37 protein-coding genes (1 of these 37 cut by a window edge) are annotated in these 57,671 nt (G+C 47.5%); 12 read left to right on the forward strand and 25 right to left on the reverse strand.

Translation table 11 applies throughout. The features are described 5' to 3' along the window. Nucleotides 1–23: 23 nt before the first annotated feature. Complete coding sequence (locus BUQ91_RS09380) at nucleotides 24–710, forward strand: hypothetical protein (protein WP_074209059.1); 687 nt, start codon at nucleotides 24–26, stop codon at nucleotides 708–710. 118 nt (nucleotides 711–828) lie between these two features. On the opposite strand, the gene BUQ91_RS09385 is transcribed toward BUQ91_RS09380, so the two are convergent. From BUQ91_RS09385 to BUQ91_RS09400, 4 genes are all read right to left on the reverse strand, one after another. Then, nucleotides 829–1,782: a magnesium transporter CorA family protein gene (locus BUQ91_RS09385; protein ID WP_254842310.1), complete on the reverse strand. Its 954-nt coding sequence runs from the start codon at nucleotides 1,780–1,782 to the stop codon at nucleotides 829–831. A gap of 124 nt (nucleotides 1,783–1,906) precedes the next feature. Further along, the gene (locus tag BUQ91_RS09390; protein ID WP_074209061.1) at nucleotides 1,907–4,534 is read right to left on the reverse strand and encodes a protein translocase subunit SecDF; all 2,628 of its coding nucleotides are present in this window, start codon (nucleotides 4,532–4,534) and stop codon (nucleotides 1,907–1,909) included. Between the two features lie 187 nt (nucleotides 4,535–4,721). Then, nucleotides 4,722–5,996, reverse strand: a complete 1,275-nt coding sequence (locus BUQ91_RS09395) for a glycoside hydrolase family 13 protein (protein WP_074209062.1) — start codon at nucleotides 5,994–5,996, stop codon at nucleotides 4,722–4,724. Next, nucleotides 5,977–7,950 carry a 4-alpha-glucanotransferase gene (locus BUQ91_RS09400; RefSeq protein ID WP_072827869.1) on the reverse strand — a complete coding sequence of 658 codons (1,974 nt, stop codon included), beginning with the start codon at nucleotides 7,948–7,950 and terminating at the stop codon, nucleotides 5,977–5,979. Before BUQ91_RS09400 ends, BUQ91_RS09395 begins: the two co-directional genes overlap by 20 nt. A 305-nt stretch (nucleotides 7,951–8,255) precedes the next feature. Between BUQ91_RS09400 and BUQ91_RS09405 the strand changes: the two genes are divergently transcribed. The 5 genes from BUQ91_RS09405 (at nucleotide 8,256) to BUQ91_RS09425 (ending at nucleotide 13,991) form a co-directional block, all read left to right on the forward strand. After that, entirely contained in the window at nucleotides 8,256–8,696 is a 441-nt protein-coding gene (locus tag BUQ91_RS09405) for a hypothetical protein (RefSeq protein WP_074209063.1), read from the forward strand. 179 nt (nucleotides 8,697–8,875) lie between these two features. Further along, entirely contained in the window at nucleotides 8,876–10,084 is a 1,209-nt protein-coding gene (locus tag BUQ91_RS09410; protein ID WP_074209064.1) for a BatD family protein, read from the forward strand. An 11-nt stretch (nucleotides 10,085–10,095) separates the two neighbouring features. Next, nucleotides 10,096–11,298: a BatD family protein gene (locus BUQ91_RS09415; RefSeq protein ID WP_074209065.1), complete on the forward strand. Its 1,203-nt coding sequence runs from the start codon at nucleotides 10,096–10,098 to the stop codon at nucleotides 11,296–11,298. 53 nt (nucleotides 11,299–11,351) lie between these two features. Beyond that, the gene (locus BUQ91_RS09420; RefSeq protein WP_074209066.1) at nucleotides 11,352–13,169 is read left to right on the forward strand and encodes a BatD family protein; all 1,818 of its coding nucleotides are present in this window, start codon (nucleotides 11,352–11,354) and stop codon (nucleotides 13,167–13,169) included. A gap of 54 nt (nucleotides 13,170–13,223) precedes the next feature. Continuing rightward, nucleotides 13,224–13,991: a tetratricopeptide repeat protein gene (locus BUQ91_RS09425; protein ID WP_074209465.1), complete on the forward strand. Its 768-nt coding sequence runs from the start codon at nucleotides 13,224–13,226 to the stop codon at nucleotides 13,989–13,991. Here BUQ91_RS09425 and BUQ91_RS09430 read toward each other — a convergent pair whose 3' ends face one another. The 5 genes from BUQ91_RS09430 to BUQ91_RS09450 all read right to left on the reverse strand — a co-directional run bounded on the left by BUQ91_RS09430 (nucleotide 13,992) and on the right by BUQ91_RS09450 (nucleotide 25,773). After that, nucleotides 13,992–14,792 (reverse strand): hypothetical protein, encoded by an 801-nt coding sequence (locus BUQ91_RS09430; RefSeq protein ID WP_074209067.1) that lies wholly within the window; start codon nucleotides 14,790–14,792, stop codon nucleotides 13,992–13,994. A gap of 158 nt (nucleotides 14,793–14,950) precedes the next feature. Beyond that, a complete protein-coding gene (locus tag BUQ91_RS09435; protein ID WP_254842311.1) occupies nucleotides 14,951–15,364 on the reverse strand; it encodes a hypothetical protein in 414 nt (137 codons plus the stop codon). Nucleotides 15,365–15,439: 75 nt separating this feature from the next. Then, complete coding sequence (mnmA, locus tag BUQ91_RS09440; RefSeq protein WP_074209069.1) at nucleotides 15,440–16,507, reverse strand: tRNA 2-thiouridine(34) synthase MnmA; 1,068 nt, start codon at nucleotides 16,505–16,507, stop codon at nucleotides 15,440–15,442. Nucleotides 16,508–16,520: 13 nt separating this feature from the next. Then, nucleotides 16,521–23,759, reverse strand: a complete 7,239-nt coding sequence (gene sprA, locus BUQ91_RS09445; RefSeq protein WP_074209070.1) for a T9SS outer membrane translocon Sov/SprA — start codon at nucleotides 23,757–23,759, stop codon at nucleotides 16,521–16,523. Between the two features lie 121 nt (nucleotides 23,760–23,880). After that, complete coding sequence (locus BUQ91_RS09450) at nucleotides 23,881–25,773, reverse strand: AIPR family protein (protein ID WP_072827861.1); 1,893 nt, start codon at nucleotides 25,771–25,773, stop codon at nucleotides 23,881–23,883. A 347-nt stretch (nucleotides 25,774–26,120) separates the two neighbouring features. Between BUQ91_RS09450 and BUQ91_RS09460 the strand changes: the two genes are divergently transcribed. From BUQ91_RS09460 to BUQ91_RS09470, 3 genes are all read left to right on the forward strand, one after another. After that, on the forward strand, nucleotides 26,121–26,873 hold the full coding sequence (locus tag BUQ91_RS09460; RefSeq protein WP_072827859.1) for a leucine-rich repeat domain-containing protein: 753 nt from the start codon (nucleotides 26,121–26,123) through the stop codon (nucleotides 26,871–26,873). A gap of 124 nt (nucleotides 26,874–26,997) precedes the next feature. Continuing rightward, a complete protein-coding gene (locus BUQ91_RS09465) occupies nucleotides 26,998–28,323 on the forward strand; it encodes a S41 family peptidase (RefSeq protein WP_074209072.1) in 1,326 nt (441 codons plus the stop codon). Further along, the gene (locus BUQ91_RS09470; protein WP_083601221.1) at nucleotides 28,272–29,672 is read left to right on the forward strand and encodes a S41 family peptidase; all 1,401 of its coding nucleotides are present in this window, start codon (nucleotides 28,272–28,274) and stop codon (nucleotides 29,670–29,672) included. The genes BUQ91_RS09465 and BUQ91_RS09470 overlap by 52 nt, the downstream gene beginning before the upstream one ends. 53 nt (nucleotides 29,673–29,725) lie before the next feature. Here the strand turns inward: BUQ91_RS09470 and BUQ91_RS09475 are convergent, their stop codons facing one another. Next, entirely contained in the window at nucleotides 29,726–31,033 is a 1,308-nt protein-coding gene (locus tag BUQ91_RS09475; RefSeq protein ID WP_074209073.1) for a M23 family metallopeptidase, read from the reverse strand. A 92-nt stretch (nucleotides 31,034–31,125) separates the two neighbouring features. Further along, nucleotides 31,126–31,920, reverse strand: coding sequence for an FKBP-type peptidyl-prolyl cis-trans isomerase (locus tag BUQ91_RS09480; RefSeq protein ID WP_074209074.1), 795 nt, complete (start codon nucleotides 31,918–31,920; stop codon nucleotides 31,126–31,128). A gap of 128 nt (nucleotides 31,921–32,048) precedes the next feature. On the opposite strand from BUQ91_RS09480, the gene glmS reads away from it, so the two are divergent. Continuing rightward, nucleotides 32,049–33,878, forward strand: a complete 1,830-nt coding sequence (gene glmS / locus BUQ91_RS09485; protein ID WP_074209075.1) for a glutamine--fructose-6-phosphate transaminase (isomerizing) — start codon at nucleotides 32,049–32,051, stop codon at nucleotides 33,876–33,878. A gap of 482 nt (nucleotides 33,879–34,360) precedes the next feature. Here the strand turns inward: glmS and BUQ91_RS09490 are convergent, their stop codons facing one another. Then, nucleotides 34,361–39,310, reverse strand: a complete 4,950-nt coding sequence (locus BUQ91_RS09490) for a RecQ family ATP-dependent DNA helicase (protein WP_217693438.1) — start codon at nucleotides 39,308–39,310, stop codon at nucleotides 34,361–34,363. A 164-nt stretch (nucleotides 39,311–39,474) separates the two neighbouring features. Between BUQ91_RS09490 and BUQ91_RS15420 the strand changes: the two genes are divergently transcribed. After that, on the forward strand, nucleotides 39,475–40,224 hold the full coding sequence (locus BUQ91_RS15420) for an AgmX/PglI C-terminal domain-containing protein (RefSeq protein ID WP_083601223.1): 750 nt from the start codon (nucleotides 39,475–39,477) through the stop codon (nucleotides 40,222–40,224). 174 nt (nucleotides 40,225–40,398) lie between these two features. Here the strand turns inward: BUQ91_RS15420 and BUQ91_RS09505 are convergent, their stop codons facing one another. Beyond that, nucleotides 40,399–41,832 carry an AAA family ATPase gene (locus tag BUQ91_RS09505; RefSeq protein ID WP_074209077.1) on the reverse strand — a complete coding sequence of 478 codons (1,434 nt, stop codon included), beginning with the start codon at nucleotides 41,830–41,832 and terminating at the stop codon, nucleotides 40,399–40,401. Nucleotides 41,833–42,084: 252 nt separating this feature from the next. Between BUQ91_RS09505 and BUQ91_RS09510 the strand changes: the two genes are divergently transcribed. Further along, the gene (locus tag BUQ91_RS09510; RefSeq protein WP_074209078.1) at nucleotides 42,085–44,100 is read left to right on the forward strand and encodes a segregation and condensation protein A; all 2,016 of its coding nucleotides are present in this window, start codon (nucleotides 42,085–42,087) and stop codon (nucleotides 44,098–44,100) included. Nucleotides 44,101–44,115: 15 nt separating this feature from the next. Here the strand turns inward: BUQ91_RS09510 and BUQ91_RS09515 are convergent, their stop codons facing one another. The 12 genes from BUQ91_RS09515 to BUQ91_RS09570 form a co-directional block, all read right to left on the reverse strand. Beyond that, nucleotides 44,116–44,748, reverse strand: coding sequence for a GNAT family N-acetyltransferase (locus BUQ91_RS09515; protein ID WP_074209079.1), 633 nt, complete (start codon nucleotides 44,746–44,748; stop codon nucleotides 44,116–44,118). 93 nt (nucleotides 44,749–44,841) lie between these two features. Further along, entirely contained in the window at nucleotides 44,842–45,690 is an 849-nt protein-coding gene (locus BUQ91_RS09520) for a TIGR02172 family protein (RefSeq protein ID WP_074209080.1), read from the reverse strand. An 11-nt stretch (nucleotides 45,691–45,701) separates the two neighbouring features. Beyond that, entirely contained in the window at nucleotides 45,702–46,559 is an 858-nt protein-coding gene (locus BUQ91_RS09525) for a TIGR02172 family protein (protein ID WP_074209081.1), read from the reverse strand. Between the two features lie 196 nt (nucleotides 46,560–46,755). Continuing rightward, complete coding sequence (locus tag BUQ91_RS09530) at nucleotides 46,756–47,472, reverse strand: zinc metallopeptidase (protein WP_074209082.1); 717 nt, start codon at nucleotides 47,470–47,472, stop codon at nucleotides 46,756–46,758. Between the two features lie 95 nt (nucleotides 47,473–47,567). After that, complete coding sequence (locus BUQ91_RS09535) at nucleotides 47,568–48,749, reverse strand: ABC transporter permease (RefSeq protein ID WP_074209083.1); 1,182 nt, start codon at nucleotides 48,747–48,749, stop codon at nucleotides 47,568–47,570. Further along, complete coding sequence (locus tag BUQ91_RS09540; RefSeq protein ID WP_074209084.1) at nucleotides 48,742–49,959, reverse strand: ABC transporter permease; 1,218 nt, start codon at nucleotides 49,957–49,959, stop codon at nucleotides 48,742–48,744. The genes BUQ91_RS09535 and BUQ91_RS09540 overlap by 8 nt, the downstream gene beginning before the upstream one ends. A 19-nt stretch (nucleotides 49,960–49,978) precedes the next feature. Next, nucleotides 49,979–50,977, reverse strand: coding sequence for an HlyD family secretion protein (locus BUQ91_RS09545; RefSeq protein ID WP_074209085.1), 999 nt, complete (start codon nucleotides 50,975–50,977; stop codon nucleotides 49,979–49,981). Further along, nucleotides 50,977–52,629: a TolC family protein gene (locus tag BUQ91_RS09550; RefSeq protein ID WP_074209086.1), complete on the reverse strand. Its 1,653-nt coding sequence runs from the start codon at nucleotides 52,627–52,629 to the stop codon at nucleotides 50,977–50,979. Before BUQ91_RS09550 ends, BUQ91_RS09545 begins: the two co-directional genes overlap by 1 nt. 126 nt (nucleotides 52,630–52,755) lie before the next feature. Next, complete coding sequence (locus tag BUQ91_RS09555; protein ID WP_074209468.1) at nucleotides 52,756–54,477, reverse strand: lamin tail domain-containing protein; 1,722 nt, start codon at nucleotides 54,475–54,477, stop codon at nucleotides 52,756–52,758. A 34-nt stretch (nucleotides 54,478–54,511) separates the two neighbouring features. Beyond that, the gene (locus BUQ91_RS09560; protein ID WP_072827837.1) at nucleotides 54,512–55,330 is read right to left on the reverse strand and encodes a polyphosphate polymerase domain-containing protein; all 819 of its coding nucleotides are present in this window, start codon (nucleotides 55,328–55,330) and stop codon (nucleotides 54,512–54,514) included. A 3-nt stretch (nucleotides 55,331–55,333) separates the two neighbouring features. Next, a complete protein-coding gene (locus BUQ91_RS09565) occupies nucleotides 55,334–56,662 on the reverse strand; it encodes a TolC family protein (protein ID WP_254842312.1) in 1,329 nt (442 codons plus the stop codon). A gap of 69 nt (nucleotides 56,663–56,731) precedes the next feature. Further along, nucleotides 56,732–57,671: the 3' portion of an HlyD family secretion protein gene (locus tag BUQ91_RS09570; RefSeq protein ID WP_072827835.1), read on the reverse strand. It continues 170 nt past the right edge of the window; only the last 940 of its 1,110 coding nucleotides appear in the window; its start codon lies beyond the right edge, outside the window — the gene reads right to left on this strand; its stop codon occupies nucleotides 56,732–56,734.

The following is a 57,671-nucleotide window of genomic DNA, read 5'->3' on the forward strand; positions in this document are numbered from 1 at the left end:
AAACTTTAAAAAGGAGAAATGGAATGAAACTCAGAATTCTTTTGCTTGCAGCCTTCGCTATGATTTTCGCAGGCTGTGCCAAGAAAGCCCCCACATTTTCGGTCGCACAAACATGGACCGAAAAGCCGACAAAGCTCACAGTCGTCTTCACGGAGCCGGTCGTTGAAAATCAGGATGACCTCAAGGATGACATTGAAGAATATGCAGACAACTTTGGCGAATGGTTCAAGCTCGAACTCAAGAAAGACTACGAGACCTACATCAAGAATTCCATCGCCATGGATTACCAGAAAGTTGACTCTACGGGCATGATTATCGAAACGGACCACGTAGATACCACAGAATTCAAGACCCCGAAACCGGCTTCTATGGAACAGGGCAACGGCTACTACTTGGCAATCTCCAATGTACTCTTTAGCCGCAGAGAAGATGCTCACGCCAATCAAGCCTATTATTCTTCAGGTGCCGCATTTGGTGCAAACGTCAATCCTGGGCAAAACAGCATGGCATTCGCAGGCGAAACCATCGTTCAGAAAGGCCTCTGGATTTACGCAGACTACGCTATTTATAACCAGTCTGGTGAACGCGTAGCCTTCGGTCACGAAGAAATCCGCAGTTCCTTCACCTACGCCATGACCCGTTCTGACTGGGAAAAGTGCGTCTTGGCATTCGTCAAGAGAAGCATCGCCAGAACGCCAATTCTGAAGTAACATAAAAAGTCTGCCATTCATCAGCGACGGACTAATTACCTTTCAAACAAAAAGCGCGGCCACAATGGTCGCGTTTTCTTGTTACTAGTAATGGGGGCGGCATGCGCAAAGCGCAAAACTACTTCTTGCGCATCCAAACAGCAAGGAAAACAAACACAGAGAGGAAGCAAATTGCGATGATGATCCAGAACGCCACCGGGGAGCCTACGGTCGCATCGCCATTCATACCAAACGGGAGTTTCACGTTCATACCGAACAAGCTGGCGAAGAACGTCGGGAGCGATATAGAAATCGTCACGATAGTCAAGTTTTTCATCAACTGGTTCACGTTGTTATTGATCACGCTTGCGCGGGCATCCATCATGGATGTCAAAATGTTGGCGTAGATGTTAGCCTGTTGCAAGCTCTGTCCGTTTTCAATCTGGATATCTTCGAGAAGTTCTCGTTCTGCTTCGGTCCAGTTGAGGCTACGGCCCAGCTGAAGCTTGCGCAACAGCGTATCGTTACTGTTCAAAGCGCTCACGTAGTAAATCAAGCCCTTGTTCAAGCTGAACATCGAGAGAAGGTACTTGTTTTCCATCGAGGTGTTCAGGCGCTGTTCCAAGTCATCATTGATGCGGTTGATAATCTTCAAGTGTTCGTTGAAGTGTGCAATCGCAAAGCTCAACACGCGGAGCACAAATGTATTCAGGCTATCGATTTTAGAGAACTTGCGTTCGTCCATCACCGGAATATCGCTGTCCGTAAGGAGCAAGACCCAATCCTTGAAAATGAATATGCCAAAAGATTCCACACGGAATTGGAAATTATCTTCGGCAGAATAATTCTTGGGCTTTTTAAACACGATGGTCGTAAAATCATCGTCGTATTCGATACGGGAAAGTTCGTCCGAGTCAAATGCGGAGGCAATCGTATGTTCCGTTATCTCATATTCCTTAACAAGGATGCTGCGCTGTTCCTGGCTTAAAGAACCCATCATAACGATGTCAGCAGCTTCTTCGTTCGGAGCTACTGAGAGACGACCGGATTCGATTTTGTAATACTTGAGCATACCGCCCCCTTTATCGAACATGGGCAATATAGAAAAATAGACGATAGACGAAAGACTAAAGATGAAAAAATTCCATTAAAAAAAGCAGATAATAGCAATAGAAAAGCCCCGGCTTAGCCGGGGCTCAGAATATCACATGTGTAAATTACACACCCTTCTTGAACTTCTTGCTCCACCAGAGAACGATCGGAGAGCAGACGCACACAGAAGAGTAAGTACCGATAAGGATACCGAAGCACTGAACGAGACCGAAGTCGCGGATGGAGGAACCACCCTTAACAGCGAGGACCACGCAAACGAAGAGAGTCGTGAGAGAGGTAATCACCGTACGGCTAAAGCACTGGTTCAAAGAGCTATTGACGGTCTGTTCATACTTAGCAGAACCGAAGAGAGCGGTATTTTCACGGATACGGTCGAAGTTCACGATGGTATCGTTGACAGAGTAACCAATCATCGTGAGGAGCGAAGCGATCAAAGCACCATCGAAGGAAAGGCTGAATGCCGAGATAAAGCCGAGCGTAATGATAGTATCGTGAATAAGGCCGAGCACAGCAGCAACACCAAAGCCAAGGCCAAGCTTGCCGAATCGGAACCACACATAGAGAGCGATGCCGAGCCATGCGAGAATCACAGACAAAATAGCATTGAAGCGGAGTTCCTTACCGATGGTCGGCCCCACAGTGTCCTTAGCCACGATTTCGCACTTCTGATTTGCGGCTTCGAAAGCCTTAGCCATCGTGAGTTCGAAATTAGCGTCATCAGCATGGAGGCTGATCTGGTAAGAGTTAGCAGAAGTACCACCGAGAGAACGAACGCGAGCACCCTGGATGCCAGCCTTGCTCAAAGCCTTGTTCAAGTCGGTTTCGTGCTTGGCATCATCCTGATACTGGATTGTATAGACCTGACCACCCGTGAAGTCAATGCTAAAGTCAAAGCCCTTCACAGCGATGCATGCGATACTTGCAATAATGAGAATCCAGGAGAGAACCTTGAACTTGCCACGGTTCTTCATAATCTGAAGGTTAGCATTGTTCAAAGCCTTGAAGCCAGAACCGATAGAGAGCGTCGTTCTGTCGCGCTTAGCAAGTCTCCAATCGAGAATTGCACGGGAAATCGTGATAGCGCAGAAGAGAGAAGTGAGGATACCGATCGTAAGCGTAAGACCGAAACCCTTAACAGAACCCGTACCGATTTTGTACAAAATAAGACCCGTCAAAACGGTCGTCAAGTTGGAGTCCAAGATGGCGCTGAAAGCACGTTCGTAACCCTTAGCAACAGCGGCACGAGCGGTGAGGCCGTTCTTGAGTTCTTCACGGATACGTTCGAAAATAATCACGTTCGCGTCGAGAGACATACCGACAACGAGGATGAAACCAGCAATACCCGGGAGAGTAAGCGTTGCGTTGAACACGGACATCACAGCGGCAGTCACGAGAGCGTTGACCATCACGCCAATACTTGCGATGAAACCACCGAGGCGGTAGTAAGCAACCATGAACACCAAGCAGAGCAAAAGGCCGATTGCACCGGAACCGAAGCCCTGGACGATGTTTTCTTCACCGAGGGTAGCACCAACGCTGCGGCTTTCGATGATCTGCATCGGAGCCTTGAGAGCACCAGCCTTCAACACAACAGCGAGACGGTTTGCTTCAGCCATGTCTTCGAGACCTGTAATCTGAGCTTCGCCGTTCGGGATACGGTCACGGATAACCGGAGCGCTAATGACCTGGTTATCAAGAACGATAGCCATCTGCTTGCCAACGTTGGCAGCAGTCACAGCAGAGAACTTCTTAGGACCAATGCCACCGAACTTGAGGTTCACGGCAACTTCACCAGCACTCATACCATCGCTTACGCGGTACGGACGAGCATCCGTGATATCGTCACCGCCCATTTCTGCACGGCGCTTGAGGAGGTAAAGACGCTTGGCCTTGATGTTAGAATCGCGGCGGAGCTTTTCGAGACCGCTACCGAAAGCGAAAGCGACATCGCGCGGGATGAGCTTCTGAACCCCTTCAGTGGCGAGGAGTTTCTTAACCTTTTCGATGCTTTCTTCAGCAATGAAACCGCCATTGCCGAAAGAGAGGAAGAAGGAAGAAAGGGACTGTCCGACCACGTCTGCCGGAGCGGCTTCTTCAGCAGCAGCAGAATCCTTCTTTTCTTCGGTCTTGGCAACGCCACCAGCAAGAAGTTCTTCATCGGACAAAGCCTGTTCCTTAGCTTCCGGAGCCTTCTTGGCAGAATCAACCTTTGCGGAATCGCTTACCGTAGAATCAGCGATAATGTCGGTCGTCTGACGGGTGAGGTACTGGTCGATAAGGCCAACAACCTGCGTAAACTTTTCAGATTCAGCGAGAATCTTGAATTCAAGCTTTGCCGTAGAACCCACGAGCGACTTTGCCGTAGAGTCATCCACACCAGCCAGTTCAACGACAATACGGTCGTCGCCGGTCGGAGAAATCTGCGGTTCAGAAAGACCGTACTGGTCAACACGGTTACGGATGATTTCGAGAGACTGAGCCTGAATATCCTTGATATCTTCGCCATCCTTGAGGCCAGACTGGTCAATCTGAAGAGTAATGCTTGTACCACCGGCAAGATCCAAACCGAAGTTGATGGACTTTGCGCCCATCTTCGGATTTTCCTTGAGGAACGTCTTTTGTTCTTCACCCTTCTTGGTGTGAACCTGGATAGAAGGCCATACAGAAATGGCTGAAATAATGATGACTGCGAGAATTACAAGTTCTCGAAGACCGAATTTATGTTTATTCATTTGTAATCCCTTAAAAGGCATTAAACATACTAGTTGCGGGACAAAGATAGAAAAGTAGGAAGTAGGAAGTAAGAAGTAAGAAGTAATTTTAGGCTCAAAAAGGGGGATGTTCCCCCTGATTGCAGCCCCTACGGGTCTTCCATCACCCCTTCAAACGGGCTTCAGACGCCAGCCCGTAACGCCTGGCTTATTTTATCTCAAACAAAGGATCGGTTTTTGCGGTCGAAACAACAAGAGTCATCTTCTTCTTGCCGAGGGTACGGATAATTTCTAGGCGACCTGCACGATAGGCAATCTCAAGCGAGCCATCGCGCAGCACGCGTTCCTTATTGCGGAGCGCAATCAAGCTTTTTAAATAGTCATAGACAGGCGCCATCTGCATTTCCGGGAATTTATCCCACGGGAACGTCCTGCGATTATCGGGATCCTTCCCTCCGACCATACCGATTTCGTCACCATAATATATACAGGGAGCCCCCGGCAAAAAGAACAAAAGTGCAAGCGCAAGTTTCACCCGCTGCAAATTTGAGCATGGAAGCGAAGCAAGTCGAATCGTATCGTGGCTTCCGAGCAAGTTCATCGGCACGCCAAAACGATTCTTAGGGAACGCCTCTTGCAAGCGATTCGCAAACTCGTCAAGTTCTATAGCCTTTTCCTCGAAAAGATAAGCCAAAACCGCCCTGCGCAACGGATAATTCATCACGCCATCGAACTGGTCGCCCTGCAGCCAGCGCGAAGGCTCATCCCAAATTTCACCGACAATATACGCATCCGGGTTAATCGCCTTGATGCGGCGACGGAATTCCTGCCAGAAGCTATCATCGTCAATTTCGTTCGGAACATCGAGGCGCCAGCCGTCAATGTCACGCTTCATCCAGTACTCGCCCACCGAGAATAGGTAATCGCGGACGTCGGGATTATCAGTATTAAACTTCGGGAGCGCGGGGTAACCCCACCAGCAATCGTAATTGGGCTTGCCCGAATACGCGTGGAGCGGCCAGCCGTGCACATGGAACCAATCCACGTACGGGGAATTCTTGCCGAGTTCCATCAAGCTGTTGAACTGGAAAAAACCACGCGAGCAATGGTTGAACACGCCGTCCAGAATCACACGAAGCCCAAGCTTGTGCGCGCTTTTGACCAATTTATCGAAATCCTTGAGCGTCCCCAAAACAGGGTCTATTTCAAAGTAATCGACCGTATGGTAGCGATGGTTGGAATTGCTCTTGAATATCGGGCAAAGGTAAATTGCATTTACGCCAAGAGACGCAATGTACTTCAGCTTTTCGCAAATGCCTGCGAGGTTTCCGCCGAACATGTTTTCACGGGTCGGGAGCGTATCCCAATCCACAAACTTCCCGACCGCCTTGTACTTTGCACTACGGCAAAAGCGGTCCGGAAAAATCTGATAGAAAACAGCGTCCTTGACCCAGGCGGGAGCGCTAAATCTTCCAGAGGGCACGGGACTTACGTTCTTCGACAAGTTTGCTAATCTCCGAAATCAAGCCCGCATTGGCAAGCAGGTCCTCGACACTGCACGGCGTACGATACGTCCAGTTCTTGCCACCGACCGTTCCCGGAATGTTGACACGCTCTTCCTTCGGGTCGCAATCAGAAAGCGAAGCCGAAAGCGCAAAGTAATCCTGGATGGGCGGAATGCAGAACAAACTATTTGCAGTAAACACATGCGAAAGAATGTCGTGCACCACAGGCGGCGTGAGCTTTTCAGGAGCAACACCTGGCAAGCCGGCGTGAGACCAGTAGAAACCCTTGTCAAAATCAGGTTCTTCCCACAAGCCGCGGAGCGTCGAAGTATCGTGGCAGCTCGTTGTGCAAACGGAGAGGCGCGGATAATCTTCCATGCTGTAATACGGAGAATACGGCACGTTCCAATCGCGTGCCCAGCGTTCAATGCGGAGCGACATGATATCGAGCTTTTTCAATACAGTCGGCACGCAAGGCGGCACAGCGCCAAGGTCTTCGGCACAAACAAGCATATCCGTTTCGCCAGCAAGTACAGACAAAAGCTTCATTGCATTCTGTTCCCAAAGTGCATTCTGCGCCTGTTCATTCTGCCCAATCAATTCACGGAGCTTATCTTGTTCGTTCTGCGGAAGCGTAAAGAGCACCGGCTGGTTGTACCAGTACCAATACGGATAGTACGTATTTTCGTCACCTGTCGGGATGAACACGCGGTCCCAGTAAACGCGGAGCATGGAATCCTTGACTTCTTGCGGTTCGTCAAGAGAAAGAATTGCGCGTTCCGACAAGTATTCCGGCTTGACGACAAAGCGGTCGAACTTGCCCGGCAGATTTTCAAAATACAGAGATATAAGCCTGTCCGTTTCGTTGCCGAGGAATTCGCGCAACTGGTCCACACCGAAATTCGGACGGCGCAAATATTCCAGCGTTTCACGGCAGAATCCCGCATTGCGCAACACATCCCACGTGAGCGGGATAGACGGCTGGAAACGGCCCAAGATACCCGTCGATTCAGATTCAGGAATGGCCCAAATGCGGAAGAATCCGAGCACATGGTCAATGCGGTAAGCATGATAGAACTTGCTTGCCTGTGCTAAACGGCGGCGCCACCATCCAAAATCATCGGCCTCGAGAACGTCCCAGCGGTATGTCGGGAAGCCCCAGTTCTGGCCACCATAGCTGAACATGTCAGGAGGTGCACCGGCGCGGTCCGCAAGCGAGAAATACTTACGGTCAAACCAGACATCGGCACTGTCTTCGTTGATGAGGATAGGAACATCGCCCTTCAAGCGGAGCCCGAGCTTGGAAACTTCGTTCACGGCAGCGGTAAACTGGCCTTCGGCGGTGTACTGCATCCAGGCCTGGAACAGCACGTCCCTGTAATTTTTCATCCAAAGTTTGTCGACATCGGCAGCAGAGGGATTCTGGAACTTTTTCCAATCCTTCCAACTGGCTTCGTTGTTCTGCGCCTTGAGCGTGCAGTAAACGCAATACGATTTAACCCAGGAATTTTGATCAATCCAAGCAAGCAGTTTCTTCGAAGACTTGAGGACATCGTAACGGGAATCATAAATTTTGCGGAGAATGGAGCGCTTCCAAGTGGTAATGCGGTAGTAGTCTACACGTTCAATACCAGCAAACTGGGCACGGGCCTTTTCGATTTCGTGTTCAAAAGCAGAAGCACCTTCGACAGACTGCACATTGATGAATACCGGGTTCAACGCAAACGCACTGCGAGCGCTATAAGGACTCGGTTCAGAACCCGTATCGTTTACAGGCAAAAGTTGAATGATATTAAATCCGCAAAATTTGGACCATTGGGCAAAAGGAATCAAATCCAAAAATTCGCCAACGCCAATGCTGTGTTTGCTGTGAAGACTGAAAAGAGGAACGGCTACGCCGGTTTGGAAAGAAGTTAAATCACCATATCGCATGCTTCAAATATAACTCCAAATTTTTAAAAGAATCTTTCAAATTATTTGCAAATAAAAAAAGGCTCGGAAACCCGAGACCAATTCTTATTCTTAATCGTTCTTTATAGAATTAGGCACGCTTTGCGTACTTCTTAAAGCTCTTGATCAAGAGGGCGGCGAGAATGCAATACATTGTTTTAGACTCCTTGTTTTTGACGGCGCCAATATTAACAAATTTTTACTACCACGTCAAGGGATTTTAGTATATATTTCCGCGACTTTTTAGATAAATCGTCCATGAAACTTTTACAAGATTCCCTTCAAAAATGAAACTTGCAAAGTTTCGAAAAAAAACGCTCCATCGCACTGCACGCGGGCGGGGCCCCAGCTCGGAGTTTTTCACCCATCCTGGCGCAAGCGCCAACCTTACGGCTCAGCAATGGGGCTGCAAGCAGCCCCGCTGCGTTCGCCTTTTAAGGTTGTGGCCGACGCTTCCATTCTCTCAACAACAGTCTACATTCCCTTTAAATAAGCCAATCAACTCGCTATCACGCAATGATAAAAAGGAAAAGCCTTTTCATAAAACAGGCAAAGCCACGGGAAATCCGTGGCATCGCGTTCAGTTTGATTGGAGAGAGAAAATCTTTTTTCGATTAAGCACGCTTTGCGTATTTCTTAAAGCTCTTAATCAAGAGGGCGGCGAGAATGCAGTACATTGTTTTGACTCCTTGTTTTTGACGGCGCCAATGATAACAAAATTTTACTAACGTTTCAAGGGTAAAAAGTATATATTCGCGAAAATTTTTCAAAACCGACACAGAGGGCGCGCGCCACTAACGTTGTCATGATCCGCGTATGGGGACGACATCGCCATTCTCGCAATCAAATCCACGATTTCACCTATTATATTGCAATCTCCAGGGTGGAAATTTGATAAATTGCCTACATGAAACGTTTTTTGATTTTATGTCTCGGTTCAATAGCATTTGCAAACGCAACGCATAAGATAACGATAAAAGAGGACCGCGTCGAAGCCGGCCAGATATTCCATTTGCAACTGCAAATCCCATTAAAAGAACTGCCCCAAAATAGAAGTACACCGAGGCTCAAAACCCGCAACGACTTTAAACTTCTTGGACTCGACAGTGCAAAAAACCCGATGACATACGAGGCTCTGACAACCGCTCATGCCGGTCACAGAATAACCGTCGATACAGCACAAATCTATACATTCCAAGTGAAAGCTCCGCAAAAAACAGGACAATTCGACCTCGGGTCACTAAGTTGGAAAGTCAATGGCAAGCAAAGTATCATCAGCGACAAATACCAAGTAACCATATCCCGCCCTTACAGCGCGCCAGCCTTAGAAGCAAGCATGACTTCAAGCAAGCAAAGAGTTTATGAAGGCGAACAATTCGGCATTAGCTTCGAGTTGCATTCATACGAGAACTGCATGGGAGTCTTGGGTTCTGACAGTGTTGACTTCGGCAATAATTTCACCTCTTACCGCAACGACAATCTTAAAACGGAAAGCAAAAGCTTCGGAAATCATGAAAGTCTGACAACGATTCCTTTTGCATGGTGGCTCATCCCGAACAAAAGCGGAACGCTCGAAATCCCGGCCTACAAGTTCAAATACACCTCAAAAAGTGAACCAAAGACGGTTAAAGAAGAAAAACAAGTGAACGGCCATACGTACACAAGCACCCGCACCACACAGGAACACGTCGAAAAAGAAGCCTTTACCGCCCCCATCTTCATTACAGTTCTCCCGCTCCCGACTAGAAGCAGGCCTACGGATTTTTCAGGAATGGTCGGCTCTTACAAATTTAAAGTCTCTTTCGACCGTACAAAAATTAAAATCGGCGAATCCCTTACACTAATCATCAACATCAGCGGTGACGGCGCGATAGGAAAAATTACAAACCCGAAGCTCCCCGACCTAAGCGATTTCCGTTGGGAACTCCCCGAAATAGACATTAACGAAAGAATCGAAGACACAAAAGTTATTACCACCAAAGACATCAAAATGGCACTCTACCCGAGAAACGCGGGAACCTTCAAAATCCCCGCCATTACATATTCCTGGTTCAATCCAAGCAAGAAAAAATACGAAAAGGCATCTGCAGGCCCGTGGACCATCGAAGTCGAATAGGATCTAACAACATGAAACGATTTTTCCTTTTATTTTTCAGTCTCGCCGCATTTGTAAACGCAGAGCCCCATTCGAACATCGTCAATGACGTCATTCAAGCCGATGAAACATTCATTTACGAACTCATCGTCCCGCACAAGGATCTTCCCAAAAACAGAAGCGCACTCCGACTGGAAACACGCAACAACTTTAAACTTCTTAAAATCGACAGTACAGACGAATTAAGGCCTCTAGACAAAAACGACGCTTTTACCATGTTTTTCGGTGGGTCCCAAGCACAAAGAACACGCATTTATTCATTCCATATCAAAGCTCCGGAAAAAACAGGAAAGCAGGTTCTCGGATCGCTCTACTGGGATGCCGATGGAAAAACAACGGCTATCGAAAGCAACATTTCGGTTTACGTGCATCGACCCTACAGTAAAGATGCTATCGATATAAGTCTCGTTCCGAGCAAAACAACCGTTTACGAAGGAGAAACCTTCAGCATCACGCTCAAATTCCATTTATACGATCATTTCCACACGCCCTTGCAACAACCCGTCATAGACACAAACAGCAATTTTAACATCACTCTCATTGAAAAACCAAAAACAGACTATAAGCCCGTCGAAGACACCAACAACGAACTCGAAGCGTCCATGTTATTCGCTTGGCTCAGTCCGACCAAGAGCGGAAAACTCGAAATTTCGCCCATTAAGGTCAACTATACACAGAGCACTAAAGATGAAGTCGTCAAGACAAAAACACTAAATACCGTATCTTATGAAATCAAAACTGATTCCATTTCAAAGGTAGCCACAGCCACCCCGCAATCTATAACGGTTATTCCGCTCCCAGCCGACAACAAGCCCGTAAACTTTTCGGGAATGGTCGGAGAGTTCCGTTTCGATGCAAACTTTGACCGTACACACTTGAAAATCGGTGATGCACTCACGCTCAACATAAACATCAGCGGAGATGACATTTCAGGAATCATCGCCAACCCGAAACTCCCCGACTTGATAGGTTTCCGCTGGGAAATTCCTGAAATAAGTACCGTCAAGAAAAACGAAAATTCTAAAACCATCACGTCAAAAAATATCAAGGTGATTCTTTATCCTAAGGAAAAGAAAGTCTTCGAAATCCCCGCTATTACATATTCCTGGTTCAATCCAAGCAAGAAACAATACGAAACAGCATCCGCAGGCCCGTGGACCATCGAAGTCGAATAAAAATCCGACCATAGACCCCATCTCGCCCGCTAAAATTTGGTAAATTATGAGGCATGAAACGATTTTTGCTTTTATGTCTCGGTTTAACAGCATTTGTAGGCGCAGAGCCATCTCTTCAAGTCGATAGCGACCGCATCGAAGCGGGTCAGACATTCAATTTGCAGTTCATCGTTCCGATTCAAGAACTGCCACAAAACAGAGGCGCACTCCGCCTCGAAACACGCAACAACTTTAAATTCCTCGGGCTCGACAGTGCCGATCAGGTAATGCGCCCGGGCATGGAAGACCTTTTCAATTCATTCTTCGGCGGTGGCGGAAGAGCTTACAAGGCCCGTGTCTATTCTTTCAAAATTAAAGCCCCGAAAAAGACAGGCACGCAAGAACTCGGAACGCTCACATGGATGATTGGCGGCGAAGCCAACACCATCAGTAACAAAATTCCAATCACCGTGCAACGTTCCTACAACGACGATGCTCTCGCCGTAAGCCTTACCCCGAGCAAAAAGTCCATTTACGAAGGTGAACAGTTCAGTGTCACCCTCAGTCTCCACACTTTTGAGCATTTCCAGGGCGGTCTCCAGGCCACCGACATGAGCACCGGCAACGATTTTATCGTCCACCGCAACGACCTCTCGAATCTGGACTTCAAACCGGTCGAAGGTGCCCGCCGCGAAATGAAGGCTTCCGCCAAATATGCATGGTTAAGCCCGACCAAGAGCGGCACGCTCCAAATTCCATCTTTCAAATTCAAGTACACCAAGCTTGGCGAGCCCAAAGTCGTCGAAGAAAAGAAGCAGATGGGCGCCATGTCGTTCTCAAGCCGTAGCGTCAAGCAGGAATCCATCGAAACGGAAACCTCCACCGCCCCGCTTTCCATCACCGTTCTCCCGCTCCCGACTGAAGGCAAGCCCGAAGACTTTTCGGGAATGGTCGGTAACTATAACTTTAGCGCGAACTTCGACCGCACAAACCTCAAGGTCGGCGAAGCCTTAACACTCGCGATTAGCATCAAGGGCGACGGCACGCCGGGTACGATTACCGATCCGAAACTCCCCGACTTTAGCGATTTCCGCTCCGTGCCTCCCGAAAACAGCATCGACAAGAAAGTCAAGGGCAACAAGGTCATCACCTCGAAGGATATCAAGGTGTTCCTCTACCCCAAAAAGAAAGGCACCTTCGAAATTCCTGCCATTACATATTCCTGGTTCAACCCAGCCAAAAAGAAATACGAGACAGCATCGGCAGGCCCGTGGACTATCGAAGTTGAAAAGAGCGATGCCCCCGCAGAACCTGTCTACCAGGCGCCTGTTGCAACGACACCGGGCTCTTCTACCCCAGTCGTTCAAAAGCAAGAAATTGAATTTCTCGGCAGCGACATCCGCTTTATCCACCCGATTACGGACAAGTCCGAAACCGTCGCACCGCACAGGAGCGCATTGTTCTGGATTCTTTTCCTCGCTGCAATTCCGTTCTACCTGATTGCAAACTTCGCCATTGCAAGAAAGCGCAAGCGCAACAGCAACACGGCGCTCGTCCGCAAGGGCAAGGCAAACAAGTTGCTCAAGGAAAAGTTCGCAAACGCCCGCACCGCCCTCAAGAACGGCGACGGCAAGGCATTCTTTGCAGCACTTGAAAACGGTCTTATCGATTACCTCAGTAACTTGACAAACGTCGAGTTCAAGGGCATGACTCGCCCGCAAATGAAGCAGGAACTTTCAAAGCGTGGCGTCAAGGATGAAACGATTGAAGCCATCAACAGTTGGCTTGAAAAATGCTCGTTTGTGCGTTTTGCTCCGGTCACAGCTTCGACCGAAGAACAGTCCCAAATGCTCGCAGATGTCGAAAAACTTTGCGAGGCGCTGAAGCTATAAAAACTTTAACATGTCATTCCCGCCACCGCGCGGGAATCTCCAATGGACGCTTTTATGAAACTGAATAGAATTATTTTGACGATCGCCATGGCGCTCCTCCTTACCTCAGCAGCAAGCGCCTCCGAAAAATGCGCCGGCATTGACGCCGGCACCAAAGCGTATAACGAAAACGACTTTGAACGCGCAATTGACGAATGGCGCACCTGCGTTGACGAAGGCCTCGTCAATGCGGACCTCTATTACAATCTGGGTAACGCCTACTACCGCAGCGGCAAACTCGGCTTCGCCATTTTCTACTACAAGTCCGCACTCCGTTTGCATCCAAGCGATGACGATATCCAGCACAACCTGAATTTCGCACAGACAAAAACTCGCGACAAGGAAGGCGACGAAGAAGAGAACCCGATTCTCGAAGGACTCATGGATCTGCACCACGCGCTTTCGCTCAAGAGCCAGATGAACATTTCCCTCGTACTCTTCTGGGCAATTGCACTCGTGATTCTCGCCCGCCGTTTCGTGAACAGCAGCCGCGGCAAGAACATCTGCACAGGCGTCGTGTTCGGTATGAGCGTCATTCTCTGCACCATTGGCGCAAGCGCTCTCTACAAAATGTACACGCTCGAAACAGACATCACGGGCGTCGTGACCGCCTCTAGCGCCGACGTGACAAGCGCCCCGAGCGACAAATCTCAAACGCTCAACACGCTCTCCGAAGGCACAAGCTTCGAAGTCATCGGTGAACAAGGCAACTTTGCAGAAATCCGCCTCGGCGAAAAAATCCGCGGTTTTGTAAAGCTCAGCGAAGTCGGGATTGTAAAGTAATTACAGCAACGAATCGTTATACCATTCGCCTAAGTTTTTTACTGAAGGTATGTGACGCCCAGATTCGTCACATTTCCAAATATCGCTTCGGAAAAGTTTGCCTGTATAAGGAGGCATTTTTCCATCTTTTATAATTCCATCCGTATCAGCAATCAAAAAAATCGTTTCTATCACCCATGTGGACAAAATGCAGCCATTGCCACCTGGGTGTACTTCAACAAAGCTTATTTCATCATTTGTTAATTTATTCAGTATAACAAACAAAGGATCAGCCCCAACCTCAACAAGAACGGCATAGAATTTCACATTAGACGAAAACTTATTTTTTAAAAGTGGCGCAGTCTTGGGAAAACATTCTGCAATGCTCTCTTCAGAAATAGAGTTCAAAAAAATCATATCATCTTCTTCATCTAACCGAACCATAACATCGGCACATTTACTAGAAATACTATATGCATTTACTGCCAACACATGACTATCAAAACTTACGGAACTTTCGCCAGGCGCGGCAAACTGAGATATGTATTTTGAAAATGTAGGTTGATCAGTTCCCGCAGATGAAGAAATTGCACTTTCTGATGATGACGAAGCCGTTTCAACAGACGATGAGGAAACATCATTTGTTGACGAACTAACAGGATTATCGGTTTCAGAATACGCAACATCCGAGGACGAACTTATCAGCGAACTGGACGAAGTGCTCGTGAGAGTCGGAGCAAAATTTACGCTAGAATCTCCGTCATCGGAGCATGCGCAAAACATCAATGAAGTAATCAAAGAGACTATAGATAATCTTTTCATAAACACACTTCTCTCTTCAGAAAATGTTTATAACCTTTTATAAATATAAATAAACAAGCTTCGAAGTCATCGGTGAACAAGGCAACTTTGCAGAAATCCGCCTCGGCGAAAAAATCCGAGGTTTCGTCAAACTCAGCGAAGTCGGGATTGTAAAGTAATTACTTGAAGGGTTTGTCCCAGGGACTAACCCATGTAGAATCATTTCGAATAATGGGAATGGTGACTTCTGTAGGGAATTTTCCAGATTCCCTCGTCGGAACAACAGCTGTAACGACAGCTACAGGAAGCGCAACCATATCCAAAAACAACATAGTCACTGCAACGCTACCGTGACCTCTACCATCCGAAAAGAACGGCCAGTAACGCAACAAGCCTGCGCTAAAATGATATGAGGACTCGCCGCGATATACCCACAAGCTTCCGTAAACAATTTCATTTTTACGAGCTTCCAAATAAATTGCGTCATCACTTGTTGAAGATTTAAAGCGGCAATAATCACTTGTCGGACAAACCTGTTCTCCATCGCAATAAATGGAATAATCCCCTTTGCCATCGGATACGGAAACCCTCATTTCGTAACGAGATGCGCACCCGACAAAAAGTAAAGACAGAATTAAAATTATATACCGTTTCATTTTACACGCAAATTACACAATTTGACCGCCACCGAGGACCATGTCGCCATCGTAAAAGACGGCACATTGGCCCGGTGTCACGGCAAAGAGCGGTTCGTCAAAGACGGCGACCGCTTTGTTTGTATCGACAATTGTAATTTCGCAACCTACTGCACGTTGGCGATAACGCACCATGCCTTCGGCGCGGAACGTCATCCCGACCTCCCGCGCACCGCCGTGCCATTCGCAGTTCACCATTTCCACACGGTCAAAGCAGACCGACGACTTGTCGCCCGTCACGAGAATGTCCCCCGTTTCGGGGTCCACATGCTTCACGAACGCAGGCACACCAATCGCCACGCCCAGACCTTTGCGCTGACCGACCGTGTACTTATGGAACCCATCGTGCGTATTCCACACCTTGCCCTTTTCATCCACGAAGCGGCCCGGGCGTGTCATCTCGCCAAAGCGGTCCTTCAAAAACTCCGTGTATTGCGAACCGTAAATATCAAAGCAAATGTCTTGGCTGTCGCCCGTCTTGGCATTCACAAAGCCGTTCTGTTCGGCGATTTTGCGCACTTCGCTTTTCACGTACGTTCCAAGCGGCGTGAGCACGTGATTGCGGCGTTCATCGGAAACCCAGAACAAAAAATAGCTCTGGTCCTTGCCGGGGTCTCGCCCACGCAAAAGCCTACGCACACCATTCACTTCTTCGATGCGCACGTAATGCCCTGTTGCCAAGAATTCGGCGCCGAGCGATTTGGCATAATCCATCATCCAGCCAAATTTGATAAAGCGATTGCAATAGCAGCAAGGATTCGGCGTACGCGCATGCGAAAAATCCGCATGGCAACGCTTCAAGACTTCACCTGTAAATGCGTCGGAGCAGTTGGCCACATGGTGCTCGATGCCAAGCTTTTCGGCAATGGCACGGGCGCGCACAACACTCGGGTCGTTTTCGGCATCAAAGGCGCTATCGACATCAGGCAAAACGCGGAGCGTCACGCCCACGACTTCATAACCCTGCTGTTGCAAAAGAAGAGCGGCCACGGACGAATCCACGCCACCGCTCATGCCGACCGCTACTCTTATTTTAGACATGGCGCAAGCGCTCCTAGTCAAAACGCAACATCAAAGCAAGTTCGAACTGGAGAATCTGGCGGATGTGAGCCGTTTCGTCATCCAGTTTTTCGTGAATTTGCCTATACTCGATGTAAGAACTGAGCGAAGCCATCTTGTTGAACGTGTACGATGCGCTCGGACGAATGAACCATTCATGAGTTCTCGACGGAACCGTACGATAGCTCAGTTCAAGCTTCGGCTTGTAAATCGTTCTATCCGATTCAGGAATTCCAGAATCATATTTCCACTGCACAAAGATTCCGTCGCCAGTTTCCTTGTTTCTCATGTCATAGCCTTCCACCGGCTTGTATTCCTTACGGATAGTCTTCTTGTAATCGTAACCAGCAGTAAGCTTCAAGTCAATATTATTCTTGAGCTTAAAGTACCATTTCCAAAGTTGGAATCCCTTGTCGAGCTTGAGCGGATACGAAATCGAGAAATCATCACCGATATTGATACCAAAGTCATTGTAGAGCCATGTCGGAATCCACGGTGTTTCGAGGAAGTAGCGAGTTGTATCCGTGCAAAGTTCGTCATCGTTCTTCGGCCAGCACGGACTCGAAACCACTTCTTCCTTCGGGCGGCGATTCGTCGATTCAATCTTCATGCGTACGTTGTTTTCAATACGCATGTTGTTTTGCAGCAAGAACGTCACACGGATAAGCGGGTTAAAGTTCCAAACGCGAGCCCAAGAATCTTCGGCGCTCTGGAACGGGCGGCTAGTCATTGTACGGTTATAGTCAAAACGGCTGTTCAAGCTTACGCTACGGAAGCTATTCAAGAACGAAACCTTCTGGGCTATATTCGGAATAGAAATACCGATACCAAACTTCGGGAACGTAGTCGTAGTGTCGATGTACAGCGGATATTCACGAGACTGCGAGAAATCTTCCTTCCACTGGAAATCGGTCGTCAACGAAATATCCCAAATCGGAAGCGTAAGACCTGTAGAAATCTGCAAAGAACGAGATACAGAATTGCGGAAACTACCCTGATACACAAGCGTATCCACATTCTTGTTCCTGTACTGCGCAAAGCCGGTAAAATCATCACGGCTTGTAAGTCCCATATTACCCGTCATGATATTCCAAAGGCCACGGCCGCCACGACCATCTCCAAGGCCCAAGCCATAGAGGTAATACTGGAACGGAGTCACGCCCTGTTCTTCGTACAATTGGGCAAGCGTAAAGTTTTCACCAACGGTGTTTGTACTTGCATTCCAGTTAAACTTGACTTCACGCCACTTGAGCTTGTTAAAGAATCCAGAAACGGCATTATCCTTTCCGAACAAGTTAGCAAGTTCAATAATTCTCAGAGACGGCGTAAATTCAAATCGGTTCGTCTGCGAAATCGTCCAGTAGTTCTTTTCGATGTTCGAAGGATCCGTAAAGCTGAAATCATCCGGAATGCTCTTTTGCTGGTTAAAGTCAGAAGAGAACTGCATGTTGAACGGAATGAATGGAATCAGCTTGGGATTAAAGTTTATCCTGAACTGCTGATTTCTGGAACGTTCGTTGCGGAGAATACCATAAGCACGGCCGTACTCACGATGGCCCACGCTATCGACCCTGTAGAAGGCAGTCGTATCGTACTTGATGTCGTACGAATCCGGATTCTGCATATCAATCGTAAGCTTCTTACCATTTGCGTCAGTCTTTGCAATCGTATCTACCGGAATAATCACGAGACTATCGCGAGACACATAGACCTTTCTATCGGAATGGTCATGGTCAAAGATGTAGCCACTAGCAAAGAGACCACCTTCAGATGTCGTAAAGAAGTTTTCCTTAGTAAAGCCTTCACGGTCGCCACCGCCAAACATATCACGACGGATATTGATAGAGTAGCTTGTCGAAAGGAACGAGAGAATGTTCCAGCGCAAATTCAACTTGTGGTTGAGTTCTGCCGTATAGGTCACAACCTTGTCCACTTGCGGTTCCACAAAGTCCGGATCGCGAGTCTGGTTCACATAGCGCACATAGTTGAAATCAAAGAGCGTCACGTCGAACGTTTGCGGCCACGGTTCAAATTCAGTCTTTGCAAAGTCCTTGAGCCAAGAGTATTTGGCAAGTCCTTCGAACGGCTTGAACTTGAACATGCTAAACGTACCCAACTTGTACTCGAACAACGTATGGTACGAATAAGTGGAGTCAGCAGAAGTCGTCGAACGGCCTTCGGACTGGTGGTAAGAATAGCTGAATGCCGGACGTTCCAAGAATGCCTGCGACAAGAATTCGCCAAGTTTTGTTTCGCTGGCCTTGTAATCCTTATGGTAGCTCACGCTAAAGCCCAAGTCTTGCACATAGGATTCATAGCCCTTCGATTCGGCGTTATCCCTCAACCTGTTTTCTTCACTTTCCGATTCAACAGCAAGGTCGCCTTGGAACATATCACCCGTAAGGTCCACAAAACTGCTCTTTTTAAGCATCATGTCGTCGGTAGGCTTCATGTACGGGCGTTTTGTAGAGCTATGGTAGCTAAATGACATCGGGATGTGGAATCCAAGCGAGTCATTCAAGAACTTGTTGAGCGCAATAGAAATGTCCGCAGATACATCGAGCTGAGATGCAGCCGTTGCAATATCCGGCTTCGGAGAACGTCCCGAATTCGAAAGCGTTGCAAAATCACCATCCTGATAACGCACAGCGCCCGAAAGCGAGATGAAGTCAGCGAAGTTCACCTGGCCATTCACACGTGCTGCATAGCCCCATTCCGTATCCATTTCGGAAAGGCGCAAATCATTTATCCAGAACTTACCCTTAAGATCGGCCGGCGAAGCAGAAGAGTCCGCGATAATCACAAAGCGAATCCAATCGACCTTCGTAATAGAGGGGTTACCCACCAAGCGGAGCTGTTCTTCACGATCACCCGAAAGCTTTTTCACGACCGGTTCAAGGTAAGGCGGATGGCGGCCACGCTTGAGGTCCGAGAAATCGGACAAGTCCATGGCAAAGGCGTTATCGAGCCAGTTCTGTTCATGGCAATCCTGCACACGGTCCGGAGTGCAAGCCGACAAATCCAAATCCTTCGGGCGGAAGCTCCATTCGTAGTAATCCTTGGAGCCATCAATCGAGCCTTCACCGAATTGCAAGGCAAAGCGAATCGGAGCAGTCTCCACTTTTGATTCAGCTCCATTTTCATAATGGATTTCCATCTTTAATGACTTGTACGCCGAGAAATTCTTTGTATCCGTTTCGAACAGTCGAGTAACACCCACTTCCTGACCCGGACTCATATTGTGGTATTCCAAAACAAGAGCCGTTTCCTTGAGCGGAGCGTTCGAATCGGCATCACGTTCCGTCACCGTATTCGGAGACTTGAAGTATGTCTTTGCGTTTTCGCGGTTGTTAATGGTCGAAACCTTGATGTACGTGGTATCGTGCGTTGCTTGCGATTCCGTAACACGACTTTCGACACCATTCACTTCGACAATCTGCGAATTTTCATTGGTCGATGTGCGATAAAGGTCAGCAACCGTCGTTTCTTCCCATGCGTTACCCAGAACGCCAAGACTTACCACCTGCACCTTCGCTTCGGAAACACCCGGACCAAGGCGACCCAACCACATACGGGTATACTGGGATTCCGCAAGGATTTCCTTATAGCCGCTACCCGTCGGAGAAACAATTGTATCGTACTGGTTCAGCGGAATGCGCCATCTGCGCCAGCCGTTTTTCAAGACTTCATATTCAGTCGAATTTGTGCTAGAAAGGTCAATGCGGTAACGGACAAAGCTAATGTCTGTATCAAAAGAACCGTTCCTGTTGATATCTTCGGTATCGTAAGCACGTTCACCCAAGTTGCCTTCAGTTCCGTTAATGCTCTTAGGCGGATCGCTTTCATCATCCAAATCCTTGAAGTCATCACCAGCAATATCTCTTGTCGACGGGTCTACATTTCCAAACATTACACCATGTTCAGTTCCTTTACACCCTTCAACACGGCAGTCCCAAGACATCCATGTTTCATCAGTCCCCGTCTTTTCATCAAGACCACGGTCATGCTTGGCGGTTGTCATACCAAGATCATTTTCACCGTTGTACTTACCATCAGGAGCATAACCATTAATCGAGATGTCTTCGCTGACAAGACCTAGGTCAATGAAAATAGAACCAGAATTACCACGGGCAACAACCTCAAGGTACTTCATTTCGCTCAAGTCCTGGTAATACGAGCTATTGGCGCGCATAATACCGCCCCAGGAATTTCCCATGAGGTTATCGTTCGGACGAAGCGTCATCTTGAGCACGGTCAAATGCTGGTTATCCACATCGGAATTGCCAACGTTATCATAAATGTACTTGTACAGTTCCGTTGTGTTGCTATGCCAAATAAATTCACCCTGATGCTTGTAGTTCAAGCTTTCGATGTACGTTCTGGAATGTGCAGAATCACCACCCGGAGGCGAAGCCAGCGTCCAAGACTGTCTAGATAGCGGATACACAAGACCTGTCGAGGTCGATTCGAAGTCTTCGACGAGTGCTGTCTGCGTCTTGCTCGTGTTTGCGTTATGGCGGCTACCGGCAAATTCAGCTTCGACACGCCAGTTCGAAGTCGCAGTTGTCTGGATACCCGGAATAGCATTCACCAAGTCCGTCAAAGCCTTTACGGAATCCTGCAAGCGGATATTGAAGCCCCAGAGGAAGCTCGAATACGGTTCGTTACCGAGCGTGGGAACTTCGGCCGTTGTGCTCTGGCTCTTGTAAAGGGCTGTCACACCAAAGACAGAACCAGCACCGAAGCCGTACAAGTCAAGGGGCAATTCGGCACGAGCGCCCAAGAGCAATTTATTATCGACTTCGAACATCGGTTCACATTCGAACTTGACCTTGATTTCTTTGTTCGGGTCAAGGGCGCGATCACTCAAAAGTTCAATCTGGCCCAGTTCATAGTTGACTTCGTAGTCCGTACCGCGGATAAGCGTTGTAGAACCAGCCGTAACCTTTTCAGAACCCGGAGAAATATCCATACAGCTTCCGCTGTTCACGGAATAGCTGGAATTCGGGTCACGCACGCTGAGCATGGAATTACGGCGCTTGCCCACAGATTCAAAATAGAACTGGCTCGTATAACGGTTCAGGTTATAAACAGGCAAAGTATAAAGTTGAGCAATCGTCGATGTCGTATCCAAGTTACGCAACGGTTCCAAGCAGTTTCGCTTAGCAACTTCCTGAGCCTTTGAACCATATTCAGTATAAATCGAATCCGTCCACATGCGGCAGGGCAACCACATTTCGCCCGTGTAACTGCCCGAAGCATCCTTCGTAAAGATTTTAGATTCACTCACCAAAGGAGTTCCAGATTTTTCATCAGCAAGGCCAAGCGTTTTCAAATAAGTTCCAGAAACACCCGACTTGTTCTTCATGCGCAAAACAAAACTGTTGGCGCTAGCATCTGTAATACCGATCGAATAAACGTTACGCAACATCAATTTGTCGATGTCAGTCAGTTCACTCAGCGTAGCATCCCACTGGATAAGGACCGCTTCATCGTTATCGCGTAAGGTAGAACCCCACTTGGCAGCAATCAACGTATTGCGGTTCACGCCATTGATCTTTACGATACCCGTTTTGAAATCGTAAGTAAAGTCCTTGATTTCCTCCATGCGGTTGACCGTCTTTGTAATAGGCGTTCCCTGCGGAGTTTTATAAACGACCTTGATATCCTTAAAGACATTGTTCGTTTCGTTCAGCGAACTTCTCTTGTACAACTTCAAGTCCGGCAGCGGCTTATTGATGGTGTTGCCCTTAATCGCAGCATCGACATAAGCGTTCCTCGTGTCGTGGTCCAAGAAGTAATAGCGATATGCAACAAACTGCTTATCCGTAACCTGGAATTCCGTCGTCGATTCATTGGCCTTGATGGAATATTCTTCTTGCTGGCCTCCATCCTGAGAAGCAATCGTCGTAAGTTTCCAGTCGCCCAGTTTCCATTCAGCCTTGATACCGAAAAGACCTTGGTGATTTTCGGAATAACCGGTGAATTCCGTACCGGCAAGCGACAAGTTCGTAGTACCCGCTTCGACACGCTGCAAGATGTAATCTTCGAATTCGCCCTTGAACGATTCTTCGTACACGACGCGGACTTCGTTCTGCGAACCAAGACCTTCATCGACGTTCTTGATTTCGACAGTGATATACGGACCAATCTTACCTTCGACCATGAAGCTCGGGTTGTAGTCCAAAGACGGAGACGGCCAAAGACTTGTCTTGGTGCTACCCTCGGCATCATCCTTTTCGCCATAGCCCTTAAAGCGGACATCCATGGACCCCTTGAGCATGAGCTTCGGCTTGTTGAAACCAAAGTCCTTCATCCAGGCAGGCATGTTCACCGGAATCGTGATATCGAAAACAGAACCGGTTTCAGGCGCCTCATAGCCATCGTTTTGGCCAACGAGACCGTTAAGCCAAAGACGCTTGCGACCAATATCGTACATGTCCGAAACGTAATCAGCAAGTTCCGGATAATGCGATGTCCAAAGAACAGTCGTGTCCGTGCGAGAAAGCGAATTTACGCGTTTTTCAGACACATCAATTTCACGAGTAGCAACATCGATATCGTGCGAGAAAACTTGACCCTTGGACGTATTCATGAGTCCCGGGCGTGCACCCACGCCACCAAACGGCAGCAAGCCATCGAGCGGAGACGTAGACTTTGGCACCGGCAAATACTTTACAGTAGGAGTCCATGCATCATCCGAACTGACTTCGGATGCATTGTCCGTCGATGTTTCTGCTTGGGCGACAACAGGTGCTTTTGCAGCGCTCGACGAATACTTTACTGCAGACGATGACAAGGCGGTCGCAGAAGAAACCGGAGCAATTGCAGAAGAGGACTCAGCCACGCTTGATGCCGGCTTTGCAGAACTTGAGACCTGCGTAGACGACGATGACAGAACCACAGCCGAAGACGCTGGTTGGACTGCTGACGACACTGGAACTGCCGATGACACCGGAGCAGCAGACGAAACCGCCACAGACGGTTCAGACGACGTAGGCTGAACAGCACTCGAAGCAGGCAACACAGCACTAGAAACAGGCGCCGCCACACTAGAAGACGAAGCTACAGAGGCAGTCGACTTTGGAGCGGGCACATCCTGGAAAAGTTCATCATCAAAAAGAGATTCATACGAGCTAAGCGTTCCATCTTGAGACCAGACGGAACCCACAGCTACAAAGCTGCACGCAGCAAAGCCACAAAGGGCGGATTTAAAAAACTTTCTAAAACGCAACGGTCACAAAATACAAAAACGGGACGTTCAAAATTACCACCGATAACATAGAAAAAAAGAAACGCACCCATTTTATGGATGCGTTTCAAAACCTGATTCTAGGCCCTAATTAAAGGATAAACTAGAGGAATACTTCAATGCCACCGCGGCACTTTTCCCAAGCCGGATTCTTCTTGCACAAGAGTTCAATCATCTTGTCATAAGTAGCCGTGTTGGAGAAGCCCTTCCACAAGCGACGTTCCACGGATTCACCGGAATCCTTGTCGATCGTCGTGATGGTATCGTAGTAGTTCGTGTTGTCCTTGAATTCAGAAATCAAGATGTTCTTCAAGTCGTCCGTGTAAATGCGGGATGCATACTTGAGGATGGAATCGTTGAAGTTGAGTTCGTTTTCGACGAGCCATTCGAAGTCCTGGATCGGATTGCCGTAGATGAGCCAGTGACGGAGAGCGAGAGCGACCACAAGGTCCTTCACTGCACTGCGGAAGATGAACTTGTCTTCGAGGCGGCCATTCCACGTGATGCGGGTCAGCGGGTTATCGTCGTTAGCTTCGATAGACACGCCCTTACCCGGAGTGACCTTGCGGATCTTGATCGGGAGACGGCTAAGGAGCTGCCATGCCTTCGTGAAGGCGATGGTCTTGCGGACAAAATCCTTTTCCTTTTCAGGGGCAACGCGCACAAACGCACCGAAGCAGCGCTGGTAGAGCGTTTCCTTATCGAAGATGCAGTCGCTGGAGCGGCATTCGCTGAGCTTGCCATCCATCATAAAGAGAGTCTTTGCAAGTTCCGGACGCATGCGGACTTCGAGCTTACGGGTACGGGCCTTGAGGCGGACTCCGTCCTTATAAACGTAGGTAAATCCTTCTTCCTGGTAACGCTGCCAAATGAAGAACTGCAGGTCGTCAGCAGCACGCAGATGGTAGCTGAACACCGGGTTCTGGCGGTTGTTAGCCATGGTCACCTGGTTCAAGAAGTTGTCGGCGCCCTGGTACGGCACAACGACCTTCACGAGCACCTGCGGATTCACCGGATGCTTGCTCTTCTTGGCATACTGTTCGTACGTAAAGAGAGACTGAGCACCGTTGATGATCTTCGGACGTTCAATGAAGAGCACCTTCTTGCCATCGCGTTCCTTGAGACGCAGGTCATCACCCGTAAGGGTCATACCATTGTGGAGGAACGGGAAGTCATCGACGTTCACGTTCTTGTCGTCATTGCGTTCCATCGTCTGGAAGGCATCGATAAGAGCAGCGTTCGTATGAGTGAGGTTACCGAGGTAAGTACGGATGTTAGAGCTTACAATAGCCATGTTATGCTTGGTCTTGAGGCGCTTACCAAGAGCAACATGGTAGTCAAAAATCGTGCGGATCGGGCAGAAGCCGAGGAAGAGCTCGCCATGATCCGATGTGAGGTGGAGCGGTTCGGAATCCATCTCGATTTCAAGCTTGTCATCTGCGCTACGGAAGTCACGAGTGAGGTCATCGTGTTCGGCAATGATTTCGAGCTTTGCCTTAACGTCAGCCTTCCAAAGCGTGAGCTTGCGGCGCATATCCTTGAGGGTACGTTCGAGTTCGGAGTCCGTGATGTCACGGCTTGCGCGAGTACGGAGCACCGTAATTTCGAGCGTTTCCATGTACGGACGGCTTGCAGGGGCATCGACATCTTCTTCCGTTTCTTCATCGGAAATCTTGTTGACTGCCCACGGGTCTGCTTCTTCGCGGAGCGAGAGGAAGAACGGATTGGTCGGGTCGCTAGTGCGGAACACGGCAATCTGGAGTTGCTTCAGATCGGCGTTCAGGTGTGCGACAACCTTTTCGAGCGGAGTATCTTCGTCCAAGAAGATGAAGAATTCCATGAAGCCCTGTGAATACTGGAAGCCGTGGAAGCATCCATTTTCATCTAGGTTCAGATGCCGGAGTGCCTTAATTCGATCGTTAGGGTCGTTAGGGTTTAAGCTCAAGAGGCTAGCGACAAATGCTAAGCGGCGTTCCTGCGATTTTGTTAGTTCCATTTTTTCCTCAATAATTACACTGCAAGACCAATATACAATAATATTATATATTGGAGTATTTCCGTAATTCGCACCCTAAAAATAGCTTCAAATCTTAAGATTTGCGTGCAAAAAAAGATAAAACTTGCAATTTTTTGCCACAAATGTTTATTTTTAGTGAACAAATGTACAGCGAACATAAAAAAAAGAGACATTTTTTCGAGAATTCCGTGTCATCAGCCCTCCAGAAAAACGAACTTGACATTCGGGTTCTCCTCCCCCATTCTTGCATTTTTTTGTGTTTTTTTCGTTCTCTTTTACGTTTTTAGAAACAAAAAAGCTATGATTTAAACATTAGGAGTCTTTTTATGAATTTACTAGATGTTATAGCGAAAGCAAAAAAAGAAAAAGCAAAGACGTTGGACTTGTCACAGAAGGGCCTCCGCCTGTTGCCCCCCGAACTTTTCGAAATTGAATCCCTCGAAGAACTGAACCTCGACCGCAACATGCTCGTCGAAATTCCCGACGATATTGGCCTTTTGAAGAACCTCAAGAGCCTTTCCGTAAGCGAAAATGACCTCATGGAATTGCCAGAATCCATTGGTGAACTGACGAATTTGGAAAACCTCTATCTCGGTTACAACAGCCTTTCGGACCTGCCGGAATCGGTAGGCAAGCTCGTGAACCTCCAGACGGTGAACATTGCCAAGAACCAGCTCCTGGATTTGCCGCTCGAAATCGGCAACTGGCAGAAGGTGTTCAAGCTCTCGCTCCACGACAATATGCTCTCCGAAATTCCGCCGACCATCGGCAAGATGAAGAGCCTCGTGAAGCTCTACCTCGACAACAACGAACTTACAACCATCCCGGCAACGCTTTCGCACCTCGAAAACCTCGAAATTCTCATGGTCTCGGGCAACCGCTTGGGCGCTATTCCGTCTGAATTCAGCAACCTAAAGAACCTCCGCGAACTCGTGCTCGACGCAAACCAGCTCGCCACACTTCCGGAAAGCCTTGCCGAATGTGACAACCTCAAGACAATCTCCGTCATAGAGAACCCGATGGAAGAAGGTATTCCGCGTGTACTCCTCGACAAGAAAGGTCTGAGCATTGACCAGTAATTCGGATTTCGGAGTTCGGAATTAGGAATTTGAAATCACGAAATATCCAATTGTCATTCCCGGCATAGTCCGGGAATCTCCTTTTTAGGAGCATTCACAAACCAAACGATTAAAGGATAAAGTCATGAAAACCCGAATAATGTTTGCTGTCTTGCTCCTGAGCTTACTCGGATGCTCGGATTTTATCCATCCGGTCAAAAGTACCCCCGACCCCACAGAATATTCCTTTAACTATTGGCTCCTGCAAAGGCAATATCTGTACGAAGATGAGCTGGTCAACTTGGACGAAGACGGCGATTCCGTACAAACACTCTACAATACACTTAGTGACCGGTTCACAAATTACACTCCCCCCTCAAAAAGTGAAATTGTCGGGCAACAGATAAGAACAAGCATCATCATCGGCGGAGATATCGGGCTTCGCTACTATAACTTGACCGACAGGGAACACCCCATCTATATCAGTCGCGTTTATCCCAAAGCTCCTGCCGGGAGAGCAAACGTTCCTCGGTATGGAAACATCCTCAGCGTAAACGATTACGATCTCGTCGGTTCAAACGCCAAGGCTGTTTACGATTCCATTTTAAGTACCAACAAGAATATCAACTTGCGCATTGCCTATAGAGGCGACACTACAGAATACAAGCTCGAAAAAGAGATTGTCTACGCACCGACCGTTTTTGTCGACACGTTATTTGAGGATTCAGCCAAAGGCTATCCGGGCATCGTCTTTGTCAGTATCGAAATATTCAAGGACACCACCGAAGACAAAAAACATGGTTCTTACGGGGAACTCAAAGCTTATCTAGACTCCACAATTTCGGACAATCACGTCCATGTTCTCGATTTGAGAAGCAACCCAGGCGGAAGCGTCAAGCAATGCGTCAACATGGCAGACCTATTCGTCAAGGAAGGAACACTTTCCACAAACAATTGGCGTTCGATGGATGCCAATGGAGATTCCCGAAAATCAACAACGACATTCAGAGCAAAGGCTGGTGACCCAGGCGAGCAAGGTAAATTCATGATCCTTGCAAACGGAGGCTCAGCAAGTTGTGCAGAAATATTCATTGCTGCAGTCATAGAAACAACGGACATCCCGTTCGTAGGCTCCAAAACATACGGCAAGGGAATTGGACAAACGAATTTTAAGACATACGCAGGTGGACTTGCAACAATTACCGACCGCGAATTTTTAACCCCTAAAGGAAACAACTACCACCTCCAGGGAATTTTCCCCAAATACGAATGTAGCGGAACCGTTTACGAAAACTGCGCCGCCCAAGTTGCAAATAAGCTTTATGGCGTCAAGATTCCAACGCAAGATGAATCCCTGGCCAAACGCGCTTTTGAATTTACAGAGAATAAATTTTCGAGTTTAGAGGGAGGAGCTTTAGAATGGGAAAATTCGGACTTTTACATCAAGACATTCGAAAAAACGCGTCCATAATTGCTGCTATTGCAGCGGCTGTCATCACGAGTTTTGGCATTACCGCATGTTCTTCTGACGATACTGTTGCCCCATACAATGGACTGAATGCAAGCATGGGGACTCCAGAGTTTCAGCAGAATTACATGAACCTCTTTTACCTGTACATTGACAAGGACAAATATCTTCGCAACCCCACAAGCTATCTAGGAAGGGTCGATACCGAAGCAATGCTCGACAGAGGTATTCCTTGGGATTATCATGATATTTATTACATGTACGCCCAAATGAACGACCTTTACACATATTATGTGGACCCGTCGCGAGCCAAGAGTCTGTTGAGCACATGGATGAGTTCCGAGCAAAAAATCGATGCCGGATTCGAACTTGATTCGGCCTACATTCCCGAAAAATATGTTGTCAAGAAAGTCATAGAAAAGTCCCCCGCTGATATTGCAGGAATCAAAGCCGGAGACGAAATTGTTGAAATCGAAGGCGTTTCGCCGATATCCTCTACAGTATTTGACCGTCTGTCGGTTGCGTCCGAAGGTGATGTCATAACCTATACCATCAAGCGAGACTCTACAAACAAGACCATTCCAGTGACTATTGAACCATACAGTTTGCCTACAGTAGAGCTTTCGTTCAAAGATTCTATTCCCGTCATCAAGATCAACGAATTCGTTCAAGAGACCTCTAATGATTCAGGGACATTCGGTGAATTTGTTCATTATCTCCATGAGACCGAAAAATACAAGACAACCATCATCGACTTGAGAAATAATGGAGGCGGAGACGTATCACAGTGCATTGCCATGTCTCAGCTTTTACTTTCTAAAGGCGATACCGCCATAGGCATTTTATCGATGGTTCCCGACACGTTAAGAAAGAAGCAGGCATCAAAAACGACGTTCTACATCAACGAACATGACGGAATTTTCAAAGACCGCTACTTTGTATTCCTTGCAAACGAAAATACAGCAAGTTGTTCCGAAATCATGATTGCAAGCGTTGTCTCTAACAAAAAATATCCAGTTGTCGGTTCAGTAACCTACGGAAAAGGCATCGGACAAACAAGCTTCTACACGCGCTCTTACGCCCTTGTATCTATCACCAGCATGAAAACCATAGACAAGCATGGAGAATCATATCACAAGTATGGAATCGTTCCTGATTTTGCAATCCTAGACGATGCTATAGCGCTTGATAAAGCAATAGCACTTGCCAAGGAACAAAACTATGTGAGAGTCGCCGGATACGGAACCACCAATACAGGGCACTTTGCCAAAGCGGCTATGGAACCCGATACCATGCCGGGATTTTTCCACTTTTCTAAAGAATACAGCGCAGATATCAAATTAAAGTATTAAGTTGCTAGTAACAAGCAACTTAATATGATACTGATTTTGCCTAAATAAGAGATTTATTTCAGCACGCGCATACGGACCATGACGTCCGTATCGTTGACCTTGACCGCCGGCGATGCAAGCGTGAGTTCGATTTCCTTGCGGATATCAGCCACCTGCTTCTTGAGGCGAGCAAGGCGGTTGCCTTCGAGCTTCGGCGTTGCAATCATAGTCTTCTTGGCCGGGTTCATCCAGTTGCCACGATTGTCCTTGAAGCCCAAGTGCAAATGCGGACCCGTGCTGCGACCCGTAGAACCAACCTTACCGATTACCTGACGCGGAGCGACCTTCGTGCCGACATTCACGCCACGCACGGAGAGGTGCATGTACCAGCTTTCAGTATTGTCCCTGTGGCGGATGGCAATCTTGTTACCGCTCAAGTCATCATAACCAGAAACAGTCACGACACCAGCAGCAACCGCATAGACCGGTGAGCCCTTGGGGCTACCATAGTCGATACCGTGATGCACCGTGCGACGGCCAGTAATCGGGTGGATGCGGGCACCATACGGGCTCGTGATATGCAAACGGTCGAGCGGGTAACGGAGACCTTCGAAAATGAGCGCTTCACCCTTTTCAGTGTAATGGGCGTTAAACGAACTCTTCGGATCCGGGTCTTCGTAGCGGAAAGCTTCGTGATGGCCAACAGTGTAGCCGTTAAATTCAGCGTAAAGCACCTTGCCGCTAATCCAGATAGAGTCTTGATAGAACTTTTCTTCGAGCAAAATACGGAACTTGTCGCCCGGGCGTGCGAGCTGGAAAGAGACCTTGCACTGCAAAACGGCGCTCACGACACCCACCATGCGGCTAGGAATGCCGACCTTATGCAAGATGCCACTCAACGTGCTCCCGTTTTCCAAGGCGCCCTCAAAAACAGACTGACGGATCGTTACAGGCTTGTCAATGCGGCTATAGGCAAAACCAGAATCGACCTTGCTCAACATGTGAACCGTAGCCGGGTTCGGCGCAAAGCGGAAACGCTGGACATCGCCAGCAGTATCGAGAGCGGCATAAAACACCTGCCCCACGCGGAGTGCAGCAAGTTCAACGGAGTCCTGCAAGGCAATCACAATCTTGCCACGTTCTTTTTCGTTGATGTTCATGCGGTATAGCACCTGGAAAAGTCCATCGCCCGCACGAACGGTATCGTTTTTCACAATCCATTTCGAAGTCGCCACTTGAGCTTTTGCAATCAAGGCCTTTAACGAATCGGCCGTCGCTTCAAGTTTTGCTTTTTCTTGCGTCAACGCGTCAATTTTTTTCTGTTCATTACATCCGGTAAGCGCAATAATTGCAACACACAGCAAAAAGAAAAATCTGGACATAATCACCCGCTCTTAAAATTTCAAAAGCAAAGATAAAAAATACCCCGCGCGGGTAGGCGCGAGGCATTCAATTTCAAGCGAATTGCTTAAGATTACTGCTTAGCAGGTTTCTTAGCCGGCTTCTTCTGATCCGGCTTAGCCTGTTCTGCCGGCTTTTCAGGAGCGATCACTTCCAAAAGTTCCATTTCGAACTTGAGGACGGAGTTACCCGGAATAGCACGGTTGCCATGCGGACCGTAAGCGAGGTCGCTCGGGATCCATGCGATAACCTTTTCGCCGACCTTCATGAGCTTGAGCATTTCCGTCCAGCCCGGGATTACAGCAGTAACCGGGAATTCGAGCGGCTGGCCACGATCGACAGAGCTGTCGAACTTTTCGCCATTGAGGAGCGTACCAGTGTAGTGAACCTTGACCTTGTCTTCGTCGGTCGGAATTGCACCTTGACCTTCAGTAACAATCTTGTACTGGAGACCAGATTGCGTAGTCACAACGCCTTCGGCAGTCTTGTTCTGAGCGAGGAAAGCTTCGCCTTCAGCCTTGTTCTTGGCAGCTGCGATGCTATCCTTTCTTACCTTTTCGGCCTGACGATCAGCAGAAAGCTTGTTGAGCGTTTCCATGATAATGGAGTCGTTCATCAAGTACTTGGCAGAATCGCTATTGTAGCGTTCCTTGAAAGCCTGAATGAAGAGGTCGAGGTCGAGATCGATGGAATCGCGAGTTACCAACTGGAAGCGTGCCTGGTTACCGAAATGAGCACCGAGAGCATAGCTATACTTGTCCTTTTCAGTAACAAGCGAAGTCTTTTCGGTAGATGCAGTTTTGCACGGTTCGCAACCAGTCATAAGCATGGCAAGAGCGCCAGCTGCAACAATCAATTTAGTCTTCATGTTTATCCTCTATGAAAAAATAGACTTCTTTAAAATAGTAAAACATTTCCGTTAAAACTTACAATAATTTTCTTTTTACCTTTACATTTTGTATATTTTCAGCTAACAATCAGTATACCAGGTTTACTATGTGCGGAATTATTGGATATAACGGTAAAGCCGAAGCTCTGCCGATTCTTGTCGAAGGACTCAAGAAAATGGAATACCGAGGCTACGATAGCTCTGGTGTAGCAGTCATCGACCATAATCAAATAAAAGTTGTCCGTGCATCGGGAAAAATCAAGGCCCTCGAAGACAAATTAAAAAACACCCCCATTAAGGGTTCTGTGGGCATTGCACATACCCGTTGGGCCACCCATGGTGCACCTACCGAAGCAAACGCCCATCCGCATACAAGCTTCGATGGAAAAATTTCTATTGTCCATAACGGCATTATCGAGAACTACGCAAGTCTCAAGGCAAAGCTCATTGCAGAAGGTATCGAATTCAAATCCGAAACAGATACCGAAGTTGTGGCACACCTCATCGCCCGCTATTACAATGGCGATTTGAAGACAGCCGTCCTCAAGGCTCTCAAACAGATTGAAGGAACTTTTGGCCTTGGTGTTATCTGTAATGAAGAACCGAATGTTTTGATTGGCGCCCGCCGCGGAAGTCCGCTTATCCTCGGTATCGGTAACGACGGTGACTTTTACCTCGCCAGTGATGTTTCGGCCATTATCAACCACACGCAAAAAGTCGTTTATCTCGATGACAATGACGTTGTTCAAATCAAGAACAGCGGTTATTCCATCGTCAACATGAGCAGCCACGAAGTGCAACGCGAAGTCCAAGACGTGGAATTCGATGCAGACGCCGTGGCCAAGGGCGGGTTCCCGCACTTCATGCTCAAGGAAATTTTTGAACAGCCCGAAGTGCTCCGCAACACCATGCGCGGTCGTTTGCTCACCGCCGAAGGTAACGCAAAACTTGCGGGCCTCGACACAAATATCAAGGAACTCCGCAACATCAATCGCATCATCATCACCGCTTGCGGCACAAGCTACTATGCAGGCATGGTCGGTGAATACATGATTGAAGACCTGGCTGGCGTTCCGGTCGAAGTCGAATACGCTTCGGAATTCCGCTACAGAAACCCGATTATCAAGCCGGGCACACTCGTCATTGCCATCAGCCAGTCCGGCGAAACTGCAGATACGCTCGCCGCTCTCCGCGAAGCACAACAGAAGGGCGCCACCGCTCTTGCAATTTGTAACGGCGTCGGTTCCACAATCGCACGAACAAGTGATGGCGGTGTTTATCTGCACGCCGGTCCGGAAATCGGTGTGGCCAGCACCAAGGCATTCACAAGCCAGGTGACCGTGCTCGCCATGATTGCCCTCTTGCTCGGCCGCCAACGCAGACTCAGCTTTGAAACAGGCGCCGACATCGTGAAAGATCTTTTGGACCTCCCGGATCTCGTCACCGAAACACTCAAGCTTTCTGACAGTATCGCCGAAATCGCAAAGACACTTTGCAAAGCAAACAACTTCTTGTACCTCGGTCGCCACTTCTGCTATCCGGTCGCTATGGAAGGTGCTTTGAAGCTCAAGGAAATCAGCTACATCCACGCAGAAGGCTACCCCGCTGCCGAAATGAAGCACGGCCCGATCGCCCTCATCGACGAAAACATGCCGGTCGTGGTCATCGCCCCGAAGGATTCCCTCTTCGATAAGATCATCAGCAATATCCGCGAAATCAAGGCCCGCGGTGGCAAAGTCATCGCCGTCACGACGGAAGACTGCCACCCGCTCGACGAAATCGCAGACCACATCATCACGGTCCCGAAGACCCGCCCGATGCTCATGCCGATTCTCACCTGCATCCCGCTCCAGTTGCTCGCCTACCACATCGCCGTGTTGCGCGGAAACGATGTGGACCAGCCGAGAAACCTCGCCAAGAGCGTGACGGTGGAATAAGGCTAATTCGGATTCTAAATTTGTAAATGCGCAAGCCCCTCCCATCAGGAGGGGTTTGCGCATTACATGTAAACTCCAAAAGTATCGTCCATAAAAAGGTCTATTCTTTAGGCGTTTGAGCCTGGATACACCTACGATAAAGAGCAGTCATTCTGCCCGTTTTTGTAAGGACACCCGCTCTTTGCAACCGGCGAAGAGTAGCCTCCCTTGAATGATCCATCGTTTCAATGGCATGCATTGCATTTTTGATTAGATTTTCTGTCATAATAACGCCTCTCTACACCATAAAAATACAATAAGGGAGAATTGGTAGTCAAGAGGGCGTATTTTCGGGGAAAACAGACTTTTCCCCGAACCTCAGAAAGCTCATTTAGAGAGTTATACCGCAAAAAAGTGCTTATAACTCTCTAAATGTCTTGTTTTGAGGGAGATTTAGAGGGGGATAGAGTTTTTTTTTGTTGGATAGCAAGATTTTTAAATCACTAACGTTTTCGCTCTAATTCTATTTCAGGTAAAATAATGGGGCACTCATCTTCGCGTTCTTTGTTTTTCCAAGCAACGATATAACGAACCTTGGCATTTTTCACAATATAACCTAGTTCTTCGAAATGCTTTATTTTTGCCTTCGCTTCTTTTGACAACACTGCAATTGCATTTTTAGACGAAGAAAAATCATACAGGCAACCTCCCATAAATCGCAACAACTTTCCCGCGCATAGCGATAAAATTCTTTTCTTTAATTCAGGACCTTCATTCGATTTTTCGCCATAAAAATAATCAAGCCACAAATCCTTATGTCCCAATTGGCAAATAATTTCAGCTGGTTCTGGATATCTGGTGCTGTCTATTATTTTCTCAGGAGCATACTTTTCCAAGAATGGACAGCAATGGAAAACATACAATTGATTCTTTGCACGAGTAAACCCAACATACAAAACACGTCTTTCCTCCTCCGTGTTTATTCGCAGGTCATTCACCATTACATAAACTCTGTCGAATTCTCGCCCTTTGGCTTTATGAATTGTCGATACAACAACTTCATTATTCGAACCTTTTTCAAAATCCGAAATTTTAGATTCCATCAAAAACAATTCAAAATCATTTCGATAAAGCCGATCATTTTGATTCTTATAGACATCAAGAGCTCGTAAACAAGTTTCCAATATGGAACTTTCTTGATAATTTTTCTTCAGCTTTTCTACAGCACTATCCCACTCATCTATACTGACAATCGGTTCATTATTCTTTTGAATCCATTCCAAGAAATCTCTAAATTCAATTAATTCATGCAATGGGAATCCATCGCTGTTCTGAATTAATTTAGCCTTTACATTCTTATAATTCAAAAGGGCCATAACCTTTAAAGCATCATCATTTGTCTTCGTTAAAACACAAACTAATCCTTCTGGAGGATATTTTTTCAAGTGCTTAAATATCGGATATTCTAGATTCGGAGAAATGAATTTTACAATTTTTACGTCACCTATACCATCTTTCACAGAGACAATAGGATTTTCTTTCAAACGGTTTGGAATATCCCGCACAAAGCGATTACTGAATTCTACCACCTGTTTTACGCTACGATAGTTTTCAACAAGTTCATATTTTTGGGCCCTGTAGGTTTCCATGAACCTACTCAAGTTTACGGAGCTAGAACCGTCTTTCTTATGAATGCCTTCAAAAATGTTTTGATCATCATCACCAACTGCAATTACGCGCATATCGTCATTTTCTTCAATAAGCGCTTGTATCAGGGCAAATTGGTGTTCGTCCATATCCTGAGCTTCATCAATAACAAGGACTTTCTTCGTTATCTTGCTATGCTCGATTTCTCCTTCGCGAATCATCCGTACTGCAGTTTCGATAACGGAATCAGACTCACTCAGATCCCCCATTTTTCCAAGTAAATCAAAGGCATAGGAATGGAAAGTCTTTGCAGTCAGATAAGCTGCAGCTGGCCCTATCAACTTGCGCAGTTTTTCTTTGAAATCTATTGCAGCACTTCGAGAAAAAGTCAACATCAACAGCTGTTCGTGCTTTACATCTTCAAGCAACATTAGTGAAGCCAATTTATGCACTAGCACCCGCGTTTTCCCGCTACCCGGTCCTGCAGCAACCATTATGTATTGGCTATTCTTATCCTCTATTATTTCTTTCTGCCGAGGCGATAGTTCATCTATAATCTCGTGATATTTTTGTGGAGTAATGTTGTGATTGATTTCGTCTTGTCTGTTCCCCTTGAAATACTTGTTCAAGAACATTTTGTATTCCAAAGAGAAATAGTCACTCACAAAAGTCAATGCCTGCTTGCTATCGCGAACCATCATATTGGCGTATTCGCCAACAATATGGATTTGTTGCATTTTCATCTTGTAGAAATTATTCAGTTTCTCATAATCATCAATCTTATACTTTATCAAATTGCTTTTTTCAATTCTATGTATTTCTAGAGCATTGTACAAGACCAAGAATCCATCTTCCAACTGCAAGGAATTAATCTTGGAAAGATAAAGCAAAGACCGTTCCAATTCCTTATAAGAAACAGGCTCCTTGGAAAAAAGTGAAATCTGATTTTCGTAAGCGTTCAGCAATTCTTTTTCAGAAAATTGAATCAACGCTTCTTCGCGATTATTTGCCTTTGCATCCAGATTTGCCTGATACAGATAATCTACCACGAATTGCGATAGCTGGACTCTATGCTTGAAGTCTTCCTTGAGGGAATCCTGAGAAACTTTCAATTCAATTTTTGTACTGACATCGGAACAATAATTCTTTTCAATGAAATTATTGATCATCCAGAAGAATAATATTGTCTTGAAATCTTTTACACTAGATTTCTTTATTCCCTGCTCCATCGCTTCTTCATTCAATTCTTTCAAGTTGAAAATTGTTTTCCCTGTCGCCAATTTGGAAAGAAGAAGTTCTTCCATTTTACTAAAACGGTTGATAACGGCCTTGGACTTATTCTCGCTTTCAGATTTCTTGATATATGCAGTCAAATCTCTCGTATCCGCAAGGATGTTTTCTGCACGAAGTAACTGTACGGATTCTTGGACGGCACTACATTCCAAACCCAAAATATCGGCAATGTAGTCTATTCTAGATTCAGCCTCATCACTATTTGCCTTTGAAACACTCCTTTCAGAAATCAAAAGGCTCATGATTCTACGAGCTGTTTCTTTTTGTGTATCGTCAAAAAGCGTGGATGAATCAATCTTGCTGCGAGCCTCATCCATGTTCTGAACCATAATGCCGGTCGCAAATACTCTAGGGCAATTTTGCTTTCGCTCAATATAGCCTGCTTCTTCCAAGGCTAGAATTGCTGTTTTTACGCGCGTTTCTACATCCCCGTTAGGGTCATCAAAGCCCGCTTCTCTAGCAATTTCCAACGGGGAACGCTTTAGTATTGTCCGGTTCTTGGTGAGACTCTTGATAGCCTTCCATACTTGCTGAATTTCGCTCAAGCTGAGTTTGGTTTGGTTCAACAACAGAAAATGCTTGTCCAAATCTTTTTCGTTGAAAAGAACGTAGCAGTCGGCCTCCAGGCTTTGATTTCGCCCTGCACGGCCAGCTTCCTGAACGTAATTTTCTAGCGAATCGGATATCTCATAATGAACAACTAGCTGGACGTCAGACTTATCCACACCCATGCCAAAGGCAGACGTTGCAACGATGATTTGGACATCGCCGTGGATAAACGCTTCCTGATTCTCCACCTTTTCGCGGCTGTCCATCTTGCCATTGAATGCTCGCGCAATAAAACCGTCTTGGTTCAGCTTTTCGGCAAGTATCGCGGTAGTTTTTGTCCTTGAAACATAGACGATTGTGGGGCAATTCTTTTCTTCTATCAAGGACCTTAACGTTTTGTATTTCTGGTCATCATCTTCTTGGTAGATGACGTGATACGTCAAGTTGGCACGTGTTGCCTTTGTCGCATATATCTTAAGATCAAGATTCAGCTTCCGCTTGAAGTAATCGCAAATATCCTGAACCACTTTTTGTTTTGCAGTCGCTGTAAAGCAAGAAACCGAAATTTTGTTTGAACCGGTTTTCTGTTCTTGGATTTTTTTGATGAAATCGCCAATGTAAAGGTAATCTACGCGAAAATCATGTCCCCAGCTGGAAAAACAGTGAGCCTCATCGATTACGAAACGGGCTATCTGCCTTGAAAGCAACAGCTTTTCGATGGTTTTGGAACGCAAAGATTCCGGCGAAATGTACAGGAGTGATGCCAAACCTGATTCAACTCGCCTAATGGATTCAGCGCGTTCAATTGGATCAAGCAAACCATTTATAGTGACAGCATCCACAATCCCTTTGTCACTCAGATTGTCCACCTGATCTTTCATCAGTGACTGCAAAGGAGAAATAACGACAGTCAGTCCCTTGTAGTTTTCACCAGCCATCAACGCGGGCAATTGGAAGGTAATAGACTTTCCTCCGCCCGTTGGGAAGATTGCAAGCAAGGAATCATTGTTTACCGCAGCAGACGCGGCTTGTTCTTGCAGGGGTTCTCCATCATATGTTCTAAAATTATCATAGTTGAAAATTTCCTTGAGTTTTTTGCGGACATCAAGTTTACTTTCACAATAGGCGCAAGGCTTGTGACAAGGATTATTACGCAACAAGAAAAGGATATTTTCAATGTATGGATAATTTTTCAGAACCCATGCCGGTGTTATGGAACGTTTATCCTTTAAATTGATTACCGCCAAAGCATAAGCGAGTTCTATGGGGTGGTCTGAGACAAACTTATCTATGTCAGCATTTTCGCAAATAGAGCCTTCAAAACGCTTCTTGATAAGGTTTGCAGTATTTTTAGATTCAGAGCCATTCTGGAAAATGCCTAAAAATTTTTTCGTCGAAACAGAATATCCCAGAAATTCAAAAAAGCCCTTGAATTCCGCAGTTCCCTTCAAAAGGTTCAAATAGATTTCTTTTAAATCGTTATCCAACGCCTTGAAGGCATTAACCTCGTCATAGAAAAGGCCTTTTGATTTTTGCGCATCAAGCAAAGGATTGTTCAGAGCATCACTAAGGATTTTGTCATCTTTCAGCAGTTTGTGACTTGGCCTCATGGGGAACATTAAAGGCGACAAATAAAGAGTGTCAATCACCTTCTTTTTCCCTAAATCCAAATGCGCCAAATATTTCAAATCATGATTTAGAATGTTGTGACCACCGATGAATTCGGCATCTTTCACAAAATTCAGAAAGTCACCCTGGATTGAATTATGAAAAGTGGAGTTTTGGTCATTAACCGCACCAAGATCCATAATCTTGTTGCTGGATATAGAAACCTCAATATCAAGAAAAACAATGCTCACTGACGTGAAAACTATATAAAAATGCGCCTCAAAAGGTGTTGCAATTGTCAAATTGTACAAGTTATCACAATAAAATGCGGCCAAGCGGGGCGTTGCGGAAGACACGGCGAAGCCTGAGCGTCCCAATGTCCTTGGGAGGGAGTTCGCCGTTGCGGCTTAAGGCCTTCGCCCTATGTGACCGAGGCCATAAGTCAATCATTTGCTCAATAGACACCACGAAAAAAGCCTTTTTCCCCAGATTAATGTATTTTTGAACTACGAATAAAACCATGAAAAAGCTCGTTACATTTCTTTCCATCCTCTTGACGGCAAGTGTTGCTTTTGCGGCCGGTGGCGCGGCGTCTTTAGTTGCAGAGAAAAGTACCGCGAAAGGTTTTAATTATTCGTGGCAAACGGAGCAACAATTTGTAAGAGATTGTTCTTTTGGGGCAAATGAACAAGTCTGCAAGTGCGTCATCAAAGAATTGGAAAGTGAATATAGCGAAGAGACGTATTTAAAGTTCGATGAGGACTTGAAAAACAATATCGAACATCCAGATTTTAGTTCCTTTTTGTCCAATGCCACAAAAAAATGCGATACAAAGGTCGCGAACAAGAACTATCACTCCGGCTACGGAGGTATTGGCGATGGCCCCGCCGGGATGCTTGGCGGTGGTGACTGTATCGCAACCAAAGCCAAAGGATCCATCAAGACTCCGTCTGAACGCAATGTCGACATGGGTGCTGGCAGTGGTCCTCGTTCCGCAGCGGACATCATGAAGACAGTCCGTCAGCGCACTCCAGGGCTTCGCCCCATCTATAACAAATACGTGAAGGAAAAACCGGGATTCCTGGGTAAGGTTACCTTGAGGTTTACTATTGCTCCGGGTGGCGAAATTATCAGCATCTACGTTGTATCTTCCACTACTGGTAACGACGAATTTGACAACGAAATCAAATCTGCTGTGAGTCGCTGGAAATTCGGCAAGGTGAAATCCGGCAACACGACAGCAACCATTCCTTTCTCGTTCAGTGAGTAATTCTGTTTGAGGATGCAGTCGAAGCCTCATTAGATTCAATGCTGGTTGTATGAGAATAATCGGAAAATCCGCTGTAACCCATTGTTGAGGACATGCCGATTATCCGACAAATTCTACTCATCCGAGACAAGCAGGTTCTGCTGGATCGCTTGGCGACGCTTTACGGGAAAAACTTTATACCGTATTCCCCCTGAACAAATCTTCCATCGTGATTTCTTGTTGTGCAACGCTGTTGGCACCTTCGTCAACACCGTAGGTAGTTACCATTGTAGGAACAATGGCGTACTTGGTTTTCGTTTTGGCACGGAATAGTTCGGCCCTGTCGCGAATGTAGTCGGCGTATTCTGCCGTCATCTGATACTTGCCCATAGCGAATTTAATTTCGCACAAGTTTATTGTCCTATCGGCTCTTGAAATAACCAAGTCAATTTGAGCACCTTTTTCAGAATCGCTTTTCGGCACATATCTCCACGCAGACACTTCCGTCGCAACGCCAGCAATACCCAGTTTCTGCTTTATCGCATCGACATGCGTCATGCAGACAAGTTCAAAAGTCTGTCCAAGCCAAGTTTCTACGCTATGCGAGTTGAAATGTTTACTCCACCATTGTTCATCAAGAGAGTTATTCGCCTGCACATACTTGAAATAAAAGAGAGTATAAAAATCAGACAACCGATAGATGGCGTCCTTGACCTTGTTACCAAGCTGGCTATATCGCAAAACAAAATCGCATCGTTCAAGGTTCTTCAGCACGGCTGTCAGTGTTTTGCCATCAAAATCGACCTTTTTGTCTATTTGGGAACGAGTCAAGCCTTCCTTATGGTTTGCCAACAATTGAGCCACTTGTACATAGTAATCCGCATGGGCGAACAACGCGTTATACAGTTCGTCAAATTCAATTTTCAGTAGTGCGTTTTTACGGAAGAAAAGACGGTCGATGTTTTGGACAAGGCTCAAACGAGTGTCCAGCAAGCTCCAGTAAAACGGGACACCGCCCAAAATCATATACGCTTGGAGAATCTGGTATCTGTCCCATGCGCATTTCCTGGCACGGAGGTATTGTTCCGATTCATAAAGCGTAAAGGGATTCAGATAAATGCTGTTCGTAATGCGGCAATGCAACCCACCTTGGTTTTCAACGAGTTTGTCGATCATCCAGCTGGTTGCGCTACCTGTAGCAATAAACAATATATCTTTACGGCGTGCGGCCCAACCATTCCAAAAATTCTCGAACTCTTCAATAAAATCCGATTTTGGGGTATCTATCCAGGGCATTTCGTCAAAAAAAATGACCTTTTTATGGTCACTAGACTGAGACTCGATCCATCCAGTTAATGAATCGAACGCATCGGACCAGTCGGTAAACACAGGTAATTCCGGCAAATGCGCATAATGTTTGATGACCTTTGCGAAATTACGCAATTGCTTTTTCACGGTTAGATTGTGACCGCCGACAAAAGAAAAGTCGTATTGACGGTTGAAGAATTCTTCGACAAGGAAGGTTTTGCCTACTCGGCGACGACCATAAACAACAACAAACTCCGACTGGTCACTTTTTAGGCACCGGTCGAGCTCCCCTATTTCACGATTTCGTCCAATCAGGTTCATCGGAATCCCCCATGTTGTTTTTTTTTTCAAAATATATAAAAATGAATCATATATTTCCCCAAAAGCGATATTTTTTACGAGATTTTAGGAAATTATCCATCAAAAATAGCAGATATTTCCCCAAATCTCAAAATTTTAATGAGATTTGGGGAATTATTATTTTTGGACATTATTGGACATTTTAATGGACGTACACAACGGCTGGTCGCTATTCGCCTAGCTCCCCTCTTCTAATTTCTATATTATACTTCAATGGTTGATTCCGAAGTTCTTGAGCAAGAAGACTACGAAGTAAAAATCGGTTCGTTTAACGGGCCGATGGATTTGCTTGTCTATCTCGTTCAGAAAAAGGAAATGACGCTGGACCAGATTCCCATTGCAGAAATCGCAGACGACTTTCTCAAATGGGTGAACGAGTATTCCGAAACAGATCTTTCCAAGGCTGGCGACTTCCTGTTTATGGCAAGCCGCTTGATGGCGCTCAAGGTGCAGGAGTTGCTCCCGGCCGAAGAACGCGATCCGGAGATGGAAGAGGAATACAACGAAGACCGCGAAAAGCTCATGAAGGAAATGTTGGAATACCAGCGTTTCAAGCAGGTGGCTAGCGGTCTCCAGGAAATGGAAGCGAAAAACTTCGGTACGTATTCCCGTGGGCGTCTTGAAAAAACGCAGAGCGACGACGACACGCTCGCCGATGCAAACATTTGGCAGCTTTTCCGCGCCTACCAAAAGAGCTTAAAGACAAAGATTTCCGAGACGATTCACCATATTGAATTGGACTACGTGACGATTCAGGACCGTCAGCAGGCAATCAACAACTTCTTGAATGTGCATGGTCGTGCGCTTTTCGAAGACTTGCTCGACAACGATTCACATCCGATTGTCGCAGCGGTGACGTTCATGGCAATGCTCGAAATGATCAAGACGGACGATATCGTTTTCCGTCAGAGTGAACTTTTCGGACCGATTTGGATTTACCGCAAGAAGAACAACCCCGAGTATGCCGACGAAATGGCACACGAGACCGTGTTCTTCAGCAAGGATCCCGAAGTCAAGTCGGGACTCGTGGATACCATCCGCAGCCAGGCGATTGCACGTTCCAAGGAAAAGAGCGTGGGCGACCTTGCCGCGACGATGCGCGAGGCCGTCCTTTGGACGGAGCGTGGCAGGAACGTTACGGACGAAGACCTCAATGCCATGCTCGAAGGTCGCGAAGATATTTCCGAAGTGCAGGACAATCCGTTTGCAGATATGATTGCGGAAGCAGATGCTGCCGAAGGCGCAATGCAGGCAGCAAGCGCGCCAGACGCAAACGCACAAACGCCGGCACAAGATGCAGCGCAATCTAGCGATATGCAGTCTGCATCAGCATCGGCGCAGTTTAGCGAAGCGCAGCCCACAACTCCGGAAAACGTCGAAGCTGTACCGGGTCAAGACACCGCGCAGTCCACAGAAGCATCCACAATCGAAGACGCAGCCATCCCGACAATCGAATCTGGCGCATCTCGTAGCGAAGCGGACTCTGAAGCCGACGTAGGAACAAAGTCAAACGCAAGTGTTCTCGAAGACATTGTCGAAACGTCACATGTCATTGAACCGGCTCACTCATTCGAACCGGTGGATGAATCTGATGAAGTCGAAGAACTTGACGAAGATGAAGGTGAATCCGCGGACACAATTGTTGCAGGCAACATAAACGATGTTCAAGGTTTGAACGAACAAGCGGTCCAGCAGATGAGCGATGAAGAGTTTGCCGCCTTTATGCAGAAGGCACAGGCTTTCTACAACAACGCAAGTTCCGCGCAGTCAGCAACTCACTCTGCGCAGTCCGCAACATCCGCTCAGTCAACATCCGCGCAGCCAAGCTCCGCGGCATCTCGCAGCACGTCCTCTTACGATTCATACAAATCCAGCGCTTGGGACGAGCCCGCACCGGCGGCAGTTCAATCAGTTCAAAAAGAAGAGCCCGAAGAAGACAAGTATTCATCTTACAGTTTCGGCAACGAAATGACTGACGAAGAATACATTGCCTACTTGAACCGCAGCGCCCGCTCAAGCCGCAAGGAAGAATCAAAGTCAGCGGCATCCACATCAAGCGCAGCTCCCGAGAAGTCCGCAACTTCCGAGAAACCTAAGAAAAAGTCCTTTATGCCCGAAGATGACGAAGGCGGAATGACCGACGAAGAATACCAGGCTTATCTCGCCGAGCATGGCGACGATGATGAAGACGAAGAAGGCCCCGTTGTCTACGGAGCCGGCAAAAATTAATTTTTATTGATAGCGCTAAAGCGTTTTTTTAACGCTCCAGCTTCTCATTTTCAAGCCATCTCGGACAGCAATATCGCGTTCATCAAAAACCTCAAAATTATTCTTCTTATAGAACGCAAGATTTTTCTCTGAGTTTGTGAACAAAGTCAGTTGCTTACCTCCATGTTCACGAATGTATTCTTCCATAAACGCAACAAGCTGTGTACCAACACCCTTTCCTTGATATGGCGGGTCCACTGTCAACGAACTGCAATACCAAATATTTTCGCCATTGTGCTGGTAATCATGACATGGAGTCCCTGCTGTTTCATCCATATTAACCCAAGCATTCACACGTTTTATGCCTGCGCTAAAATAGACATTCCACCAGCCATGAAGTAGGAACTGTAAATCCGACGGTCTCTTGTAATGCGGATCTTCGAGCACAGTCAAGCCTACAATTTTCCCGTCTACTTTAGCCATCAAGAAATGCGACTTTTTCAAAATCGCGCGCCACGTTCCGTACAAAACGGACCGTATCACCTTATGCCTCAAGCCCAAATCCGGGAAAAAACTTATAAAGTACTCGTAATTCTCATAAGCTCTGACAGAAAGCGCCACAGCTTCATTGAGTTCCTCACGTTTCAGCACTCCAAATTCGATTCCCATTACAAAGCTCCGTTCTCTCTACATAAAATAGAAACAATTCTAGCGCTATGATATGTTTTTCCACCATATATGCAAAATATATGCGAAAACATGCTATCCAAATAATTTAGCGATATACGGGTAGGCTTCATCCGGCAAAGTGAAATGCTTTGCGATATAGAACATATAAGGAATCTTGACTGCTGCAAACGGCAAAATCCGTTTCGTGGCTTCCGCGATTTTCTGCGGGTCCGTCGTTCCCAAATAAGCAGAGAAGAAAATGTTCCAATGAGCCAAAAGTTCTTCTTTATTCATGTGGAAAACAAGATCCGCCTTTTGCTCATCCATTCTGTTCGTCATGCTCCACAACATTCCCAAATCCCAACCAGGGTCACCATAGCCGAAATCGCCCATATCAATCCAAAGTGTTCGCTTTCCATCGGTAATGACATTGCTGATTTGCAAATCGCCATGAAGGCAAGTCGGGGTGTCGGGAACCGTATCGATAAAAGCCAAGGCCTTTTGCTTGTAAAAGTCAGGAACTACAGCCTTTTCAAGATAAAAGCGATGGAATTTTTCCTTTGTAGACACAAGCTTCGTCGTATCCGCTTTCGTCGAATGGAGTTTCTTAGCCATTTCTGCAAATATCAAAGAAAGCTCTTGCAAACGACCCGGCTCTTCTGAAATAATTCTCGAAAAAGAGCGCTTATTTCGGATAAGTTCATATTCAGCACCAAAGCGTTCACCATCCGTTATCAAGCGAATTGGTTTTGGAGTCGGAACTCCCAAATCAAAAGCTGAGCAAGATGTCAAAAAATCTTTTTTAGCACAGTCCGCTTCGAATCCGGGGTGATAAAGTTTCGCAATCGTATCGCGAGTCTTGTGCGTGTATGCGATTGAAGTCGCACCTTCACCGGTCGCTACATAATCATCTAAATTGATTTTTTCAACTTCTTCAGACATAACAGCCTCTCTTAATAAAACTTTTCGACCAGGGAATGAACCAATCCTGCAAACAACTTCTTATAAGCTTCAGGAGTCGGCATCAAGATTGAACGGATACAAGCATCCAAAGGAGCAAACTTGCCAGCAAGAGCAGTGAAGGCGGAAATGTCCTTATTCCCCGTGTAGGCCTCAGCAAACGCATTCCAGAAGTTTTTCAACTGTTCCTGCGACATGTGGAAAATTTCCTGCGCTGCCGGGAACTGAGAATAAACTTGGCAAGTCATGAAAAAATGCCCTATATCGAACATTGGCGAACCGTGACTAAACCAGCCAAGATCAATCCAATAAGGTTTACCATCGGCAGAAATAATCAGGTTACCCATCTGGAAATCACCATGCAAGCAGGTTTTCTCGTCTTCTATACTCTGAACAAACGCCCGCAATTTTTCCCGATCATCATCAGCAACAAAATCAGACGCATCAATCCCCTTCAAGGCAAGATCCTTGCGGCTTGGGAAAAACTCCGTATCGCAAGGCGTTGCATGCAGTTGCAAACCCATCGAAGCAAGCAACTTAGCCATTTCACTGATACGAGACGGATCATCGGAGCAAATACGCGAAAGAGACTTTTTTCCCTTAATGATTTCTACGAGCTGACCGTAACCATCCCCCACACGCACCATATCAAACATACGAGGAGTCGGGATTCCCAAATCAAAAACATGCTGAGCGGCATCACGTTCTTGTTTTACTGTTGCCTCATCGCAACGAGGCGGGTTATTCACTTTCAAGAGGAAATCAGGATGACCGGGATGCACATAAGTTTTTCCGTTACCGCCCTCGCCCACCTGTGTCCAGGTACTAATATCAATATTCTGGTATTCCATTTTTGCTCCCTAGAAAATGTTTCTCCTTATAAAGATATCGCTTTTTCTTTAGAAAAGAACAAAAAGAATTTGGCAGATACTCCAAATTATTTGATAATAGCGAGTTTTATTGCGAAATCAACAAAAAAGCCCCGCCGAAGCGAGGCAAAAAAAAACAGGCGATCCCGGAACACAGTCCGGGATGACAAAGCAATCGTTAATCGTCGCGGCGGCCGCCGAGTAATCCGGCTCGATAAGCCCAGTAGAGCAACTGCAAAACAGAGGATATTGCAGCAGCAACATACGTGAGGCCAGCGGCAAAAAGCACACCCGAAACGGTGTTATATTCACGCCCTTGGGCAACAACTTCCATGCGAGCCAAAGCCTTCTTGGCGCGAGACGAAGCGTCAAATTCAACAGGCACGGTCACCAACGAGAAAAGTGTTGCAAGACCAAAGAGCACAACGCCGACAACCGCGAGAGATTGACCAAGCGCCTTGCCCATGCCCATGAGCATAATGCCGATAATCACAAGCCACGGGCCGAGATTGGAACCGATATTTGCGGCAGGGACAATTGCAGAACGGAGCCACAGCGGGAAATAACCTTCGGCATGCTGGATAGCGTGACCGACTTCATGCGCGGCAACTCCTGCGGCACTTGCATTGCGGCCGGAATAAACTTCTGGTGACAAGTTCAGAGTCTTGTTCAGCGGGTTGTAATGGTCCGACAAAAAGCCCTGGTGCTTGAGGATTTTCACATCGGTAATGCCAGCTTCCATTAGGATAGCCTTGGCAACATCGGCACCGGTAAGGCCGCTAGAAATCGTGACTTTTTGGCCAGCAGCAAAACGCGTTTTGACCAACAGAGAAACCGCGCCCGAAAGGACGAGCGTGATTACGAGAATTCCCATGTATAAAGGATCGAACATCATAATTTTAGTTCCTTAATTTCACTATTCAATTTACAAAAAGAATGGCGAAAGCGACTGTGATTTCGTCACTCTTTTTTGCTTATTGTCGCCGATTTTTACATGTCGCCGGTGGTGAACCTGCTCTTGTCGCGCAAATGCGTAAGGAGCATGCCCAGCACGAAGTAGATAACCGCCTGTATCGCTAGTAGGTAAAGTTTAGGCGCCACATCGTAAATGTCACCGCCCATCTGCTCAATTGAAAGCCAAGCAGGTACCGCAAACGTGCTCGGCAAGATGTACGAAAATCCCACCATCCAGCTCGGCATCAAGTAACTTGGCCAGCTAAAGTTCGCAAGGAACAATACAGGAATGGAGAGGTTCAGAAACAACTGCATGCTCGATTCACGATGCAGGAATACTTGTGAGAGGCACATGCCAAAGTTAATGACCGACGCAAGGAACACCACTGCAAAAACCATCATCGGCAAAAGTTCACCACGCCGCGGGAAGTCAAAGACATTGTAAATGAAGCAATGGTAGAACAGAATGAATCCGCAATAATGCAAGAAGTACGCCAGCGAACGTCCTAAGTAACGATAGGGCAAACTTTCGTTCTCGACTTCGGAATAACGCTGGTTCCTGCGGAAACGACGATGACCGCGAGCACCGCCCATAATGCAAATGCCGATAATCAACGACTGCTGCAATATCACGACAAGCACACTCGGGACAACATAATTCGAATAGCTGCCGGTATTGTTGAACATAGTCTGAATCGAAAGCGGAATCGGATCGCGCATGGCCATCGCTTTAGCCGAAGGCACTTTTTTGCCAAGTGCAATCGCCTTGACTTTACTGACCGCGCCGACCGTCAAAGCGCAAGTCGAAAATGCAGTACCGATTGTACCGTGAAGCATCACGTAGGCGCCATGCGTAAAGATGTTTATCTTTGTCGGCTTCTTGTTCAGCAAATCCTTTTCCATATTCTCGGGAATGACCATGAAACCGAAAATATCTTCGCGGGCCATGGCGGTTTCTGCTTCGAGCATGTCGTTATAGACGGCCTTGACTTCGACCTGTTGCGTTGCAGAAGCCATTCGCGTCAGTTCACGGGACTTTGCCGAATGGTCCAAATCCACAATTGCCACCGGAACACGAGAGACCGTCTGGTTCATATATGCCGTCGGATAGTAGAACGCATAAAGGATACCAGCAACAACAAGCAAGAGCACTGCCGCAGGATCAGTGAAGAACAACTTCCATTCCGTCAAGGTTACTTTCAAAAGACGACTAATCATGTTTTCGCCTCCTGACTTTCTCCAGCACACTTTTAAACAGCGCATCTACGGTAATCTCGCCATCTTCTTCGACAACGACCGGCATTTGAGAATCATGCTTCAAGCGGTACTTCCAACGGAGAACCATTGTAAAGCACCCGAACAAAGTCCAGAAGAGCGCCATGCCAGCCATGAGCTTGACAACTTCCCAAGATGCAGCCATGCCGACATCGCCAAGAAGCATCATGGACTGCACACGGAGCACGTGAGTCAACGGCAACAAAAACGCAAAGCAACGCACGGCAAACGGCATAGCCATCACGGGGAACGTCTGGCCGGCAAAAGCAAACGCAGGGCCGCCAATCACGCCCGAAACGCCTGTGGCAATACGCATCACGCCAGTCACACCTACAAATACCATTCCCGCCCCCACGCAGCAAATCACCATCAAGAGTTGCGCCACGGAGACCATCACAAATTCTTCAAAGCCCATCGGCATGAGCATGCGATGCGTGTACGCATAACATCCCATGTATTCAAGCCAAAGAATGATAACGGCAGGAACAAATGAAGCAACGCCAAGCGTCACCCAGGAACGTTCTGCATACTGGTAAAATTCACGCACGCGCTTGTCGCGCAACGGGAACGAAGCGATATATACCGCCACAAGCATCGCCGCCAAGTGGAACATTGCCGATACAAGTCCAAGCGCTAGGAATCCCTGATAATTGCCTTCGATGTTACCAACCGAATGGATTTCTGTTTTTATAGGATCTTCAAACGAAGCCGTAAAAAGTTCAGAACCCACATCGGTGAGCACCGCACGAATTTCCTTTGTTGCAAACATGTTCGTGAGGTAATTCTGGCCGCTGGAATAAACAGGAATCACAGGCGCTTCAAGGCGGAGTGCACGGCGTTCCAATTCATTCGGAAACACGATAAACGTTTGCAAGTCTCCACGGATTACCGCGTGTTCACACTCGCCCATGTCATGGCAAATCAGCTTGACATCAAGCACAGGGCTAGACTGGAGAGCACGTTCAAGGCGATCGGCAAGTTGACTATTATCTTGCTTGACAATACCAATCGGGATGTGCTGCACGATTTCGCTCGAAAACATCTCCAGCATAAACACAGAGACGCCTACGGGGAGCACCGCAAGAATCATCCACAAAACAATCTTGTGGCCAAAGTAAATTTTCCCGATTGTCTTTAAAAGACCTTTCAGCACAATAACCTTCTATTGCAGCTTACTGAATATCGTCAACAGGGAACAGAACGCTCATGCCCGGGCGGAGATTTTCAACCTTGTGGGTCGGGCGCATACGGACTTCGAATGTCTTGAGGTCAAAGCCAGAGCTTTCCTTGGAGCTGCGCCATGTGGCATAGTCACCGACAGAAGCAATGTAGCTTACGACCATTTCGACAGTCTTGTCGAGAGCCGGAACCTGGAGATAGAATTTTTTGCCCTTGAACACTTTCTTAAGGTAATCTTCGCGGAGGTGGAACACAGCCCAGGAATCGTTCAAGTCCGTCACAGCGATAATCGGCATACCAGAACCAACGACTTCACCTTCTTCGGCAAGCTTGAGAGATACTTCGCCAGAAATCGGCGTGCGGATTTTGGTTTCTTCGAGGTAAGCATCGACTTCGGCATTTGCACCCTTCGCCTGCATCACGAGAGCGTTTGCAGCAGCCTTGTCTTCGCTACGAGCACCAGCAACGGCCTGTTTGTACTGGGCGCGAGCAGCATCGGCTGCGGACTGAGAAGCCTTCATCTGCGTTTCGGCTTCGTCGCGCTTTTGCAACGGGAGCACGCCTTCGTTATAAAGCTTTTGCACGCGGTTGTAGGTGTTCTTTGCAAGAGTTGCGGCTTCTTGAGCGCGGTCAGCCATGGCCTTAAGAGCAGTAATATCTTCACTGCGGGCACCATTGCGAGCCTTGCTTGCCTGAGCCTTAGCAGCACCAAGAGCACCTTGCGCCTGCATCTTCTTGGCTTCGATTTCTGGGCTACTGATAACAGCCACTAAAGAATCTTTCGTCACGACATCGCCTTCGTGAACGAGCAAGCGTTCGATACGGCCAGGAACCTTCCCTGCCACGAGCACGCGGCGAGCTTCCATCTGGCCTTGCAAGAACTGTTCGCGCGGTTGCGTTGCAAACTGTTGGAGTTGGGAAATTCCCATAATAACCAACACAATCAAAGCAATAACGACTACTACTTTTCCAATCATCTTTAACGCGTTCATTATTTATTCTCCGTTTCTAAATTTTGTTCGGCAGGCTGTACAACTTCACTGGATCCTTCGCTCTGCTCAGGATGACGAGCGGCGTCGGTTGCTGAGCTTTCCGAAGCATCGACAGGCTTTTCAACCACAAGTTGCTTAGACACAAGAACTGTACCCGCCGTAGAGACTTCGCCAGCGGCTTCGAGGAGTCCAAGCCAAGCAATAACGGCATCGTAATGAGCCTTGAGGTCAGCCACCTGTAAGCGAGAAAGAGCAAGTTCAGCATCCACAACATCAAGGCCTGTTGCAAGCCCTGCTTCATAAGCCTTGTTCTGGCTGCGCAACGCTTCGTCGGCAAGTTCACGCGTCTTGGCGAGGCTTACAAGCCTACCCTTTGCGTGTTCCAGTTCGCGCCAGCGCTTTTCGACCAGGAGCTTCAAGTTGTCAATAGTTTCTTCTTCGAGACTACCCAAGGAGCGGTCCATTGCCTTTGCGGAACTGACCTTTGCGCGGGTATCTCCACCCTTGAAAATGTCCCACTGCATCTTGGCACCAATAGCCCATTCCGGTTCCAAAATCGTCAAGTCCTTGGTGTAAAGTTCCTTGTAGCCAAACAATGCAATTGTCGGGAAATAATCGGCGCGGGCGGCGCTAATGGCGTTCTGGTTACGCTTGCGCTCAATGCGCAACTGACGGAGACCCGGATGTTTGTCAATAGCAAGAGCCTTGAATTCATCCATCGTGCGGATGCCTTCGGGCGATTCCACCGGCGTTGTGGCGGTAAGGCTCGTGTCCGTGTGCAAAAGACTTGCAAGGGCCATGCGGGCAAGCGACTGGTCGCGAAGAGCATCTTCGTAAGCGTTCTCGGCTTCGGCCAAGGCCACTTCGGCACGGAGGCGTTCGGTCTTGCTAATCTGACCACCCTCTTCGAGTTTCTTGGAACGTTCAAGATGTTCGGCAAGATCCTTCTTGGTTGTTTCGCGCATCACGACAAGTTCTTCGCACAAGCGAAGCGTAAAATACTTTGTCGCGACATCCATGAGGACGGTGTTCTGCGCCATTTCGAATTCAGCCTTGCGGGCGTTCACATTTTCCTTGGCGGCATCGTATGCAGAATAAATTTTGAGACCGGTAAAAATCGGCCACACAACACTAAGGCGAGCATTAAAGAACCAATCGTCCTGCACCTTCATGTTGAAATCGGCATTCTCTGCGGCCGAACCATACTTTTCCGCAGTCTGCTGGGCAAACGTTTCCGGAGAACCCGTGCCAAGCTTTTCCTTGAGGGCGTTTTCGGCATAAGCCTTTGCCTGGGCTTCGTTCCCCGTCTTGGCATAGGCGCCTTCGTAAGCCTGCTTATAGCCAGCGGAAGCCTTGTTGTAGGCATCGATATAAGCCTTGGAATAAGCGGCCGCACCAGCGACATCGCTCATTCGCCCAAGATCTATCGAAATCGGGTCATTAATTTTTGTAATACCCGCCGAAAGACTCACTGTCGGGAAAAAACGAGCAAAAGCTTCGTCCTTGCCACTTTGGGCAATATCAACTTTTGCCTTTTCAGCCTTAATTTTGGAATTGTTGGCCATGGCCATATCCAGCGCATCTTGCAAAGAAAGCGCTGCAGCATTACAGGCCACGCAACCACAGAGAATAAAAGCAAAGTACCGTTTCATAGCTACATTAATAATACAAAAAGATGTCAATAGTAGCAATTCCAAAACGGCGCAATACACTCATGTAATAAAAAAAGTTCCGACAAAATGTCGGAACTTTTGGCGTAAAACTCAAAATGAACTAAACTAGTTACCCGGAGTCGGTGCTTTAGCTTCCCAAGCGGTGTAGCCGTAGCCCGCCGTAGTAAATTCCTTACGGTTGAGACTCTTGCCCTTACCATCAGTATCTGTCATTCCAGCCCAACGGTCACTGTAGAGCGTTGCGTCAGAAATTTCATAATACCACTGTTTGACACCGCCATTTTCCACAAACGAATACGGCTTCTTGACGGCGACAGTTTCACCACGGTTCGAAAGCTTACCGGCATAGTAACATATAGGAACGGATTCAGGAATCGTATAACGAGCGCGGAGCAAAGCATCCTTTCCCTTCAAGGAGTCGTTAAATAGAACCATCTTTCCACCTGCAGGAATAACATCGGTAGCAGCAAATTCAAGGTTTACACCTTCAACCTTCCAGCCGTGCGGAGTGTTATTCACGCTTTCGACCAAAGTAACAGCTTCAGTTCCTTTATTTACAAGTTCGAGGAATTCAAGATCATTCGGATTGTTTTCATCTTCGTGATAGTGAATTTCGCTGATGAAAATAGGACCGGCCTTGAGAGCGGAGTTTGCAGCACCCGGAGTTTCCGTTGCCATAGCGCCCTGAGCTACAGTACCTGCAACCTGGACAACGCCACTGGACTGCTTACCCGCAGAAAGCAGCAAGCTCGATTCCAGACCCGTACGAGCGCCACCAACGACTTCGTACAGATAAATTTCATCGCCGTTATCGCTCAAATAGAGACCTTCGCCAAATACGGCAGCAGTTGCTTCAAGGAGCAAATAACCATTGGCCGGAACTACAGTATTCGTACCACCAATTGTCCAAGTTTTGCCCTTGCCATCGTTTTTACGCTTGGATACAAGTTCCCAGCCGGCAACATCAACAGGAGCGGCACCAGAATTGTAAAGTTCCACCCAGCCATCCTTATTAGCGGCAGCATTAATGTCATACGGCTTGATTTCGTTCAAGCGGACCGTAGAGGCATCAAGAACCTGATCGTTACCTACGCACGGATTACCATTGACAGCAACACTTGCGCCCCAAGAAGTCGGGTCAGCTTCGTTACCGGAGCCCCTATAAACTAGAGTACGCCCATTGCCATTGGCAAGGCTCGGCCAAGGAGGATTGTTGCTGAATGCGGCACTGACGTCACCTTCGCCCTTAAGCTTGACATCGACAACATCGCCTTCGTTCACAAGCTTTGCGACAGCTCCAGTCTTGGGATCATTATCCCACGGGCCATAAACTTTACAGCCGGCCGGAAGACTCGGATAAGTCTGATTGAACAAGGCAACATCGTTCGTGACGATGACATATTCGCCCGCTTTCAAGGAACCGGTCGGGAAATTGAAAGAAACGGCACCATCTAAGCGGAGATTGCTGAGCTGCATGTCCGTAATATCCGGGCCTTTCTTGATATAAACTTCAATCCATTCGAGCGCAGAACCACCCGCAGCGTTGTACATGATTTCGGAAACACCCATGTTCGTAATCGAACTATCGACGACGCCTTCGCCACTGGAGCTAGACAACACCGGAACAGGATTGTTAGCGGAAGACGAAGATACAACAATATCCGAAGAAGATGTCAAAACATCACCACTGCTATTCGGCTGTACAGCAGAGCTGCTCGAAGTATAACTTTCTGGCGGTGTTACGGGACTAGCGTCATCGGAGCAGGCAGAGAACATGCCGAGCACAGAAACACAGGTGCCAACAGCAAGCAATTTTTTAGTATTCATAAGCGCCTTCCTTGTTTTGTAGTTTAAATCCATTTTAGAAATTTCCCGCGAGAGAAGTCCAGTACGGGCTCTTGAAACGTCGCGGATTTTCGTAAACACGTTTCCATTCAGCAGCTGCGTTTCCGAACTTGGAGAATGCACCGTGTTTTAAATTCAATGCACGAATCAGGTCAAACATCCAGTAAGGCATCTGGGCGGCCGGGCACTTGAGTTCAAGCACGGCATCGGCACCCGGCTGGAAGAATCGCGGGAGCCCCGTGGAGTGCATGTAGTGCGGATCCACAGTGTAGTCAAAACCGTTTTCTTCACGGAAGCGCATACCGGTGTCAATCGTCACGCGGGAATACTCTTCGCGAAGCCCGAACCATGCACGACGCTTGTACTGCGTGAGGAGTCGCGGATGAGCCCCATGGAGTTCAGTCTTGTACAAAAAGTCCTTGAGGTACATGCGGTCTTTACTGCTCTTGCACGGCCATTCATCGGGCTTCATGTGCCAAACTTCACCGGGATTGATTCCCTTGATCGTTGCACGGCTCTTGTAGCAGATGTTACGAATCTTGCGCTTGACTTCGAAATGGAACGTACCGTCCTGAGCGGGGTGCTCGCCGTACGTGCGGATACGCATATTGAAACGGTCCAAGAGCTGTTTCTTTTTCCAGCCGAGGAATGTCCACGTCGGAGTATCCAGATACAGATTCGTAATCCAATAGAATCCACCCGGAGTAATCTTGGAATAATAGTCTTCTTCGCAATACGGCGCCAAGAACGCACCAATCCGGTCCGCCCATTCGACGGGGATATGGTACTTCAGTTCGAAGCGTTCAAGAAGACTAAATCCGCGGGCTTCAGCCATAAACTACCTGATTCCTTCACGAAGATGGTTCGTTACATCTTGACGAGCAAGACCACCGGAGTAATCGAGCAAAGCCAAGTAACGGGCAAAAATATCGTATTCAAGCTTTGCAGCCTTCAAGTCACTTTCGAGAGCGCTTTCACGGGCGCGGAGAAGAAGGAGCGGGTCGGAGCCGGCTTTGTGAGCAAACTGTTCCATAAAGCCGCTTGCATTCACTTGTTCGGCATATTCCTTCAAGACCTTCCACTGATCGATAAGCGTAAGCACTTCTTCGGTGAGGCGAGCGACCTTCTGGTTCACTTCGCGGACTTCGTCCAAGTACTTGCTTTCGGCATCGAGCTTTTCGACCTGTTCGCGGAGGGTGGCGTCCTTGTTACTATCGAAGAACGGCAAGCGGAACGCGAGGTTCACAAAGAACTTGTCTGCAGTCTTGCGGTCATCCGTTTCGGCAACAAGTTTGCGGAGTGTATAAGAATTATCATAGCGGACACAAACGCCATCCATATAGCCACCAGTACAAGCCTTTTCATCCCATTCTTTGGCATACTTATTATACTTGGCTTTGCTCACATCGCTGTAATCCAAATCCTTGTACTTTTCCATCAAGGATTCTACCTGGAGCGAGTAACCTATGCCTATATGAGAAATGTAGTTGCGGTCCTTGCTTGCATCCTGTTGCGCCTTAGAAATGTCGGAATCGCGCTTGCCCTTGGCGAGTGCCACAAGCGGGAAGTTTTCGTCAACAGTCACGCCGTTTTTAAGGAATTCGGCAAGTTCTTCCATCGTCGGGAGGAACGACGGATCCAAGGCGACGTTATCAAAGTCCGGAGCCCAAATCATCATCTTGAGTTCGGCATCGCGGAGCGCCGTGCTGTCCGAAAGCAAGTTCGCCTTGAGCGAGGCGCTCTTTTCAAGTGAAGTCATCAAGTCTTCGGCATTGAACGAAGCAGAGCCGGACTTGAGGTGGAGCACTTCGATACGGTCCTGAATAACCTGCAAAAGTTGCTTGTTGATTTCGTTAATCTTCTGGCGAAGCACATAGCGCACACCGCGTTCGTAGCGGTCGTAAAGGAGGATCGAACGTTCAACGGCAAAAGTAGCCTGCTGGTAATTCTTAACGGCCTCATAGTGAGCCTTGTCGGCAGCGCGTTCGCCAAAAGCCTGCGGAGTCACGCGGAGTTCAAAGTCATGCTTGGCAAAGCTAAAACCATCCAGCTGGTAACGGAGTTCCACCTTGTCCCAAAGCTTGAGGTTGCGTTCTTTCGATGTTGCTTCGGCGCGTTTTTCCGCGGCCTGGTATCTCGGGTCCGTTTTTGCGGATTCGATAAGCATATCCCAATTGAGGGGGCGCGCAAAAACAGCTGCGGAAAGAGCCAGTGTTATTAACGTTACGTTTTTCATTTACTTCTTAGCCTTCTGTTGCTGCTTTTCCAAGTTGCGTTTGCTCGTTTCGGTGATGGTCACCATTTCGCCAAGCAAGAACTTATTTTCTTCAGGAATCTTGATGGTCACTTCGCGGCCATAAACCGGGATTTCCGGCATCTTCCACATGCGGGTCGGGAACGGCACGATGCGGCTCGAAAGACCGACCACTTCGCCAATCACGGCCTTGCCCTTACCGGTAAGGGAAGTCACCTTCACGGCTTCGCCGAGGTTCGTGTTTTCGTAAATCTGTTCGTTGATGTAGCCACGGATAAGCGTTGGGGACTTGTGGGCAAGCGTCACAATCGGGGCAAAGCTAGAGACCTTTTCGCCATCGCGCACGTTCACATCACCGACAACCCAGTTTTCCTTGGCAATCTGAGTGAGTTCCTTCTGCTGTTTGCGAAGTTCGGCGAGTTCCTTGCGGATGTTTGCAGCTTCGGTCTTGCCGCTAGACTTCTGGAGTTTGTTGCTACCGCGGAGGAGGGCAATCTGTTCGTTGGCGCTCCTGGTTGCAACAGCAAGTTCGTTCTTGAGGCTCTTGATGCGCATAGCCATGGCATCGTTGCCATCGGCCTTGGACTTGGAGTTCGAGAGGCTCTTGAGCTTGGCAGAAATAGCCTTGTTGCTTTCGTATTCCGCTTCAAGGTTGCGAATTTCAGCCAAAAGTGTGAGGCGACGAGATTCGAGGTTAGCCTTGACTTCGGCCACCTTCTGGTCGATTTCGGCAGAGCTCAAGTTGCTGCGGCCTTCGAGAGCGTCGAGTTCGCGGGTAAGTTCTGTAATGCGGAGAGTCAAGTCCGGGCGGTTGATCACCACGATGGTATCGCCCACATTGACTTCCTGGCCCGGCACCACGTAGACCTTTACAATTTCAGTCGGAGACGGAAGGCTGATAATCGTTTCGCTAGATTCGGCA

It is taken from the genome of Fibrobacter sp. UWB11, assembly GCF_900143015.1.
Classification (GTDB): domain Bacteria; phylum Fibrobacterota; class Fibrobacteria; order Fibrobacterales; family Fibrobacteraceae; genus Fibrobacter.

Coding starts and splice junctions, on each gene's coding strand:
- BUQ91_RS09380 (WP_074209059.1), top strand. CDS start 24: ATGAAACTCAGAATTCTTTTGCTTGCAGCCTTCGCTATGATTTTCGCA.
- BUQ91_RS09385 (WP_254842310.1), bottom strand. CDS start 1,782: ATGTTCGATAAAGGGGGCGGTATGCTCAAGTATTACAAAATCGAATCC.
- BUQ91_RS09390 (WP_074209061.1), bottom strand. CDS start 4,534: ATGAATAAACATAAATTCGGTCTTCGAGAACTTGTAATTCTCGCAGTC.
- BUQ91_RS09400 (WP_072827869.1), bottom strand. CDS start 7,950: ATGCGATATGGTGATTTAACTTCTTTCCAAACCGGCGTAGCCGTTCCT.
- BUQ91_RS09405 (WP_074209063.1), top strand. CDS start 8,256: ATGAAACTTGCAAAGTTTCGAAAAAAAACGCTCCATCGCACTGCACGC.
- BUQ91_RS09410 (WP_074209064.1), top strand. CDS start 8,876: ATGAAACGTTTTTTGATTTTATGTCTCGGTTCAATAGCATTTGCAAAC.
- BUQ91_RS09415 (WP_074209065.1), top strand. CDS start 10,096: ATGAAACGATTTTTCCTTTTATTTTTCAGTCTCGCCGCATTTGTAAAC.
- BUQ91_RS09420 (WP_074209066.1), top strand. CDS start 11,352: ATGAAACGATTTTTGCTTTTATGTCTCGGTTTAACAGCATTTGTAGGC.
- BUQ91_RS09425 (WP_074209465.1), top strand. CDS start 13,224: ATGAAACTGAATAGAATTATTTTGACGATCGCCATGGCGCTCCTCCTT.
- BUQ91_RS09430 (WP_074209067.1), bottom strand. CDS start 14,792: ATGAAAAGATTATCTATAGTCTCTTTGATTACTTCATTGATGTTTTGC.
- BUQ91_RS09435 (WP_254842311.1), bottom strand. CDS start 15,364: ATGAGGGTTTCCGTATCCGATGGCAAAGGGGATTATTCCATTTATTGC.
- mnmA (WP_074209069.1), bottom strand. CDS start 16,507: ATGTCTAAAATAAGAGTAGCGGTCGGCATGAGCGGTGGCGTGGATTCG.
- BUQ91_RS09450 (WP_072827861.1), bottom strand. CDS start 25,773: ATGGAACTAACAAAATCGCAGGAACGCCGCTTAGCATTTGTCGCTAGC.
- BUQ91_RS09460 (WP_072827859.1), top strand. CDS start 26,121: ATGAATTTACTAGATGTTATAGCGAAAGCAAAAAAAGAAAAAGCAAAG.
- BUQ91_RS09465 (WP_074209072.1), top strand. CDS start 26,998: ATGAAAACCCGAATAATGTTTGCTGTCTTGCTCCTGAGCTTACTCGGA.
- BUQ91_RS09470 (WP_083601221.1), top strand. CDS start 28,272: ATGGGAAAATTCGGACTTTTACATCAAGACATTCGAAAAAACGCGTCC.
- BUQ91_RS09475 (WP_074209073.1), bottom strand. CDS start 31,033: ATGTCCAGATTTTTCTTTTTGCTGTGTGTTGCAATTATTGCGCTTACC.
- BUQ91_RS09480 (WP_074209074.1), bottom strand. CDS start 31,920: ATGAAGACTAAATTGATTGTTGCAGCTGGCGCTCTTGCCATGCTTATG.
- glmS (WP_074209075.1), top strand. CDS start 32,049: ATGTGCGGAATTATTGGATATAACGGTAAAGCCGAAGCTCTGCCGATT.
- BUQ91_RS15420 (WP_083601223.1), top strand. CDS start 39,475: ATGAAAAAGCTCGTTACATTTCTTTCCATCCTCTTGACGGCAAGTGTT.
- BUQ91_RS09505 (WP_074209077.1), bottom strand. CDS start 41,832: ATGAACCTGATTGGACGAAATCGTGAAATAGGGGAGCTCGACCGGTGC.
- BUQ91_RS09510 (WP_074209078.1), top strand. CDS start 42,085: ATGGTTGATTCCGAAGTTCTTGAGCAAGAAGACTACGAAGTAAAAATC.
- BUQ91_RS09515 (WP_074209079.1), bottom strand. CDS start 44,748: ATGGGAATCGAATTTGGAGTGCTGAAACGTGAGGAACTCAATGAAGCT.
- BUQ91_RS09520 (WP_074209080.1), bottom strand. CDS start 45,690: ATGTCTGAAGAAGTTGAAAAAATCAATTTAGATGATTATGTAGCGACC.
- BUQ91_RS09525 (WP_074209081.1), bottom strand. CDS start 46,559: ATGGAATACCAGAATATTGATATTAGTACCTGGACACAGGTGGGCGAG.
- BUQ91_RS09530 (WP_074209082.1), bottom strand. CDS start 47,472: ATGATGTTCGATCCTTTATACATGGGAATTCTCGTAATCACGCTCGTC.
- BUQ91_RS09535 (WP_074209083.1), bottom strand. CDS start 48,749: ATGATTAGTCGTCTTTTGAAAGTAACCTTGACGGAATGGAAGTTGTTC.
- BUQ91_RS09545 (WP_074209085.1), bottom strand. CDS start 50,977: ATGAACGCGTTAAAGATGATTGGAAAAGTAGTAGTCGTTATTGCTTTG.
- BUQ91_RS09550 (WP_074209086.1), bottom strand. CDS start 52,629: ATGAAACGGTACTTTGCTTTTATTCTCTGTGGTTGCGTGGCCTGTAAT.
- BUQ91_RS09555 (WP_074209468.1), bottom strand. CDS start 54,477: ATGAATACTAAAAAATTGCTTGCTGTTGGCACCTGTGTTTCTGTGCTC.
- BUQ91_RS09560 (WP_072827837.1), bottom strand. CDS start 55,330: ATGGCTGAAGCCCGCGGATTTAGTCTTCTTGAACGCTTCGAACTGAAG.
- BUQ91_RS09565 (WP_254842312.1), bottom strand. CDS start 56,662: ATGCTTATCGAATCCGCAAAAACGGACCCGAGATACCAGGCCGCGGAA.